The 55810-nt window shown below is 60.6% G+C and carries 56 protein-coding genes (2 of these 56 only partly in view); 33 read left to right on the forward strand and 23 right to left on the reverse strand.

Going from position 1 to position 55810, the window contains the following annotated elements:
- The 10 genes from FGE05_RS13980 to hisC form a co-directional block, all read left to right on the forward strand.
- Positions 1-534: the 3' portion of an ATP-binding cassette domain-containing protein gene (locus tag FGE05_RS13980; RefSeq protein WP_139645784.1), read on the forward strand. The gene continues 276 nt to the left of window position 1, outside the view; 534 of the gene's 810 nt are visible here — the last part of the coding sequence; its start codon lies beyond the left edge, outside the window; it ends in the stop codon at positions 532-534.
- A complete protein-coding gene (gene mlaE, locus FGE05_RS13985; protein WP_139645786.1) occupies positions 534-1331 on the forward strand; it encodes a lipid asymmetry maintenance ABC transporter permease subunit MlaE in 798 nt (265 codons plus the stop codon). Before FGE05_RS13980 ends, mlaE begins: the two co-directional genes overlap by 1 nt.
- Complete coding sequence (gene mlaD, locus FGE05_RS13990; RefSeq protein ID WP_041020863.1) at positions 1331-1798, forward strand: outer membrane lipid asymmetry maintenance protein MlaD; 468 nt, start codon at positions 1331-1333, stop codon at positions 1796-1798. The genes mlaE and mlaD overlap by 1 nt, the downstream gene beginning before the upstream one ends.
- A gap of 11 nt (positions 1799-1809) precedes the next feature.
- Positions 1810-2463, forward strand: coding sequence for a phospholipid-binding protein MlaC (locus FGE05_RS13995; protein WP_139645788.1), 654 nt, complete (start codon positions 1810-1812; stop codon positions 2461-2463).
- A gap of 8 nt (positions 2464-2471) precedes the next feature.
- Positions 2472-2777: a lipid asymmetry maintenance protein MlaB gene (locus FGE05_RS14000; protein ID WP_139646128.1), complete on the forward strand. Its 306-nt coding sequence runs from the start codon at positions 2472-2474 to the stop codon at positions 2775-2777.
- Positions 2778-2892: 115 nt separating this feature from the next.
- Complete coding sequence (locus FGE05_RS14005; RefSeq protein ID WP_041020861.1) at positions 2893-3132, forward strand: BolA family protein; 240 nt, start codon at positions 2893-2895, stop codon at positions 3130-3132.
- A gap of 22 nt (positions 3133-3154) precedes the next feature.
- Entirely contained in the window at positions 3155-4420 is a 1266-nt protein-coding gene (murA, locus tag FGE05_RS14010) for a UDP-N-acetylglucosamine 1-carboxyvinyltransferase (protein WP_139645790.1), read from the forward strand.
- Between the two features lie 125 nt (positions 4421-4545).
- Entirely contained in the window at positions 4546-5181 is a 636-nt protein-coding gene (gene hisG / locus FGE05_RS14015) for an ATP phosphoribosyltransferase (protein ID WP_041020859.1), read from the forward strand.
- A gap of 123 nt (positions 5182-5304) precedes the next feature.
- Entirely contained in the window at positions 5305-6642 is a 1338-nt protein-coding gene (gene hisD, locus FGE05_RS14020) for a histidinol dehydrogenase (RefSeq protein ID WP_139645792.1), read from the forward strand.
- A 1-nt stretch (position 6643) separates the two neighbouring features.
- Entirely contained in the window at positions 6644-7696 is a 1053-nt protein-coding gene (gene hisC / locus FGE05_RS14025; RefSeq protein WP_139645794.1) for a histidinol-phosphate transaminase, read from the forward strand.
- A gap of 251 nt (positions 7697-7947) precedes the next feature.
- Here the strand turns inward: hisC and FGE05_RS14030 are convergent, their stop codons facing one another.
- The 3 genes from FGE05_RS14030 to algW form a co-directional block, all read right to left on the reverse strand.
- Entirely contained in the window at positions 7948-8667 is a 720-nt protein-coding gene (locus FGE05_RS14030) for a DUF4198 domain-containing protein (RefSeq protein WP_139645795.1), read from the reverse strand.
- 15 nt (positions 8668-8682) lie between these two features.
- Positions 8683-10788 (reverse strand): TonB-dependent siderophore receptor, encoded by a 2106-nt coding sequence (locus FGE05_RS14035; protein ID WP_139645797.1) that lies wholly within the window; start codon positions 10786-10788, stop codon positions 8683-8685.
- 148 nt (positions 10789-10936) lie between these two features.
- Positions 10937-12097 carry a Do family serine endopeptidase AlgW gene (gene algW, locus FGE05_RS14040; RefSeq protein ID WP_139645799.1) on the reverse strand — a complete coding sequence of 387 codons (1161 nt, stop codon included), beginning with the start codon at positions 12095-12097 and terminating at the stop codon, positions 10937-10939.
- A gap of 104 nt (positions 12098-12201) precedes the next feature.
- Between algW and FGE05_RS14045 the strand changes: the two genes are divergently transcribed.
- The 3 genes from FGE05_RS14045 (at position 12202) to cysN (ending at position 16035) form a co-directional block, all read left to right on the forward strand.
- Positions 12202-12960 (forward strand): Nif3-like dinuclear metal center hexameric protein, encoded by a 759-nt coding sequence (locus FGE05_RS14045; RefSeq protein ID WP_139645801.1) that lies wholly within the window; start codon positions 12202-12204, stop codon positions 12958-12960.
- A gap of 249 nt (positions 12961-13209) precedes the next feature.
- Positions 13210-14127 carry a sulfate adenylyltransferase subunit CysD gene (cysD, locus tag FGE05_RS14050; protein WP_024777503.1) on the forward strand — a complete coding sequence of 306 codons (918 nt, stop codon included), beginning with the start codon at positions 13210-13212 and terminating at the stop codon, positions 14125-14127.
- A gap of 9 nt (positions 14128-14136) precedes the next feature.
- The gene (gene cysN, locus FGE05_RS14055) at positions 14137-16035 is read left to right on the forward strand and encodes a sulfate adenylyltransferase subunit CysN (protein WP_139645803.1); all 1899 of its coding nucleotides are present in this window, start codon (positions 14137-14139) and stop codon (positions 16033-16035) included.
- A gap of 175 nt (positions 16036-16210) precedes the next feature.
- Here the strand turns inward: cysN and FGE05_RS14060 are convergent, their stop codons facing one another.
- From FGE05_RS14060 to FGE05_RS14070, 3 genes are read right to left on the reverse strand one after another with little or no spacing between them, the layout of a single operon-like run.
- Positions 16211-17119 (reverse strand): acyltransferase, encoded by a 909-nt coding sequence (locus tag FGE05_RS14060; protein WP_139645805.1) that lies wholly within the window; start codon positions 17117-17119, stop codon positions 16211-16213.
- Entirely contained in the window at positions 17120-19219 is a 2100-nt protein-coding gene (gene pta / locus FGE05_RS14065; protein ID WP_139645807.1) for a phosphate acetyltransferase, read from the reverse strand.
- 60 nt (positions 19220-19279) lie between these two features.
- A complete protein-coding gene (locus FGE05_RS14070) occupies positions 19280-19618 on the reverse strand; it encodes a DUF3565 domain-containing protein (RefSeq protein ID WP_139645809.1) in 339 nt (112 codons plus the stop codon).
- On the opposite strand from FGE05_RS14070, the gene FGE05_RS14075 reads away from it, so the two are divergent.
- The 3 genes from FGE05_RS14075 to FGE05_RS14085 all read left to right on the forward strand — a co-directional run bounded on the left by FGE05_RS14075 (position 19587) and on the right by FGE05_RS14085 (position 22008).
- Entirely contained in the window at positions 19587-20072 is a 486-nt protein-coding gene (locus FGE05_RS14075; protein ID WP_024777507.1) for a peptidylprolyl isomerase, read from the forward strand. The genes FGE05_RS14070 and FGE05_RS14075 overlap by 32 nt on opposite strands.
- Before the next feature lie 103 nt (positions 20073-20175).
- A complete protein-coding gene (locus tag FGE05_RS14080) occupies positions 20176-20658 on the forward strand; it encodes a glutathione peroxidase (RefSeq protein ID WP_024777508.1) in 483 nt (160 codons plus the stop codon).
- Positions 20659-20904: 246 nt separating this feature from the next.
- Positions 20905-22008: an NADH:flavin oxidoreductase gene (locus FGE05_RS14085; protein ID WP_139645811.1), complete on the forward strand. Its 1104-nt coding sequence runs from the start codon at positions 20905-20907 to the stop codon at positions 22006-22008.
- A 116-nt stretch (positions 22009-22124) separates the two neighbouring features.
- Here the strand turns inward: FGE05_RS14085 and FGE05_RS14090 are convergent, their stop codons facing one another.
- Positions 22125-23321, reverse strand: a complete 1197-nt coding sequence (locus tag FGE05_RS14090) for a glycosyltransferase family 1 protein (RefSeq protein WP_139645813.1) — start codon at positions 23319-23321, stop codon at positions 22125-22127.
- A gap of 40 nt (positions 23322-23361) precedes the next feature.
- Positions 23362-24117 carry a sulfate transporter CysZ gene (gene cysZ, locus FGE05_RS14095; RefSeq protein ID WP_139645815.1) on the reverse strand — a complete coding sequence of 252 codons (756 nt, stop codon included), beginning with the start codon at positions 24115-24117 and terminating at the stop codon, positions 23362-23364.
- Between the two features lie 308 nt (positions 24118-24425).
- On the opposite strand from cysZ, the gene trxB reads away from it, so the two are divergent.
- Entirely contained in the window at positions 24426-25388 is a 963-nt protein-coding gene (trxB, locus tag FGE05_RS14100) for a thioredoxin-disulfide reductase (RefSeq protein WP_003205459.1), read from the forward strand.
- 134 nt (positions 25389-25522) lie between these two features.
- On the opposite strand, the gene FGE05_RS14105 is transcribed toward trxB, so the two are convergent.
- The 6 genes from FGE05_RS14105 to folM all read right to left on the reverse strand — a co-directional run bounded on the left by FGE05_RS14105 (position 25523) and on the right by folM (position 29438).
- The gene (locus tag FGE05_RS14105) at positions 25523-26773 is read right to left on the reverse strand and encodes an aspartate aminotransferase family protein (RefSeq protein ID WP_139645817.1); all 1251 of its coding nucleotides are present in this window, start codon (positions 26771-26773) and stop codon (positions 25523-25525) included.
- A 271-nt stretch (positions 26774-27044) separates the two neighbouring features.
- Positions 27045-27383 (reverse strand): HopJ type III effector protein, encoded by a 339-nt coding sequence (locus FGE05_RS14110; RefSeq protein ID WP_175385511.1) that lies wholly within the window; start codon positions 27381-27383, stop codon positions 27045-27047.
- On the reverse strand, positions 27376-27672 hold the full coding sequence (locus tag FGE05_RS14115; protein ID WP_047699585.1) for a DUF1244 domain-containing protein: 297 nt from the start codon (positions 27670-27672) through the stop codon (positions 27376-27378). Before FGE05_RS14115 ends, FGE05_RS14110 begins: the two co-directional genes overlap by 8 nt.
- Positions 27673-27765: 93 nt before the next feature.
- Entirely contained in the window at positions 27766-28146 is a 381-nt protein-coding gene (folX, locus tag FGE05_RS14120; RefSeq protein WP_139645821.1) for a dihydroneopterin triphosphate 2'-epimerase, read from the reverse strand.
- Entirely contained in the window at positions 28147-28707 is a 561-nt protein-coding gene (folE, locus tag FGE05_RS14125) for a GTP cyclohydrolase I FolE (protein ID WP_139645823.1), read from the reverse strand.
- Positions 28708-28727: 20 nt separating this feature from the next.
- Complete coding sequence (gene folM, locus FGE05_RS14130; protein WP_139645824.1) at positions 28728-29438, reverse strand: dihydromonapterin reductase; 711 nt, start codon at positions 29436-29438, stop codon at positions 28728-28730.
- 241 nt (positions 29439-29679) lie between these two features.
- Between folM and FGE05_RS14135 the strand changes: the two genes are divergently transcribed.
- Positions 29680-30639, forward strand: coding sequence for a MerR family transcriptional regulator (locus FGE05_RS14135; RefSeq protein WP_139645827.1), 960 nt, complete (start codon positions 29680-29682; stop codon positions 30637-30639).
- Positions 30640-30677: 38 nt separating this feature from the next.
- Here the strand turns inward: FGE05_RS14135 and FGE05_RS14140 are convergent, their stop codons facing one another.
- Positions 30678-31283 (reverse strand): hypothetical protein, encoded by a 606-nt coding sequence (locus FGE05_RS14140; RefSeq protein WP_139645829.1) that lies wholly within the window; start codon positions 31281-31283, stop codon positions 30678-30680.
- A 52-nt stretch (positions 31284-31335) separates the two neighbouring features.
- Complete coding sequence (locus FGE05_RS14145; protein ID WP_139645832.1) at positions 31336-31809, reverse strand: PAS domain-containing protein; 474 nt, start codon at positions 31807-31809, stop codon at positions 31336-31338.
- Between the two features lie 157 nt (positions 31810-31966).
- On the opposite strand from FGE05_RS14145, the gene FGE05_RS14150 reads away from it, so the two are divergent.
- The 4 genes from FGE05_RS14150 to FGE05_RS14165 all read left to right on the forward strand — a co-directional run bounded on the left by FGE05_RS14150 (position 31967) and on the right by FGE05_RS14165 (position 35466).
- Positions 31967-32422 (forward strand): flavodoxin, encoded by a 456-nt coding sequence (locus FGE05_RS14150; RefSeq protein ID WP_139645834.1) that lies wholly within the window; start codon positions 31967-31969, stop codon positions 32420-32422.
- 133 nt (positions 32423-32555) lie between these two features.
- Entirely contained in the window at positions 32556-33338 is a 783-nt protein-coding gene (locus FGE05_RS14155) for a class II aldolase/adducin family protein (RefSeq protein WP_139645836.1), read from the forward strand.
- Entirely contained in the window at positions 33338-34249 is a 912-nt protein-coding gene (locus FGE05_RS14160) for an alpha/beta fold hydrolase (protein WP_139645838.1), read from the forward strand. The genes FGE05_RS14155 and FGE05_RS14160 overlap by 1 nt, the downstream gene beginning before the upstream one ends.
- Positions 34250-34554: 305 nt before the next feature.
- Positions 34555-35466: an SDR family oxidoreductase gene (locus FGE05_RS14165; protein ID WP_053192539.1), complete on the forward strand. Its 912-nt coding sequence runs from the start codon at positions 34555-34557 to the stop codon at positions 35464-35466.
- A 44-nt stretch (positions 35467-35510) separates the two neighbouring features.
- On the opposite strand, the gene FGE05_RS14170 is transcribed toward FGE05_RS14165, so the two are convergent.
- Positions 35511-36278 (reverse strand): N-acetylmuramoyl-L-alanine amidase, encoded by a 768-nt coding sequence (locus tag FGE05_RS14170; RefSeq protein WP_139645840.1) that lies wholly within the window; start codon positions 36276-36278, stop codon positions 35511-35513.
- A 180-nt stretch (positions 36279-36458) separates the two neighbouring features.
- A complete protein-coding gene (locus tag FGE05_RS14175; protein ID WP_139645842.1) occupies positions 36459-36716 on the reverse strand; it encodes a hypothetical protein in 258 nt (85 codons plus the stop codon).
- Positions 36717-37329: 613 nt separating this feature from the next.
- Between FGE05_RS14175 and FGE05_RS14180 the strand changes: the two genes are divergently transcribed.
- The 4 genes from FGE05_RS14180 to FGE05_RS14195 all read left to right on the forward strand — a co-directional run bounded on the left by FGE05_RS14180 (position 37330) and on the right by FGE05_RS14195 (position 44206).
- Positions 37330-39123: a DUF1302 domain-containing protein gene (locus FGE05_RS14180; protein ID WP_139645844.1), complete on the forward strand. Its 1794-nt coding sequence runs from the start codon at positions 37330-37332 to the stop codon at positions 39121-39123.
- A 22-nt stretch (positions 39124-39145) separates the two neighbouring features.
- Complete coding sequence (locus FGE05_RS14185; protein WP_139645846.1) at positions 39146-40513, forward strand: DUF1329 domain-containing protein; 1368 nt, start codon at positions 39146-39148, stop codon at positions 40511-40513.
- Between the two features lie 201 nt (positions 40514-40714).
- The gene (locus FGE05_RS14190; protein WP_139645848.1) at positions 40715-43267 is read left to right on the forward strand and encodes a LuxR C-terminal-related transcriptional regulator; all 2553 of its coding nucleotides are present in this window, start codon (positions 40715-40717) and stop codon (positions 43265-43267) included.
- A 237-nt stretch (positions 43268-43504) separates the two neighbouring features.
- Positions 43505-44206 (forward strand): hypothetical protein, encoded by a 702-nt coding sequence (locus FGE05_RS14195; protein WP_139645850.1) that lies wholly within the window; start codon positions 43505-43507, stop codon positions 44204-44206.
- Here FGE05_RS14195 and FGE05_RS14200 read toward each other — a convergent pair.
- Entirely contained in the window at positions 44195-44992 is a 798-nt protein-coding gene (locus FGE05_RS14200) for an IclR family transcriptional regulator (RefSeq protein WP_139645852.1), read from the reverse strand. The two genes, FGE05_RS14195 and FGE05_RS14200, sit on opposite strands and share 12 nt — an antisense overlap.
- Before the next feature lie 117 nt (positions 44993-45109).
- Here FGE05_RS14200 and hmgA point away from each other — a divergent pair, with 117 nt between their 5' ends.
- From hmgA to maiA, 3 genes are read left to right on the forward strand one after another with little or no spacing between them, the layout of a single operon-like run.
- On the forward strand, positions 45110-46414 hold the full coding sequence (gene hmgA, locus FGE05_RS14205; protein WP_139645854.1) for a homogentisate 1,2-dioxygenase: 1305 nt from the start codon (positions 45110-45112) through the stop codon (positions 46412-46414).
- 3 nt (positions 46415-46417) lie between these two features.
- A complete protein-coding gene (fahA, locus tag FGE05_RS14210; RefSeq protein WP_139645856.1) occupies positions 46418-47722 on the forward strand; it encodes a fumarylacetoacetase in 1305 nt (434 codons plus the stop codon).
- A 10-nt stretch (positions 47723-47732) separates the two neighbouring features.
- Positions 47733-48374, forward strand: a complete 642-nt coding sequence (maiA, locus tag FGE05_RS14215; protein WP_139645858.1) for a maleylacetoacetate isomerase — start codon at positions 47733-47735, stop codon at positions 48372-48374.
- Positions 48375-48510: 136 nt separating this feature from the next.
- Here maiA and FGE05_RS14220 read toward each other — a convergent pair whose 3' ends face one another.
- On the reverse strand, positions 48511-49314 hold the full coding sequence (locus FGE05_RS14220) for a SirB1 family protein (RefSeq protein WP_139645860.1): 804 nt from the start codon (positions 49312-49314) through the stop codon (positions 48511-48513).
- 185 nt (positions 49315-49499) lie between these two features.
- Here FGE05_RS14220 and FGE05_RS14225 point away from each other — a divergent pair, with 185 nt between their 5' ends.
- On the forward strand, positions 49500-50519 hold the full coding sequence (locus FGE05_RS14225) for a Glu/Leu/Phe/Val dehydrogenase dimerization domain-containing protein (RefSeq protein ID WP_041022375.1): 1020 nt from the start codon (positions 49500-49502) through the stop codon (positions 50517-50519).
- Positions 50520-50552: 33 nt separating this feature from the next.
- Here the strand turns inward: FGE05_RS14225 and FGE05_RS14230 are convergent, their stop codons facing one another.
- Complete coding sequence (locus FGE05_RS14230; RefSeq protein WP_139645862.1) at positions 50553-51752, reverse strand: benzoate/H(+) symporter BenE family transporter; 1200 nt, start codon at positions 51750-51752, stop codon at positions 50553-50555.
- 324 nt (positions 51753-52076) lie between these two features.
- On the opposite strand from FGE05_RS14230, the gene FGE05_RS14235 reads away from it, so the two are divergent.
- Entirely contained in the window at positions 52077-53465 is a 1389-nt protein-coding gene (locus FGE05_RS14235; protein ID WP_139645864.1) for a PLP-dependent aminotransferase family protein, read from the forward strand.
- 48 nt (positions 53466-53513) lie between these two features.
- Here FGE05_RS14235 and FGE05_RS14240 read toward each other — a convergent pair whose 3' ends face one another.
- The gene (locus FGE05_RS14240) at positions 53514-53777 is read right to left on the reverse strand and encodes a YebG family protein (protein WP_139645866.1); all 264 of its coding nucleotides are present in this window, start codon (positions 53775-53777) and stop codon (positions 53514-53516) included.
- Between the two features lie 355 nt (positions 53778-54132).
- On the opposite strand from FGE05_RS14240, the gene FGE05_RS14245 reads away from it, so the two are divergent.
- Complete coding sequence (locus tag FGE05_RS14245) at positions 54133-54633, forward strand: phosphate-starvation-inducible protein PsiE (RefSeq protein WP_041022371.1); 501 nt, start codon at positions 54133-54135, stop codon at positions 54631-54633.
- On the opposite strand, the gene FGE05_RS14250 is transcribed toward FGE05_RS14245, so the two are convergent.
- Entirely contained in the window at positions 54630-54941 is a 312-nt protein-coding gene (locus FGE05_RS14250) for a DUF3509 domain-containing protein (protein WP_139645868.1), read from the reverse strand. The genes FGE05_RS14245 and FGE05_RS14250 overlap by 4 nt on opposite strands.
- 485 nt (positions 54942-55426) lie before the next feature.
- Between FGE05_RS14250 and FGE05_RS14255 the strand changes: the two genes are divergently transcribed.
- Positions 55427-55810, forward strand: the 5' portion of a protein-coding gene (locus tag FGE05_RS14255; RefSeq protein ID WP_047699635.1) for an HPF/RaiA family ribosome-associated protein. The gene runs 24 nt beyond the window's last position; the window shows 384 of its 408 coding nt (coding positions 1-384); its start codon is at positions 55427-55429; its stop codon lies off the right edge, out of view.

Here is a 55810-nt window from a genome sequence, read left to right on the forward strand (position 1 = left end):
AGTGGCGCGCTGTTCACCGATCTCGACGTGTTCGAGAACGTGGCGTTTCCGCTGCGGGTCCATACCGACCTGCCGGAGGAGATGATCCGCGATATCGTGCTGCTCAAGCTGCAGGCGGTCGGGCTGCGTGGCGCCCTCGAACTGATGCCGGACGAGCTGTCCGGCGGCATGAAGCGCCGGGTCGCACTGGCGCGGGCGATTGCCCTCGATCCGAAAATCCTCATGTACGACGAGCCCTTCGTCGGACAGGACCCGATCGCCATGGGTGTATTGGTGCGCCTGATCCGCCTGCTCAACGATGCGCTGGGCATCACCAGCATCGTGGTGTCCCACGACCTGGCCGAAACCTCCAGCATCGCGGACTACATCTATGTGGTCGGCGATGGCCAGGTATTGGGGCAGGGTACACCCGAGGAATTGAATGCCTCGGACAACCCGCGCATTCGCCAATTCATGAAGGGGGATCCGGACGGTCCGGTGGCGTTCCATTTTCCGGCCACGGATTACCGTACCGATCTGTTGGGGAAGCGCTGATGCGCAAGAAATCATTAATAGAAAGAATTCGCCTGTTCGGCCGTTCCGGCATCGATGTGCTGGCGGTGCTGGGCCGTTCCACGCTGTTCCTGGCCCATGCCTTGCTCGGTCGCAACGCCTCCGGCGGCGGTTTTGGCCTGCTGGTCAAGCAACTGCATTCGGTGGGGGTGATGTCCCTGGTGATCATCGTGGTGTCCGGGATCTTCATCGGCATGGTGCTGGCGTTGCAGGGTTTCAATATCCTGTCCAGCTACGGCTCGGAGCAGGCGGTCGGGCAGATGGTCGCGCTCACGCTGTTGCGTGAACTCGGTCCGGTGGTGACCGCGCTGCTGTTCGCCGGCCGTGCCGGTTCGGCGCTGACGGCCGAAATCGGTAACATGAAGTCCACCGAGCAGCTGTCCAGCCTGGAAATGATCGGCGTCGACCCGCTCAAGTACATCATTGCCCCGCGCCTGTGGGCCGGCTTCATTTCCCTGCCGGTGCTGGCAATCATCTTCAGCGTCGTCGGGATCTGGGGCGGTTCGTGGGTAGCCGTCGACTGGCTGGGGGTCTATGAAGGCTCCTACTGGTCCAACATGCAGAACAGCGTCGACTTCATGGATGATGTGCTCAATGGCGTCATCAAAAGTGCCGCATTCGCGTTCGTGGTGACCTGGATCGCCGTGTTTCAAGGCTATGACTGCGAGCCCACGTCTGAGGGGATCAGCCGTGCCACAACCAAGACCGTGGTGTACGCCTCGCTGGCGGTCCTGGGCCTTGACTTTATTCTGACCGCCTTGATGTTTGGAGATTTCTGATGCAAAACCGCACCCTGGAAATCGGTGTCGGCCTTTTCCTGCTGGCCGGCATCCTGGCTTTGTTGCTGCTGGCCCTGCGAGTCAGCGGCCTGGCGCCGACCGCGAACACCGATACTTATAAACTTTATGCTTATTTTGACAATATCGCCGGTTTGACGGTCAGAGCCAAGGTGACCATGGCCGGTGTCACCATCGGCAAGGTCACGGCAATCGATCTGGATCGCGACAGTTTCACCGGACGGGTGACGCTGCAGCTGGAGAAGCGCGTGGATAACCTGCCGACTGATTCCACTGCATCTATCCTGACGGCGGGGCTGCTGGGTGAGAAATACATCGGTATCAGCGTAGGCGGGGAGGAAACCCTGCTCAAGGATGGTGGGACCATCCATGACACGCAGTCGTCGCTGGTACTCGAGGACCTGATCGGGAAATTTCTGCTCAATACCGTTAGCAAAGACGCCAAATGAGGAGCTTTTCGATGATCTCTATCTTGCGACGCAGCCTGTTGGTCCTGCTGGCAGCCCTGCCGCTGATGACCAATGCCCTGGCGGCGCCTTCCGCGCATGACATCATCCAGGACACCACGACCCGGCTGCTGGCAGACCTTGCCGCCAACAAAGAGAAATACAAACAGGACCCGGGCGCATTCTATGATGCGCTGAACGGCATTGTCGGTCCGGTGGTGGACGCCGATGGCATCTCCCGCAGCATCATGACGGTCAAGTACTCGCGCAAGGCCACTCCTGCGCAGATGACCCGCTTCCAGGAAAACTTCAAGCGCAGCCTGATGCAGTTCTACGGCAACGCCTTGCTCGAATACAACAACCAGGGCATCACCGTTGGGCCGGCCAAGGATGAAAGCGGTACCCGTACCAGCGTCGACATGCAGGTCAAGGGTAACAACGGTGCGATCTATCCGGTTTCCTACACGCTCGAACAGCTGAACGGCGAATGGAGGGTGCGCAACGTGATCATCAACGGCATCAACATCGGCAAGTTGTTCCGCGACCAGTTCGCCGATGCGATGCAGCGCAATGGCAATGACCTGGACAAGACCATCGATGGCTGGGCCGGCGAAGTCGCCAAGGCCAAGGAAGTGACCGAGCAAGCCAAAGAGAAGCAGGAACAATGATCGAGTCGGTGAGTGAGTCGGCCATTCGTCTGGGCGACGCCGGCGAGTTGTTGCTCAGTGGTGTACTGGACTACCGCACCGGTCCTGCCCTGCGCAAGCAGGGCCAGGCGCTGATCAAATCCGTCAGTGCGGCCGAGCTGGTCATTGACTGCTCGGCGGTGCAGAAATCCAGCAGTGTCGGCTTGTCGCTGTTGCTGTGCTTCATGCGGGACGCCAAGGCGGCCGGCAAAACGTGGAGCATCCGTGGGATGCCCGAAGACATGCGCGAAATAGCCCAGGTCAGCGAACTGACCGAGCTGTTGGCGCAATCCTGACCCACATCGCCGGAAAAGTCCCCCCGTCAGAGTCCTGCTTCGCGGGGTTCGCAGGCGCGGGGCTTTTTTGTATGATGTGCGACCCGCGCGCACAGGGCGCCGATTGAGGTTGAGCATGCAGGCTGTAGAAGTGAAGAGCTTCCTTGAAGGAAAGCTGCCTGGTACGAAGGTGGAAGTTGAAGGCGAAGGCTGTAACTTCCAGCTGAACGTGATCAGCGATGAACTGGTGGCGTTGAGCCCAGTGAAGCGTCAGCAGAGCATCTATGCCCATTTGAACCCATGGATTGCCGATGGCAGCATCCACGCGGTCACGATGAAATTTTTCAGCAGCGCGGCCTGGGCCGAGCGCACCTGAGCCCAAGGGCCTCGAGATTCTTATGGATAAACTGATTATTACCGGCGGCGTTCGTCTTGATGGCGAAATCCGTATTTCCGGGGCAAAGAACTCCGCCCTGCCAATCCTGGCCGCGACCCTGCTGTGCGATGGCCCGGTGACCGTGGCCAACCTGCCGCACCTGCATGACATCACCACGATGATCGAGCTGTTCGGCCGCATGGGCATCGAACCTGTCATCGACGAGAAGCTCAGCGTCGAGATCGATCCACGCACCATCAAGACCCTGGTCGCCCCGTACGAGCTGGTGAAAACCATGCGTGCGTCGATCCTGGTGCTGGGCCCCATGGTTGCCCGTTTCGGTGAAGCCGAAGTCGCGTTGCCTGGCGGTTGCGCCATTGGCTCGCGTCCGGTGGACCTGCACATCCGTGGCCTGGAAGCCATGGGCGCGGTCATCGACGTCGAAGGCGGCTACATCAAGGCCAAGGCCCCTGAAGGCGGCCTGCGTGGTGCGCATTTCTTCTTCGATACCGTCAGCGTGACCGGCACCGAGAACATCATGATGGCCGCTGCACTGGCCAAGGGCCGCAGCGTGCTGCAGAACGCTGCTCGCGAGCCTGAAGTGGTGGACCTGGCGAACTTCCTGATCGCCATGGGCGCCAAGATCAGTGGTGCGGGTACCGACACCATCACCATCGATGGCGTCGAGCGCCTGCATTCGGCCACCTACAAAGTGATGCCGGACCGGATCGAAACCGGTACCTACCTGGTTGCCGCTGCCGTCACCGGCGGTCGCGTCAAGGTCAAGGACACCGATCCGACCATCCTTGAAGCCGTCCTGGAGAAACTCAAGGAAGCCGGTGCCGAAGTCACCTGCGGCGAAGACTGGATCGAAGTGAATATGCACGGCAAGCGGCCCAAGGCCGTCAATGTGCGGACCGCGCCATACCCGGCGTTCCCGACGGACATGCAGGCACAGTTCATCTCCCTCAACGCCATTGCCGAAGGCACCGGCGCGGTGATCGAGACGATCTTCGAAAACCGTTTCATGCACGTCTACGAACTGCACCGCATGGGCGCCAAGATCCAGGTCGAAGGCAACACCGCCATCGTCACCGGCGCCGAGAAACTCAAGGGCGCGCCAGTGATGGCCACCGACCTGCGGGCCTCGGCCAGCCTGGTGATTTCGGCCCTGATTGCCGAAGGCGATACCCTGATCGACCGCATCTACCACATCGACCGTGGCTACGAGTGCATCGAAGAAAAACTGCAGATGCTCGGCGCCAAGATCCGCCGCGTACCAGGCTAGTTCCGGCTGCATGGGCACAAGGATGTGCCTGGATTTCGTTTCAAATCGAGGGTGGTCCACCCTCGATGTGTGTCCGGCGCCGCTTGCGACCGGGCATGTGTACCTTGATAAGGACTGACGTTCCCATGTTGACCATCGCACTGTCCAAGGGCCGCATCCTTGACGACACCCTGCCGCTTCTGGCTGAAGCGGGCATCGTGCCGACCGAGAATCCGGACAAGAGCCGCAAGCTGATCATCCCCACGACCCAGGCCGATGTGCGCCTGCTGATCGTGCGTGCCACCGATGTGCCGACTTATGTGGAGCATGGCGCCGCCGACCTCGGCGTTGCCGGTAAAGACGTGCTGATGGAATACGGCGGCCAGGGCTTGTATGAGCCCCTGGACCTGCGGATCGCCCGGTGCAAGCTGATGACCGCCGGCAAGGTCGGTGCGCCGGAGCCCAAGGGACGCCTGCGTGTGGCGACCAAGTTCGTCAACATCGCCAAGCGTTACTATGCCGAGCAGGGTCGTCAGGTCGATATCATCAAGTTGTACGGTTCGATGGAGCTGGCGCCGCTGATCGGTCTGGCGGACAAGATCATCGACGTCGTCGACACCGGCAATACCCTGCGGGCCAATGGCCTGGAACCCCAGGATTTCATCGCGGACATCACCTCCCGGCTGATCGTCAACAAGGCGTCGATGAAAATGCAACACGCCCGCATCCAGGCTCTGATCGATACCCTGCGCAAGGCAGTGGAATCTCGACACCACGGCTGATACACCCGCGCGACCTCTGGTTGCGCCCGTCTATCCGCGTCATAGCCAATTTTCTCAGGTGCCCACGCGAATGGACTGGTAGCTTAGGGCGCCTGAGCATTTGCCATTAATGAGGCCCTCGCTATGACCGCTCCCACCTCGATTCGCCGACTCAACGCTGCCGATCCGGATTTCGCGCATCATCTGGATCATCTGCTGAGCTGGGAAAGTGTGTCTGACGACTCGGTCAATCAGCGGGTGCTGGACATTATCAAGGCCGTGCGCGAGCGTGGCGATGCAGCCCTGGTGGAATTCACCCAGAAATTCGATGGCCTGCAAGCGGCGTCCATGGCCGACCTGATCCTGCCACGCGAGCGCCTGGAGCTGGCCCTGACCCGGATCACCGTGCCCCAGCGCGAAGCCCTGGAAAAAGCCGCCTCCCGGGTGCGCAGCTATCACGAAAAACAGAAACAGGACTCCTGGAGCTACACCGAAGCCGACGGCACGGTGCTGGGCCAGAAGGTAACGCCGCTGGACCGCGCCGGCCTGTACGTGCCGGGCGGCAAGGCGTCCTATCCCTCCTCGGTGCTGATGAATGCCATCCCGGCCAAGGTTGCTGGCGTGACCGAAGTGGTCATGGTCGTGCCAACCCCCCGGGGTGAAATCAACGAACTGGTGCTGGCCGCTGCCTGCATCGCTGGGGTGGACCGGGTGTTCACCATCGGCGGTGCCCAGGCCGTGGCTGCATTGGCCTATGGCACCGAAAGCGTGCCGAGGGTCGACAAGGTGGTCGGGCCGGGCAACATCTATGTCGCCACCGCCAAGCGCCACGTGTTCGGCCAGGTCGGTATCGACATGATCGCCGGCCCTTCGGAAATCCTCGTGGTGTGCGACGGCCAGACCGATCCGGACTGGATTGCCATGGACCTGTTTTCCCAGGCCGAGCACGACGAAGACGCTCAGGCGATCCTGGTCAGCCCGGATGCCGACTTCCTCGACAAGGTCGCGGCCAGTATCGACAAGCTGTTGCCGACCATGGACCGTGCCGAAATCATCAACACCTCGATCAATGGCCGTGGGGCACTGATCAAGGTCGATGACATGGAACAGGCGATCGAGGTCGCGAACCGCATCGCGCCGGAACACCTGGAGTTGTCGGTCGCCGATCCGCAGGCCTGGTTGCCGCAGATCCGTCATGCCGGTGCGATCTTCATGGGCCGACACACCAGCGAGGCCCTGGGTGACTACTGTGCAGGACCCAACCACGTGTTGCCGACTTCCGGCACCGCGCGTTTCTCGTCGCCGCTGGGGGTGTATGACTTCCAGAAACGTTCGTCGATCATCTTCTGCTCCGAGCAGGGTGCATCCGAACTGGGCAAGACGGCTTCGGTGCTGGCTCGTGGCGAGTCGCTGAGCGCCCACGCGCGCAGCGCCGAGTATCGAATTCTTGATGAGTCCTCCATTGACGGGCAGGGAAATTGAAATGAGTAAATTCTGGAGCCCGTTCGTCAAGAACCTAGTGCCCTATGTGCCGGGCGAACAACCGAAGCTGACCCGCCTGGTCAAGCTCAACACCAACGAGAACCCCTACGGCCCATCGCCCAAGGCTCTTGCTGCGATGCAGACCGAGCTCAATGACAATCTGCGTCTGTACCCGGACCCCAACAGCGATCTGCTCAAGAGCGCCGTGGCCGGCTACTACGGCGTGCAGGCCAACCAAGTGTTCCTCGGTAACGGTTCGGATGAAGTGCTGGCGCACATTTTTCACGGCCTGTTGCAACACGACCAGCCGATCCTGTTCCCGGATATCAGCTACAGCTTCTATCCGGTGTATTGCGGGTTGTACGGCATCCCGTTCGATGCGGTACCGCTGGACGAGCAGTTCAGGATCGATCCGGCGGACTATGCCAAGCCGAACGGCGGGATCATTTTCCCCAACCCGAACGCTCCGACCGGCTGCCTGCTGGCGCTGGACGCGGTGGAGCAAATGCTCAAGGCCAGCCCGGATTCGGTGGTGGTGGTCGATGAAGCCTATATCGACTTCGGTGGCGAGACGGCCATCAGCCTGGTGGACCGCTATCCTAATCTGCTGGTCACCCAGACCTTGTCCAAGTCCCGCTCGCTGGCGGGGTTGCGAGTGGGTTTGGCGGTGGGCCATCCGGACCTGATCGAAGCACTGGAGCGGATCAAGAACAGCTTCAACTCCTACCCCCTGGATCGCCTGGCAAACGTGGGCGGCGCGGCGGCGTTCGACGACCGCGAGTATTTCCAGAAAACCTGCCGGTTGGTCATCGAGCACCGCGAGTGGGTGGTGGCGCAACTGGAGGCCAAGGGTTTTGAAGTGTTGCCTTCGGCGGCCAACTTCATCTTCGCCCGTCACCCCCGGCATGATGCGGCGGGGTTGGCGGCGAAGCTGCGAGAACAGGGCGTGATCGTGCGGCACTTCAAACAGGAGCGGATTGCCCAGTTCCTGCGGATCAGCATTGGCACACCGGAGCAGAACCAGGCGCTGATCGACGCCCTGGGCGAACTCTAAAGCTCTGCGCTGAACTGTAGGAAATCCTCTGTGGGAGCAAGCTTGCCCGCGATGGCGGTGGGGCAGTGACTCAAATGTCGACTGATTCGGCGCTATCGCGGGCAAGCCTTGCTCCCACAGTGGTATCGCGGGCCCCTGTGGGAGCGGGCTTGCCCGCGAATGCGGTCTGACATTCAAAATGACTATCGACTGACACTACGCTATCGCGAGCAAGCTCGCTCCCACAGGTGTGTTCTGTGTATTCAGATGCTTTATTCGTGATGCGGCTCGCCAAGGAATGTCAGCGAGGTAAACACACCACGGGTGGCCACGTCCTTGTCATCCTTGAGCGGTATTTCCATTTGCGCGGCGATGACGTTCAAGCCTTCATTGCGCACCAACACCTGGGCCCGACCGTCGGCATCGGTTTCAGTGGAGACGGTGTTCGGCGCGCTGCGGTAATCGCCCACCAGTTTTACCCCGGCCGCGGGCTTGCCATCCAGCAGGACCCGTACCGGCAATGATTGGCCGGGACCTACGGTCAGCGGGTCGACGTCCGGCAGGATCACGAACTTGATCGGCTCAAGCTTTGGCAGCTTCGCTCCGGGCTCATAGATCGCCAGACTGTATTTGAAGGTGTGGGTCGACTCGATCGCGCCGGGTACTTTGCTGCGGCCTTCGTTGATCCACTTCTTGTCGGCGGTCTGGGACCACATGCCGTTGTCCAGCGCCACCGCGAGCACGGCTGGTGGCTTGAGCGGTTGCAGGCGAGCATGGTCGGGCAGGCGTTGCACGGTGACGGGGATCATCTTGCCGCCCAGGTCATAGGCCCAGGCGCCGCTGATTTTCTGTGCCTTGAACGCGTTGTCCTCGGCGCCGTGGCCGTAGATCACCTCAATGTTGCCGCGCCGTTGTTCGGTCCACAAACCGTGGGCCGAGGCTTGTGTCGCCAGGAACAGACCGAGAAGGGCGAGTGTCTTGGAGGATTTCATGCCGATTTTCCTTTTTTATAGATCGAGGGTGAGGCTGACGGTGAAGTTGCGCGGCTCGCCGGGATTGACCCAGTAGTTGCTGTAGGAGCGTTCGTAGTATTTCTCATCGAAGACGTTGTTCAGGTTCAGGCCCACGGTGACGTTCTCACTGGCCTTGTAATGAGCCAGCAGATCCACGGTGTGGTAAGCCGGCAGCTCGAAGTCCTTGCCGGCTTCGCCCGAACGGTCCCCTACGTAAGTGAACGCCGCGCCGACATCCGAGCCGCGCAGGTGCCCGTCCTGGAATTCATAGACACCCAGCAGGCTGCCGCTACGCTTGGCAACGCCCAGGATCCGGCTGCCGGTGGGGATCTCTTTGTCACCTTCGGTCACTTCTGCATCGATGTAGGCAAAGGCCCCGATCACGCGGATGGCGTCGGACAACTGACCGCTGATCTGCAGATCGATCCCCTGGCTGCGGGCCTTGCCCATGGCGCGGTTGGTGTTGGTGTCAGGGTCCAGCGCCAGGACGTTTTCCTTCTCTATATGGAACGCCGCCAGGGTGGTGCTCAGGCGATGGTCGAACAGCTCGCTCTTGATCCCGGCTTCATAGCCGACGCCTTCCTCCGGGTCGAAGGTCTTGCCGCCAGCGTCCAGGCCGTTGTTGGGCTTGAACGAGGTGGAGCCGTTGGCGAACAGTCCGACTTCAGGCGTCAGTTGGTACAGCAGGCCAGCCCGTTGCGTCAGGGCATCGTGGCGTTGGCGGTTGATGAGCTGGGTAGTGTGATCATCGATACGCTGCTCGAAATGCTCGTAGCGCACACCGAACATGCCCCGCAGCTTTTCGGTGAAGACGATCTGGTCCTGGAGATTCAATGCACGGCTTTGGACATGCTCGAAGAAATCCGTGCCGGTGCGCAGCCCGTCGGGTTTGGGCTGGCCGTAGATGGGCTGATAGATGTCGATGGGATAGGCGCCGCCGTTGAGGGTGGTGACGCGCTCGTTCTTGCGATAGTCCTCGTATTCACTGCCGATCAGCAGTTCGTGCTGCCATGGCCCCCAGTCGAACAGGCCGCGCAGTTCCAGTTGAGTGATGCTGTCATGCCAATCGTTGTCGCGTTCGCGGTAACGGCGGTTGACGGTATGGCTGTCGGTATTCAGCGGACGCGCTTCGGAGGCGAAGCCCCAGAGTTCGCCTTGCTTGTAATGACTGGCCAGGCGCAGTTGCCAGGTATCGTTGAGCTGATGCTCAAGGGCGACCTGGAGCATGTTGTTGTGGTTGTCGATGTCACCGTCGTTGGGTTCGCCCAGGAAGGTCGAGCGGGACATGCCGCTCCAGCGATTGTTTGGCGCGACTATGCCCCGATCGAATGTCGAGCTGTGTCGCACGATTTCACTCTCCACCAGCAGGCGTGTGTCGGGACTCAGTTGCCAGCTGATGGAAGGCGCCACGAATACCCGCTGGCTGTCGACGTGATCGCGAAAGCTGTGATTGTCTTCCACCGCCAGGTTTACCCTCGACAGCAGGGTGCCTTCGGCGTCCAGTGGTGTATTGACGTCCAGCGCGGTGCGGTAGCGATCCCAGCTGCCGGCACTGGTTTGCAGGGTGGTGAAAGCTTCGGGCTGGGGTTTCTTGGTGACGATGTTGACCGTGCCCCCTGGATCGCCGCGTCCATAGAGGCTGGCCGCTGGCCCCTTCAATACTTCGATGCGTTCGATGTTGGCGGTGTCCGGCGTGCTTGGGTAGCCGCGGTTCGCGCTGAAGCCGTCTTTGTAGAACTCCGACGTCGTGAAGCCGCGCACGCTGTATTCGTAGAGCGTCAGGCCGCCGAAATTGTTCTGCTTCGATACGCCGCCGGCAAACTCCAGCGCTCGTTCGACGCGGGTGCTGCCCAGATCTTTGAGGACATCAGCCGGGATTACGCTGATCGCCTGAGGGATGTCTCGCAGGGCCGTGTCGGTTTTGGTCGCGCTGGCGGAGCGGGAAGCGCGATAGCCCTTCACCGGCCCGGTGGGGGATTCGTAGTCGGCCGTAACGCTGGTGGCCTCCAGTTCCAGGGGCTGGGTTTCCTCGGCAAAGGCCGGGTCGCCCAGCAGACCCAAGGCCAGGCTGGCGAGGGAAATCCGCTTTAGAGATGACATGTTATGTTGTTCCAATTTGCGCAATTGAAACAATATAACACTACTAATGAGAATTTATGCTATCTGTGGCTTCTCATTAAATTTTCAGACAGTCAGGCTCTTGTGGCGAGGGGATTTATCCCCTCGCCACAAAAGGGAACTGTGTCGGTTACTGCTCTTCCTTGACCGCTACAGGCGCGGGCGGTGGGCGCAGGCCGATTTCGGCGGTGAGCTTGAGCTCCTTGCCGTTGCGCATCACCTGGATGGTGACTTTGTCGGTGGGTTTGATACGCGCGACCTGGTTCATCGAGCGACGGCCATCGCCGGCCGGTTCGCCGTCGATGCTCAGGATCACATCACCCAACTGCAGGCCGGCCTTCTGGGCCGGGCCATCGCGGAAAATCCCCGCCACCACGATGCCAGGCCGTCCGGACAAACCGAAGGACTCTGCCAGCTCCTGGGTCAGTGGCTGCACTTCGATGCCCAGCCAGCCACGAATCACCTGGCCATGTTCGATGATGGACTTCATCACTTCCATCGCCAGTTTCACCGGGATGGCGAAACCGATGCCCTGGCTGCCGCCGGACTTGGAGAAGATCGCCGTGTTGATCCCGGTGAGGTTGCCATTGGCATCCACCAGTGCGCCGCCGGAGTTGCCGGGGTTGATCGCGGCATCGGTCTGGATGAAGTCTTCGTAGTTGTTCAAACCCAACTGGTTTCGCCCGGTGGCACTGATGATGCCCATGGTCACGGTCTGGCCGACGCCGAAGGGGTTGCCGATGGCGAGGGCGACGTCACCGATGCGGATGCTGTCGGAGCGGCCGATGGTAATCGCCGGCAGATTCTTGAGGTCGATCTTCAGTACCGCGAGGTCGGTTTCCGGGTCGCTGCCGATCACCCGGGCCAGGGTTTCGCGGCCATCCTTCAGGGCTACCACGATCTGGTCGGCACCGCTGGTGACGTGGTTGTTGGTCAGCAGGTAGCCTTCCGGGCTCATGATCACGCCCGACCCCAGGCTCGACTCCATGCGTTTCTGCTTGGGCGAGTTGTCGCCGAAGAAGCGCCGGAATTGCGGGTCCTCGAACAAGGGATGACTGGGTTTGTTGATGACTTTGGTGGTGTACAGGTTGACCACGGCCGGTGCGGCGATGGTCACGGCATCGGCGTAGGAGACGGGCCCTTGCAACAGTGCCTTGCTCTGCGGCGCCTGCTGCAGATTGACATCGAGGCTCGGCAGGCCAACCCATTCGGGGTAACGCTGGATAATCAGTAGTGCGACGAGCACGCCGACCAACAGCGGCCAGCCGGAAAAACGCAGCGCCTTGAGCATCTATCACGTCCTACAAGAGTTGCAGGCGGAATGAGACCGCCCATAATGTCGCGCATTATACGAGGCCGCGCGCGCCTCGGAACGGGATATTTAGGAGTCTTTTCATGGCCGTAGCCCTGAGCACCCTGGTTGAAGAAGCGGACCGTTACCTGGCAAGCAGCCGGATTGCCGATTACTGCCCCAACGGACTGCAGGTCGAAGGTGCACCCCAGGTGATGCGCATCGTCAGCGGCGTGACCGCCAGCCAGGCGTTGCTCGACGCCGCCGTGGAGGCCGATGCCGACCTGGTGCTGGTGCACCACGGTTACTTCTGGAAGGGCGAGAGCCCTTGCATCACCGGCATGAAGCAGCGTCGCCTGAAAACCCTGCTCAAGCACGATATCAGCCTGCTGGCTTACCATCTGCCGCTGGACCTGCACCCTGAGGTCGGCAATAACGTGCAACTGGCCCGCCAGTTGGACATCACCGTCGAAGGACCGCTGGACCCGGAAAACCCCAAGATCGTCGGCCTGGTCGGCTCCTTGTCCGAACCGATGACGCCTCGGGACTTCGCCCGCAAGGTCCAGGAAGTCATGGGCCGTGAGCCGTTGCTGATCGAAGGCGAGCAGATGATCCGCCGGGTCGGCTGGTGCACCGGGGGGGGCCAGGGTTATATCGACCAGGCGGTGGCGGCCGGGGTCGACTTGTACCTCAGCGGCGAAGCATCGGAACAGACCTACCACAGCGCCCGGGAAAACGGCATCAGCTTCATTGCCGCCGGCCATCATGCGACCGAACGCTATGGTGTACAGGCGCTGGGCGATTATCTGGCGCGACGCTTTGCCCTGGAGCACATCTTCATCGATTGCCCGAATCCGATTTGATGCAATTGGATCCCTGTGGGAGCGAGCCTGCTCGCGATGCGATCCGTCAGCCAGCCGAGTGTCGACTGATCCACCGCTATCGCGAGCAGGCTCGCTCCCACAGAGGGCGTTGTGAAGCCCGAACCACCAGGCATATCCATATGCTGTTTCGATCTAGTTGGCGCCCTGATTAGAAGAGGTCGCTGTGCTAGGATTCTTCGCTCGAACACGGCCCGCTGGCCGTTCATAAGAAAGTTTTCGTGAGTAGCCATGGTCGACAAACTGACGCATCTGAAACAGCTGGAGGCGGAAAGCATCCACATCATCCGCGAGGTGGCCGCCGAGTTCGACAACCCGGTGATGCTGTACTCCATCGGTAAAGACTCCGCCGTGATGCTGCACCTGGCGCGCAAGGCGTTCTTCCCCGGCAAGCTGCCGTTTCCGGTGATGCATGTCGACACGCGCTGGAAATTCCAGGAAATGTACAAGTTCCGCGATCGCATGGTCGAGGAAATGGGCTTGGACCTGATCACTCACGTGAACCCGGATGGCGTAGCGCAGGGCATCAACCCCTTCACCCACGGCAGTGCCAAGCACACCGACATCATGAAGACCGAAGGCCTGAAGCAGGCCCTGGACAAGCATGGTTTCGACGCAGCGTTCGGCGGTGCCCGCCGCGATGAAGAGAAGTCCCGTGCCAAGGAACGCGTCTACTCGTTCCGCGACAGCAAGCACCGCTGGGACCCGAAAAACCAGCGCCCGGAACTGTGGAACGTCTACAACGGCAAGGTCAACAAGGGCGAGTCGATCCGGGTCTTCCCGTTGTCGAACTGGACCGAGCTGGACATCTGGCAGTACATCTACCTCGAAGGCATTCCAATCGTGCCGTTGTACTTCGCCGCCGAGCGCGAAGTGATCGAGAAGAACGGCACGCTGATCATGATCGACGACGAGCGCATCCTCGAGCACCTGTCCGAGGAAGAGAAGGCCCGCATCGTCAAGAAGAAAGTGCGTTTCCGTACCCTTGGCTGCTACCCGTTGACGGGCGCGGTGGAGTCCGAGGCCGAAAGCCTGACGGACATCATCCAGGAAATGCTCCTGACGCGAACTTCCGAGCGCCAGGGCCGGGTCATCGACCACGATGGCGCAGGCTCGATGGAAGATAAAAAACGTCAAGGTTATTTCTAAGAGGCTGTCATGTCGCATCAATCTGATTTGATCAGCGAGGACATCCTCGCCTACCTGGGCCAGCACGAGCGTAAGGAGCTGCTGCGCTTTTTGACCTGCGGTAACGTCGACGACGGCAAGAGCACCCTGATCGGGCGCCTGCTGCACGACTCCAAGATGATCTACGAGGATCACCTGGAAGCCATTACCCGCGATTCGAAGAAAGTCGGCACCACCGGTGACGACATCGACCTGGCGTTGCTGGTCGACGGCCTGCAGGCCGAGCGCGAGCAGGGCATCACCATCGATGTCGCGTACCGCTATTTCTCCACCGCCAAGCGCAAGTTCATCATCGCCGACACCCCCGGCCATGAGCAGTACACCCGCAACATGGCCACTGGTGCCTCCACCTGTGACCTGGCGATCATCCTGGTGGATGCCCGCTACGGCGTGCAGACCCAGACCCGTCGCCACAGTTTCATTGCCTCGTTGCTGGGCATCAAGCACATCGTCGTGGCCATCAACAAGATGGACCTCAAGGACTTCGATCAGGGCGTGTTCGAGTCGATCAAGGCCGACTACCTGAAGTTCGCCGAAGGCCTGAAGATGAAGCCGTCGAGCATGCACTTCGTGCCTATGTCCGCCCTCAAGGGCGACAACGTGGTGAACAAGTCCGAGCGCTCGCCGTGGTACACCGGCCAGTCGTTGATGGAAATTCTCGAGACCGTGGAAGTGGCGGGCGACCGCAACTTCACCGACCTGCGTTTCCCGGTGCAGTACGTCAACCGTCCGAACCTGAACTTCCGCGGTTTCGCCGGCACCCTGGCCAGCGGCATCGTGCACAAGGGCGACGAAGTGGTGGTGTTGCCATCGGGCAAGAGCAGCCGCGTCAAATCCATCGTCACCTTCGAAGGTGAGCTGGAGCAGGCAGGCCCGGGCCAGGCCGTGACCCTGACCATGGAAGACGAGATCGACATCTCCCGGGGCGACCTGTTGGTGCATGCCGACAACGTCCCGCCGGTCACCGACAGCTTCGAAGCGATGCTGGTGTGGATGGCCGAGGAGCCGATGCTGCCGGGCAAGAAATACGACATCAAGCGTGCGACCAGCTACGTGCCAGGCTCCATTGCCAGCATCGTCAACCGGGTCGACGTGAACACCCTCGAAGAGGGTCCGGCCAGTGCGTTGCAGCTCAACGAAATTGGCAAGGTGAAGATTGCCCTGGATGCGCCGATCGCCCTCGACGGTTACGAGAGCAACCGCACCACCGGCGCATTCATCGTCATCGATCGCCTGACCAATGGCACCGTCGGCGCCGGCATGATCGTCGCCCAGCCTCTGGCCCACGGTAGCAGCACGCATCACGGCAAGCTCGCCCATGTATCGGTGGAAGAGCGCACCCAGCGCTTCGGCCAGCAGCCGGCAACGGTGCTGTTCAGCGGTCTTTCGGGCGCCGGCAAGAGCACACTGGCTTACGCCGTGGAGCGCAAGCTGTTCGACATGGGCCGTGCGGTCTTCGTCCTCGATGGCCAGAACCTGCGCCATGACCTGAACAAGGGCTTGCCGCAAGACCGTGCCGGGCGCACCGAAAATTGGCGCCGTGCGGCTCATGTGGCCCGTCAGTTCAACGAAGCCGGTCTGCTGACTCTGGCGGCATTCGTTGCACCGAGCGCCGAAGGGCGTGAGCAGGCCAAGGACCTGATCGGCAGGGAGCGTTTGCTGACGGTCTACGTCCAGGCCTCGCCTGCGGTGTGTGCCCAGCGTGATCCGCAAGGGCTGTACGCCGCAGCTGGCGACAACATCCCGGGCGAGTCCTTCCCGTATGACGTGCCGCTGGACGCCGATCTGGTGATCGATACCCAGTCGCTGACACTGGAAGAGAGCGTCAAGCAGGTGCTGGATCTGCTGCGCAGTCGCGGCGCGATCTAAGCGCAAGCGGCAAACGAAAAGCCCGCCGATGAGCGATCATCGGCGGGCTTTTTCATTGTCTGAATCCAACAGGGTCAACTGTGGGAGCGAGCCTGCTCGCGATGGCGGTGGGTCAGTCTCCATCTTTGCAAGCTGATGCACTGCTATCGCGAGCAGGCTCGCTCCCACAAGGGGATCAGTGGAGCGTAGGGTACTCGCGATGCATCTGCTCCAGCAGTGCATCTTTGTCCTGCCACAGCTGGTTGATCCAGCCCTGGAACTCCAGGCGATAGGCGCCGTCCTGGTCGTAGTTCTTCCCGACGAATTGCGGCGGGATCGTCAATTCCTGGAAGTGCACGACCACTTCATCAACCTTGCCACACAGCAAGTCCCAATACCCCGGACGACCGCCAGGGTAGTGGATGGTCACGTTGATAATCGATTCCAACTGTTCACCCATGGCATCGAGCACAAACGCGATGCCGCCGGCCTTGGGCTTGAGCAGGTAGCGAAACGGTGACTGCTGCTGGGCATGCTTGCCCTCGGTGAAGCGTGTGCCTTCGGCGAAATTGAAAATGCCCACCGGGTTGTTGCGAAACTTCGCGCAGGTCTTGCGGGTGGTTTCCAGGTCTTTGCCTCTTTTTTCCGGATACTTTTCCAGATAGGCCTTGGAGTAGCGCTTCATGAACGGGAACCCCAGCGCCCACCAGGCCAGGCCGATCACCGGTACCCAGATCAGCTCCTGCTTGAGAAAGAACTTCAGCGGGCGGACGCGGCGATTGAGCACGTACTGCAACACCATGATGTCGACCCAACTCTGGTGGTTGCTGGTGATCAGGTACGAGTGTTGGTAGTCCAGACCTTCCAGGCCGCTGAGGTGCCAGCGGGTGCGGCGCAGCAGGTTCATCCAGGCATTGTTGTTGCTGATCCAGGCTTCATGGATGTGGCTCATCAGCCAGTCGGTGAAGCGTTGGGCGGCGGGAAAGGGCAGCAGAAGCTTGAGGATCGCCACGATGAACAGCGGCGTACAGCAGGCAATGGTATTGAGCGCCAACAGCAGCGAAGCGATGACGCCTCGCGCCGGGGCAGGCAGGAAGTCCAGCATTTAAATATCCATGGGTCGGTTGGCGGCTTGGATCGCGGTGAGGGCGATGGTGTACACGATGTCATCGACCTGGGCGCCACGGGGCAAGTCGTTCACCGGTTTGCGCAGGCCCTGGAGCATCGGCCCGAGGCTGACGCAATCGGCACTGCGTTGGACGGCCTTGTGGGTGGTGTTGCCGGTGTTCAGATCCGGGAAGATGAACACCGTCGCCCGACCGGCCACCTGGCTGTTGGGCGCCAGTTGTCGTGCCACGGTTTCGTTGGCGGCGGCGTCGTATTGCAGCGGGCCGTCGATCAGCAAGCCTTGCTGCGCTTCGTGGGCCAGCAGGGTGGCTTCGCGGACTTTCTCTACTTCCTCTCCGCTGGCCGATTCACCGCTGGAATAGCTGAGCATCGCCACCCGCGGCGTGATACCGAACGCGGCAGCCGAGTCGGCGCTTTGCAGGGCAATCTCCGCCAGCTCCGCCGCGCTGGGGTGCGGGTTCATCACGCAGTCGCCGTAGACCAGCACTTCCTCGGGAAACAGCATGAAGAACACCGATGACACCAGGGAGCAGCCCGGCGCCGTCTTGATCAACTGCAGGGCCGGACGGATGGTGTTGGCGGTGGAGTGGACAACGCCGGACACCAGACCGTCGACTTCGTCCAGCGCCAGCATCATCGTGCCGATCACCACGGTGTCTTCCAGTTGCTGCTCGGCCATCGGGGCATTCAGGCTTTTGCTCTTGCGCAACCGCACCATCGGTTCGACGTAACGCTCGCGGATCGAGTCCGGGTCGAGAACCTCCAGTCCTGGCGGCAGTTCGATGCCCTGGGCCCGGGCCACGGCCTCGACGTCGGCCGGTTTGGCCAGCAGTACGCAGCGGGCGATGCCGCGGGCCTGGCAAATGGCGGCAGCCTGGACCGTCAGCGGTTCGCTGCCTTCCGGCAGGACAATGCGCTTGTTGGCGGCCTGGGCGCGCTGGATCAATTGATAGCGGAACACCGCCGGTGACAGGCGCATCTCCCGCGGCGTACCGCAGCGCTGGTGCAGCCACTGGGCGTCCAGGTGGCTGGCGACGAAATCGGTGATGATCTCCGCACGTTCGCGGTCGTCGATCGGGATTTCCTTGTTCAACCCATTAAGCAGGTTGGCGGTGTCATAGGAGCCCGTGCTCACCGACAGTACCGGCAGGCCCGCCTGCAGGGCGCCACGGCACAGCTCCATGATGCGTGGGTCGGGAAGGGTATCGCTGGTCAGCAGCAGACCGGCCAGCGGTACGCCGTTGATGGCGGCCAGGCTCACGGCCAGGATGATGTCGTCGCGATCGCCGGGGGTCACCACCAGCACACCGGGCTTGAGCAGTTCCACAGTGTTGCGCATGGTGCGGGCGCAAATGATGATGTTGCTCATGCGCCGGCTTTCGTAATCGCCGGCATTGAGCACCTGGGCGCCCATCAAATCGGCCACGTCGCGGGTACGCGGGGCGTTGAGTTCGGGCCGGAAGGGGATGCATCCCAGCAGGCGGAAGTCGCCGCTGCGCAGCAAGGGCGAGTGCTCCTTGAGCCGGGCGGAAAACGCTTCCATGCTTTCGTCGGTACGGACCTTGTTGAGGATCACGCCGAGGACTTTCGGATCTTTCGGCCCGCCGAACAATTGCGCCTGCAACTCAACCCGCCCGGAAAGCTCGGTCAGCACTTCGTTTTCCGGCGCCGACACCAGGATCACCTCGGCGTCCAGGCTCTTGGCCAGGTGCAGGTTGACCCGGGCGGCATAACTGGCGTTGCGGGTCGGGACCATGCCTTCGACCACCAGTACGTCCTTGCCGATGGCCGCCTGCTGGTAAAGCGTAATGATTTCTTCCAGCAGTTCATCGAGCTGGCCGTCGCCGAGCATGCGCTCGACGTGAGCCAGGCCCAGCGGCTGAGGCGGCTTGAGGCCGTGGGTGCGGGCCACCAGTTCGGTTGAGCGTTCCGGGCCGGTATCGCCGGGGTGAGGTTGGGCGATGGGTTTGAAAAATCCGACCTTCAGCCCGGCCCGTTCAAGGGTGCGCACCAGCCCGAGGCTGATGGAGGTCAGGCCCACACCAAAATCGGTGGGCGCGATAAAAAAAGTTTGCATGCGGATTCTCTAAGGGAGCATGGCAAAGGCGAGGCCTATGTATAGCCGTCTACCATCCATTCAGTCACCAAGATTATCGCTAACCGGTGCCTGAGCACACCAGCCGCAATCAAAGGGCTGGCCTATTTTTTCAATACGTTGCGTGGGATCCAGCACCCACGCCCGGGATTGCCAAGGGGGCTGGTGGCGCAGGTGCTGGGTATGCCCGCAGGACAGCTCGGCCACCCAGTGACCCTCCTCGTCCTGATGGAAGCCGGTGACCGTCGGTCTGTGTGAGCAAGCCCGTTTGTCAGGGTTCCGTTCGCTTTCGGGCAAATCCTTGTTTAGACTTGTCCGTTCTTCATTCTTATGCAAAAGGTCTCGCCCCATGCTGATCGCCGCCAATAAGGCTGTCTCCATCGACTATACCCTGACCAACGACGCTGGTGAGGTCATCGACAGCTCTGCCGGCGGCGCTCCGCTGGTCTACCTGCATGGCGCAGGCAACATCATCCAGGGCCTGGAAAAAGCCCTGGAAGGTAAAACCACCGGTGACGAGCTGAACGTGACCGTCGAACCGGAAGACGCCTATGGCGAGTACTCTGCCGAACTGGTCAGCACCCTGAGCCGCAGCATGTTCGAAGGCGTGGATGAGCTGGAAGTGGGCATGCAGTTCCACGCGTCGGCGCCGGATGGCCAGATGCAGATCGTCACCATCCGCGACCTGGACGGCGATGACGTCACTGTGGACGGCAACCATCCTCTGGCCGGCCAACGCCTGAACTTCAAGGTCAAGGTTGTCGACATCCGTGATGCCAGCCAGGAAGAAGTTGCCCATGGTCACGTCCATGGCGAAGGTGGTCATCACCACTGATTTCTGCGCTACGCTGAAGTGAACCGGAAAGGCGCCATGGGCGCCTTTTTTAATCGGTTACCTGCCATGGTTGTTTCGAAGATCTGCAAACTTGGAGTTCGTCATGAGTGCTTTTCACGACCTTAAACTGAAAGCCTTGGATGGTCAGGAGCTTCCTCTGGCGCCTTTCAAGGGGCAAGTCGTGCTGGTGGTCAACGTTGCCTCCAAATGTGGCCTGACGCCTCAGTACGCTGCGCTGGAAAATCTCTATCAGCAGTACAAATCCAGGGGCTTCAGCATCCTGGGCCTGCCTTGCAATCAGTTCGCCGGGCAAGAGCCCGGTACCGAGCAGGAAATCCAGGCGTTCTGCAGCAACAATTATGGCGTGACGTTTCCGCTGTCCAGCAAGCTGGAGGTGAACGGTCATGACCGGCATCAACTCTACCGCCTGCTGGCGGGCGAGGGCGCCGAGTTCCCCGGGGACATTACCTGGAACTTCGAGAAGTTTCTGCTCGGCAAGGACGGCCGCGTGTTGGCCCGCTTTTCGCCGCGCACGGCACCGGATGACCCTGCGGTGATCCAGGCGATTGAAAAAGCGCTGGGCTGAACCTTCACCGTTGTGGCGAGGGAGCTTGCTTGCGTACTGTGGGAGCAAGGCTTGCCCGCGATGAAGGTGATGGGACCTTTCAGAAATCGGGTGCCTGGTTCGCGAGCAAGCGTTGCTCCCACATTCAGCTGCCTTTGCGCACCCTTTTTAACCTTTATCACTCCAATCAATAGTGCTACCCAGCACTCCCCACGCTGCATATTATCGTCGTCATATCGACTGCGACCTTGTCCCGTGGAGTGTCCCATGCCTGTAAAAGCCCTGTTCAAACCTTTCCAACTCGGTGCGTTCGAGCTGCCGACCCGGGTCGTGATGGCGCCGATGACCCGTTCCTTTTCACCGGGCGGCGTGCCGAATGCCAAGGTCATCGAATATTACCGTCGCCGCGCAGCGGCCGGGGTTGGCCTGATCATCACCGAAGGCACGACGGTCGGGCACAAGGCTTCCAACGGGTATCCGAACGTGCCGCACTTCTATGGCGATGCAGCGCTCGCCGGTTGGAAGCAAGTGGTCGATGCAGTGCATGCCGAAGGCGGCAAGATCGTCCCACAGTTGTGGCATGTGGGCAGTGTGCGCCGCACCGGGACCGAACCGGATGCCAGCGTGCCGGGTTATGGCCCGACTGAGAAGCTCAAGGACGGCCAGGTGGTGGTCCACGGTATGACCCAGGCAGACATCGACGATGTCATCGCCGCCTTCGCCCAGGCAGCGAAAGACGCCCAGAGTATCGGCATGGATGGCGTGGAGATCCATGGCGCCCATGGTTACCTGGTGGACCAGTTTTTCTGGGAAGGCAGCAACCAACGCACTGATGGCTACGGCGGCAGCCTGGCCAACCGTTCGCGTTTCGCCATCGAATTGATCCGTGCCGTGCGAGCCGCCGTTGGCGAAGGATTCCCGATCATCTTCCGCTTCTCTCAATGGAAACAGCAGGACTACACGGCACGTCTGGTGCAGACCCCCGAAGCCCTGGGCGAATTCCTCAAGCCGCTGTCCGAGGCTGGCGTGGATATTTTCCACTGCTCGACACGTCGCTTCTGGGAGCCGGAGTTCGACGGTTCCGAATTGAACCTGGCCGGCTGGACCCGCAAGCTGACCGGCAAGCCGACCATCACCGTCGGCAGCGTTGGCCTGGATGGCGAGTTCCTGCAGTTCATGGTCAATACCGACAAGGTCGCGCAACCGGCCAGCCTGGAGAAACTGCTGGAGCGCCTGAACAATGACGAATTCGACCTGGTGGCGGTAGGCCGTGCGCTGCTGGTGGATCCGGACTGGGCCCAGAAAGTGCGTGAAGGTCGCGAGCAGGAAATCCTGCCGTTCAGCCGTGAAGCACTGATGACGCTGGTCTGAATCGCCTGCGCCGACGCCATCGCGGACAAGCCTTGCTCCCACATTGGATCTTCAGCGGACGGGTCACTTGTGAGCTGCTGATGACCCTGTGGGAGCAAGGCTTGCCCGCGACGCTTTCAGCGATGCGGCACTGCCTGCGGCAGTGTCGATATGGCCTGGCAAGCCCCCCGTAATTGCGCCTCGAACTGCTCGATCACTGACGCCCAACCCTGGCGACTGGCATGCTGACGGGCATTGAGCCTCACGCAACGTAACGTTTCGGACTCCTCCAGCAGCCAACGGGCCGCATCGCAGAACGCTTCCTCATCCCCTGGCATTGCCAGCACGCCGTTGTAGCCATGACGGATGTGCTGTGCCGCGGCGGCCTGGTCATAGGCCACTACGCCCAGCCCGGAGGCCAGGGCTTCCAGCACGACGTTGCCGAAGGTTTCGGTCAGGCTCGGAAAGACGAACACATCCCCGCTGGCATAGTGGCTGGCCAGTGTCTCGCCCCGCTGGGTGCCGCAGAAAATCGCCTCGGGCAATTCCTGCTCCAAGGCGGACCGTTGCGGGCCGTCGCCGATCACCACCAGCTTGATCCGCCGCTCGGGGAACGCACTGCACAGCCTGTTGAAACAATGCTTGAGCAAGCCGAGGTTCTTCTCCGGCGCCAGGCGCCCAACGTGGACCACGGCAATGTCGTCATCGCCCAGGCCCCAGCTTTCCCGCAGGCTGACCGAGCGCTTGACCGGATGGAACAACTGGCTGTCCACGCCGCGGGACAACAGCGTAACGCGCTCGAAATGCCGCCGCTCCAGTTCCAGTTGCTGGCTGAGACTGGGCACCAGGGTCAGGTTGGAGCGGTTGTGGAACCAGCGCAGGTAATGGGTGAGTACGCGACTCAGCAACCCGAGGCCGTACTGCCGGGTGTATTGCTGGAAATTGGTGTGGAAGCCACTGACCACCGAGATTCCCAGGCGTCGCGCCGCCCGCAGTGCCGATAAACCCAGCGGCCCTTCGGTGGCGATGTACAGCACATCGGGCCGCTGACGCTTCCAGCGCCGCAACAGCTTGTGCATGGACACCTGGCCCCACTGCAACCCCGGATACCCTGGCAACGGCCAGCCCCTGCACAACAGCAACTCGTCACTGGCCTGGCGTAGATCGGTAGCCTGCCGCGGACGCACCAGCTCCACCCGGTGCCCTCGGGCACGCAGGCCCTCGTGCAAGCGGCCCAAGGTATTGGCCACGCCATTGATTTCCGGCGGGAAGGTTTCAGTGATGAGGGTGATATGCAGGTGTGTGCTCATGACCCCAGTGTCGACCGGGGCCATTTCGCCAGTGTGACGCCTTGATGATGGATTTGTGACCGGTTCAGCCTTGGCGGGCCAGCGCCGTCTCGGCACCTTGCTCGCGCACCCAGAACAGGGTCGCTCCGGCCACGGCCGCTGGCATCATCAGGATGTTGACCACGGGAATCAGCAGCGCCAGGTACACGCTGCCGCCAAAGCCGAGGCTCTGCCAGCGCTTCTGGCGCAGCCAGGCGAGCATTTCGTTCCAGCCCAGCTTGTGGTTGTCCGCCGGGTAGTCGATGTACTGGATCGCCATCATCCACACGCCGAACAGCAACCACAGCGGTGCGGCCACGAGGTTGACCACGGGAATGAACGACAGCACGAACAACCCCAGGGCGCGGGGCAGGAAGTAGCCGAGCTTGCGTGCCTCCCGGGCCAGGGTGCGTGGGATCATGGCGACCAACTCACCCCAACTGAAGGGTGGGAAGTCATCGGTGCCACGGACCACCACCTCGACTTTCTCCGCAAGAAAGCCGTTGAACGGCGCGGCGATGATGTTGGCGAGCATCGTGAAGGTAAAAAACACCATCAGCACCACCAGCACCACGAACAGCGGCCAGAGGATATAGCTGAGGAAGCTCAGCCAGTCCGGCAGCGACGGCATCAATGTGTCGACCCACAGGCTGAATTGATGGCCGGCCAGGTAGATCAGGCCGACGAACAATACGAGGTTGATCACCAGCGGCAACAATACGAACAAACGCAGGCCCGGACTCAAGACCAGCTTGAGGCCTTCTTGCAGATATTGCGGGCCGGACAGGACGGGGGCGGGCATGGGAAGCTCCGAGAGAAGATGAACGCGCCGACCTTACCGGCTTTGCCCGACGCGGGAAAGCGTCTACATGGCGTGTAACAGGTTTATTGAACGGGCGGCTCTATTGAAAGCTCTACCCGATATAGAACTCGCCTATGAGCTGGATTGTTAAACCGTATTTCCTTAATCTTCGCTCCCTCGATACGCTGCACCCATTCTTTTTCAGGACCGTCGAACCAAAGCCTTCCCCAAGTGCGTCAACGGTCCTTTTTATTCCCGCCGCTCACCCGGCGCTCCGGCCCCAAGGGGCTGGTCAACTGGAGCAGGTCATGTCTGAAGTTCGTCATTCGCGGGTCATTATTCTCGGTTCCGGCCCTGCCGGTTACAGCGCCGCTGTTTACGCGGCTCGTGCCAACCTCAAGCCACTGCTGATCACCGGCATGCAGGCCGGCGGTCAACTGACCACCACCACCGAAGTCGACAACTGGCCGGGCGATGTCCACGGCCTGACCGGCCCGGCGTTGATGGAGCGCATGAAAGAACACGCCGAGCGCTTCGAGACCGAAATCGTCTTCGACCATATCAATGCCGTGGATTTCGCCGCCAAGCCTTACACCCTGACCGGCGACAGCGCGACCTACACCTGCGACGCCCTGATCATCGCCACCGGTGCCAGCGCCCGTTACCTGGGCCTGCCGTCGGAAGAGGCCTTCATGGGCAAGGGCGTTTCCGCTTGCGCCACCTGCGACGGTTTCTTCTACCGCAACAAGCCGGTCGCCGTGGTCGGTGGCGGCAATACCGCTGTCGAGGAAGCCTTGTACCTGGCGAACATCGCCAGCACGGTCACCCTGATCCACCGTCGCGAAACCTTCCGCGCCGAGAAGATCCTGATCGACAAGCTCAATGCTCGCGTGGCCGAAGGCAAGATCATCCTCAAGCTCAATGCCACCCTGGACGAAGTGCTGGGTGACAACATGGGCGTGACTGGTGCCCGCCTGAAAAACAACGACGGCAGCTTTGACGAAATCAAGGTCGACGGCGTCTTCATCGCCATCGGCCACACGCCGAACACCTCGTTGTTCGAAGGCCAGTTGGAACTCAAGGACGGTTACCTGGTGGTCAAGGGCGGCCGCGACGGCAACGCCACCGCCACCAGCGTCGAAGGCATCTTCGCAGCAGGTGACGTGGCCGACCACGTCTACCGCCAAGCCATCACCTCGGCCGGCGCCGGCTGCATGGCGGCCCTGGACACCGAACGTTACCTGGACGGCTTGCAGAACGCTTCGTTCTGATTTCAGCCTGAGAGCAAGCGAAGCACCTGTGGGAGCGAGCCTGCTCGCGAAGGCGGTAAATCAGTCAACATTACGCTGACTGTCTCACCGCTTTCGCGAGCAGGCTCGCTCCCACAGTGTTTTGTGTGGTCTGTTCAGCTCAGCTTCGCCAGGCACGCTTCGAGAATATCCAGACCTTCCTCCAGCACCGCCGGCTCGGTCGTCAACGGTGCCAGCAAGCGGATGATATGGCGCGACTTGCCACTGGGCATCAGCAGTAGACCCGCGTCCCGTGCCAGGGCCAGCAACTGGGTCAACTGCGCCGCAGCCGGGGTACCGTCGGCGTGGGCCAGTTCGATGCCGCGCATTGCGCCGACACCCGTCAGGCGGCCCAGGAATGGCGTCAGCCCCCGGCGGCGCCATGATTCGTAGCGGCTGACAATCGTCTCTTCCTGTTGCGTGCCCCAGGCGTGCAGGTGCGTGTCGGTCATTTCCTCCAGGGTCGCCAATGCGGCGGCGCAGGCGATTGGGTTGCCGGAATAGGTGCCGCCCAAGCCACCCTTGGGCAGGTTGTCCAGCAAAGCCTTGCGCCCCACCACCGCACCCAGCGGGACACCGCCGGCAATACTCTTGCCCAGCAGGATCAGGTCGGGCTCGATGCCCAGTCGCGAGAAGGCAAAACGCTGGCCGGTGCGCCCGAAGCCGGACTGGATTTCATCGATGATCAGCACGATGCCCTTGTCGTCGCAGAACTGTCGCAGGGCCTGGGCGAAAGGGATGTCCAGCGCCAGGAAGCCCGCCTCGCCCTGTACCGGTTCGACGATGAAGCAGGCCACATCGTTGACGTCGATCTCCACGCTGAACAGCCGCTCCATGGCCTGCAAGGCTTCTGCGCAGGTCACGCCGTTGTCCTTGCTCGGATAGGGCAGGTGATAGACCGGGCCGGGCAGTACGCCGATTTTCTGTTTGTAGGGTGCGACTTTGCCATTGAGGTTGAGAGTGGCCAGGGTGCGCCCGTGGAAGCCGCCGTCGAAGGCGATGACGGCGGTGCGGCCCGTGGCCCCGCGGACGATCTTCAGGGCGTTTTCCGCAGCCTCCGCGCCGCTGTTGGTGAGCATGCCGCTGATGGGGTAGTCCACTGGGACAAACGCTGTCAGACGCTTCATCAATTCGATATAGGGCGCGTGGGGAGCGGCGTTGAAGGCATAGTGAGTCAACCGGGTGGCCTGCTCGCGAATGGCCTCGACGACGTGCGGATGGCAATGGCCGAGGTTCAGCACGCCTATGCCACCCACGAAGTCGATATAGCGCTTGCCATCGGTGTCCCAGACCTCGGCGTTTTTGCCGTGGCTGAGGCTGACGGGGTGCACGATGGAGATCGATTGGCTGATGGTTTCGCTGCTCATGGGTGACGGCTCGAAGGAAGAAAGGATTTCCTTTATCTAAGCCGTGAGCAGTGGGGGCCGGCAAACGAAATAAAGTTGCCGGGTCAATCTTAAAAGTCGGGATGTGTGCCAATGCCAAGGGAAACGAAGTGCCTGTGGCGAGGGGATTTATCCCCGCTGGGCTGCGAAGCAGCCCCAGGCGCCAATCGCGATCAACCTGACACGCCTGGGTTGGCAGTTAGGGCCTGCTTCGCAGTCCAGCGGGGATAAATCCCCTCGCCACAGGCGGGGATCAGCGGCGTTGCAGGGGCTGGGCCGCGAACTTCACGCCCGCCAGGCCATGGACCATCAGCGCACGGATATTGCCGTGGTCGCTGCCGTCGGGAGTGTTCAGCACCGAGCGGTAATGTTCGCCGAACGCCAGCAGCGCTTCTTCATCGCTCAAGCCTTCGAGCAAGGCCAGGCCGAGGGTCTTGCAGGAGCCTTCGTTCTGTCCGGCCGCGTTTTCCACGCCGCCGTTGATGAAAGCCTGGGGCTGGTAGTCGTAGCCATCGGCAATGAAGGCCAGGGTATCGGCGAAAGCGTGTTCGCCACTCTGGAGGCGGGTGCGCAGGGTTTTCAGATCAGGCATCGGGTTTTCCCTTGGCGAACGCCGCTTGTTGCTCGGCGCTGGCTTCTTGCTGGTATTGGGCTTTCCATTCGGCGTACGGCATGCCATAGACCCTTTCACGGGCGTCATCGAGGCTGACCTCGATCTGGCGTTCATCGGCAGCAGCCTTGTACCACTTGGACAGGCAGTTGCGGCAGAAACCGGCGAGGTTCATCAGGTCGATGTTCTGCACATCCTTGCGGCTGTCCAGGTGGGCAACCAGCCGACGGAAAGCGGCGGCTTCGAGTTCGAGGCGTTGTTGGTCGTTCATGGCGGTCTCTGCAAGACAGCTTCAAGGGACAAGCTTCAAGCTGCAAATGGATTGCGGTCAGGCTTGAAGCTTACAGCTTGAAGCCTGTAGCGGCTACGCAGTCGCTCGGCTGGCCGCCAAAGTGATCGACACCGACTCGGCAAAACGCAAGGCGTGGGGTTTGTCGACTTCGACTTCGGCGTATTGCACCGACTCGTTGCTCATGACCAGGTCCAGCAGCTCTTGGGTCAGGCGTTCCAGCAGAGCGAAGCGATTGCCTTCCACGTGGGCGATGATCGCTTTGGTGATGGTGCGGTAGTTCAGCGCATGATCGATGTCGTTGTCGCGTACCGCTTCCTGTGCCGGGTAGAGGATGGTCAGGTTGATCAGGACATCCTGTTTGTTGAGGATTTCATCCTCGTTGATCCCGATGAAAGTGCGCAGGCGCAGGTCCTTGACCCGGATGCGCGCCATGGCTGGCTGAAGTTGTGGCATTTACTTGCTCCGTCGAATCAATTGCAGGAACTCCTGGCGAGTGGTGCTGGACTCGCGAAAAGCCCCGAGCATCACTGAAGTGTTCATGGTCGAGTTCTGTTTTTCGACACCGCGCATCATCATGCACATGTGCTGGGCCTCGATGACCACCGCGACACCGGCGGCCTGGGTAACCTGTTGCACCGCGGCGGCGATTTGCCGGGTGAGGTTCTCCTGGATCTGCAGGCGGCGGGCGAACATGTCCACCAGCCGCGCGATCTTCGACAGCCCGAGGACCTTGCCTGTTGGAATATAAGCCACATGGGCCTTGCCGATGAAGGGCAGTAGGTGATGCTCGCACAGGGAATAGAGTTCGATGTCGGCGACGATCACCATCTCGTCGCTGTCCGAGTCGAACAGGGCGCCATTGACGATCTGCTCGACGCTTTGCTCGTAGCCGTGGCAAAGGTACTGCATGGCCTTGGCGGCACGAACCGGTGTGTCCAACAGGCCTTCGCGGTCCGGATCTTCACCCAGGCCGATGAGGATCTCGCGGTAATTCTGGGGCAGGGATAACGCCATGATGGATCCTCGCAGCAAGGCTATTTGACGTGCCGCCCGCCGTTGACGGTCAGGGTCGTGCCGGTGACATAGGGGTTGTCCAGCAGATACCGCAGGCTCTGGTAGATGACTTCGCTACCGGGCTCGATGCCCAACGCCGATTTGGCCAGGGTCTTGGCTCGATAAGCCGCGTCGTCTTCGGCCTTGAACAGTAGCAGGGCCGGGGCGATACCGTTGACCTTGATCGCCGGTGCGAACTTCGCTGCGAACGACAGGGTCAGGCTGTCGAGTCCGGCCTTGGTGGCGCAATAGGCGATGTGTTTGCTGCTGCCCTTGCGGGTTACATCGTCGCTGATGTGCACGATATCCGCGGGAGTCGAGCGCCGTAGCAGCTCGGCACAATGCAAGTTGATCAGATATGGCGCAAGCATGTGCACGCCGAACATGGCATTGAAGGCCGCCGATTCGTTGCCTGGCGTTTCGACCAGCCATGCCGAGGCGTTGTGCACGATGGCCCGCAGCCGGTCCGTGTGCTGCTTGAGCTGTTCGATGAAGGCCAGGATCCCGTCTTCGCTGGAAAGATCGGCAAACATCGCTGTTGCTCCCAGATCCCGGAGCGTCTGCACACCTGGACGCTCGGTGCGATAAGTGACGATGACCGGATGACCGTCCTCCAGCAATCGGCGGGCGCAGTGCAAGCCGACACGCTGGGCTGCGCCGGTGAGCAGGATAGGGGCGTCGGTACTGGGCATGGACGGACTCGGTTCACAACAGAAGCAAAACTATATCAGTGACTGCGGGATGTACCTATTTGTAGCGGCTGAGCTCATGGGCTGGGCCTGTCGCTCAAGCGTTCGTCATGGCGACACGCCACGAATAATGTGTGACAAGAAACAACAAACTGATGTATCGAATGGGTTTGCTCTTGTCATCGTATGACCAAGAGGGAGTAAACTGGGATCCAATTTGCCAGTCGGGCCTGTTGGACAAAAAATGAGCGTAATCACCGACGATCAGTTCGTTTTCCAAGCGGCAGCGGGCCTGGAGCGCGAAGACCTGTTTCCCATCCGTGAAGTTTCGCGGCTCACGGGAGTGAACCCTGTGACCCTGCGCGCCTGGGAGCGCCGCTACGGTCTGATCCAGCCAACCCGTACCGAAAGCGGTCACCGTCTGTATTCCCTGGGCGATATCGACAAGGTACGCAGCATCCTTTCCTGGATCGAACGCGGGGTCGCTGTCAGTAAAATCAGCAAGATCCTGAGCAAGACCGAATCGTTGCAACCGGTTTCCGTGTTGATTCCATCGGATCTGGTGAGGGTCGACTACGCGCAATGGCAGCGCCAGATCGCGGTCGCGGTCGCCAACTTTGACGATGTAGAGCTGGATCGCATCTATGGGCAGATTTTTTCCAGTTACGCAGTGCCAATCGTCTTTCAGCGCATCCTGATGCCGCTCTGGCGGCAATTGCTGCAACGTCAGCAGGAGTTCGGACAGACCAGCGAATGGCTGTTTTTCGACGGATTCCTGCGCTCGCGTGTCGCGCAACGACTCCTGCTCAAGCGCGAGGACCGGTCGCGACGCGTCCTGGTCAGCGCCATCGCCGGTCAGTGCCGTGAGCTGGAGCTGCTGGTGATGGCGCTGTATGTGTCGAAGGCGGAAGTGGGCATCAGGTTGATGACCGTCGGCCAGCCATTCGACGAACTGACCCTGGTATGCCAGAAGACTCAACCTCTGGCGCTGGTACTGGTGTCCAACCATGTGCCCGTTGCCGAATTGCCCAAGCGTATGAACAGATTGGCGATGAGCCTGGATTGCCCGTTGATGCTGGCCGGCGATGCGTCCGACCTGATGCAGGAAAGCCTGGCAGGATCATCGATCGGTTGCCTGGGCAATGACGGAACAGTGATTCACCAGCGCTTGCGCCAGTTGCTGGCAGGTACCCTGGATACGTAGGTAGCTCATTCGAGTACTCGAATCAACCAAACAGGCCGCTAGAGATGCATGGCCGGGTGAGACAGGCGATGCTGCTGGAGGATGTACTGACGCAGGCGTTCGGTTTCGTCCTGGTCGTTCTGGTTCAAATGGTAGGCATACAAGCCTTGCTCGGTTTCCCGTTCGAAGGTCCCGCGCAACGAAATCCTTTCGTAGCCTGACGGGCTGAACCACAGGACGAATTGTTTCGGCGGTTTGGTACGGCTGCGGTTTTCCAGCAACACACCCTTGCAAGACACTTCGTGGACCCACAAAGGCCCTGGCTGACCCTTGGCATTTTCAAGTGCCACCGGCTCTTCGAGGGCCAGGCGCCAGGGGCGTACTTTCGGTCCGTCCTCGTAGATACTCGGTACACCCAGACGCAGGTGCATCGCGTGGAATTCATCCTCCACAAGCTGCAACGGGAAAGTCATTTGCTGGTTTTCGAAGCTGGCTTGCAGCGTCACCTGCTCATTGGCCGCCAGGCGCGTCAGCAAGTCACGGATCTGCGACCCGCTATTGACCAGCAGGCTGGATGTCACATCCCGTTCATTCAATTGCGGGATGTGTTGCATGGTCCGGATAAAGTCCAACTCATCCTGAGTCAGAAGCGCGTCACGTTGCATGGTGTACTCGAAATGATTTTGCGTTTTCACTGGTGATTGTAGTGAATGACCGTTAATTCGTCGTTTTGTTTGCGCCGTTCGTCGCATCGAGCCGGGCAATCGTCGCACGGGCTTCGGCCAATTCCTTTTCCAACTGGACGACGCGTTGCTGCGCCTTGACCTGGGCCGTCACGTCTTTTTGCACGCCCACGAAATAGGTGTGGCCATCCGCCTCGTTTTTTACCGTGGACAGTGACAATTCATTCCAGAACGGCGTGCCGTCCTTGCGATAGTTGCGAAGGATTTCCCGACAAGCGCCGCCTTGATCCAGGGTCTGGCGAATTCGCTCCAGGGAGGGTTGATCGCGATCACCCGATTGCAGGAAACGGCAATCCTGATAAAGGATCTCGTCGCGGCTATAACCGGTCAGCCGTTCGAAGGCCGGGTTCACATAGATCAGAATATTGTCTTCGCCTTCCTTTTCAGCGATGACGATTCCGTCATTGGAAGCATTTATCACCAGTTGCATCAGTTGCGCATTGATCATGGAGCACGTCCTTTTTAGCCCATGTAAGTACCGCATTATTGGAAGAACCTGGCGCGATGTCTACTGGCCATTAGTTCTTATCGAGCGTCAATCGTAGCCTTGCGGCTCAGCCTGTTACTATCGCGCTTCTCTTTTATTCAGGCTCAGGACCAGATTGATGAAAGTCGCCATCCTTTCCGGCTCGGTGTACGGCACCGCTGAAGAAGTCGCTCGACACGCCGCCAAGCTGCTCGGTGATGCAGGCTTTGAAACCCTGCACAATCCGCGGGCAACCCTGGCCGATATCCAGGCATTAGGCCCGCAGGCCGTGTTGGCTGTGACATCCACCACCGGCATGGGCGAATTGCCGGATAATCTGATGCCGCTGTATTCGACAATACGTGACCAACTGCCGGCGTTTTTTCGCGGCCTGCCGGGTGCGGTGATCGGCCTGGGGGATGCCAGTTATGGCGATACCTTCTGCGGCGGTGGCGAGCAGATGCGCGAGTTGTTCGCCGAGCTGGGCGTGCGCGAGGTGCTGCCGATGTTGCGCCTGGATGCCAGCGAGAGCGTCACCCCGGAAACCGATGCCGAACCCTGGTTGGGCGAGTTGATCGACGCGTTGCGTGGTTGAGGGAGGCGGCGGGCCCTGCCGATGACCCGCTCGGCCATTAAGCTGGCTGCCAAGGCAACTACCGTCGCGGTAAGGGCTGACTAGACTCATTCTCTTGTGCCAAACCTATAACGATAAGCCCGAGGTCAGAGCCGTGAGCATAGCGCCCATCCAACCGACACTCAGCATCAAGGACCAGGTCAGTGCCGCTGAATGGCAAACCCGTATCGATCTTGCCGCCTGTTACCGGCTGGTCGCGCTGCATGGCTGGGATGACCTCATCTTCACCCATATTTCTGCGAAGGTTCCCGGCACCGAGGACTTTCTGATCAACCCATTCGGGTTAATGTTTCATGAAATCACTGCGTCGAGCCTGGTCAAGGTCGATCAGGCCGGCCACAAGCTGATGGACAGTCCCTACGAAATCAACCCGGCCGGCTATACCATCCACAGTGCGGTGCACGAAGTACGGGATGATGTCGCCTGTGTGCTGCATACCCATACCGCTTCCGGCGTAGCGGTATCGGCCCAGAAACAAGGCGTGTTGCCGATCAGCCAGCAGTCATTGTTCGTGTTGTCGAGCCTCGCCTATCACGCTTATGAAGGCGTGGCCCTGAATCATGAAGAGAAGGCCCGCTTGCAGGCAGACCTGGGGAACAGCAGTTTTCTGATGCTGCACAACCATGGGTTGCTGACATGCGGTGGCACCATCGCTGATACCTTCCTGATGATGTTCACTTTCCAGCGGGCCTGCGACATCCAGGTTCTGGCCCAGAACGGCGGGGCTGAGCTGATAGCCATCGAACCGAACATACTGGCCGGTGCCCGGGCGATGATTGCCGGGGTGACCAAAAGCGCCCAGGGCATGGGTGGTGCGCTGGCCTGGCCGGCGTTGCTGCGCAAGCTCGATCAACAAGACCCGGGCTACAGAAACTGATGCCCATGGTCCAGATTCCGCTGCGTATCTGGCGCCAGCGCGGCCAGACATTCCTGTTCCGGGGCCACACCATCCGGTATTGGGTGGCGGGGCATGGCGAGCCGCTGCTGTTGATCCACGGTTTCCCCACGGCCAGTTGGGACTGGCATTACCTGTGGCAGCCATTGGCACAGCGTTACCGCGTGATCGCCTGCGACATGCTCGGTTTCGGCGACTCCGCGAAACCGACGGATCATGTCTACAGCCTGCTGGAGCAGGCGGATCTGCAGCAGGCATTGCTGGCGCATCTGGATGAGCGGCAAGCGGTGCACATTCTGGCCCACGATTATGGTGACAGCGTGGCTCAGGAACTGATCGCCCGGCATTGTGAAGCACGCATCGAAATCGCCAGTTGTGCGTTTCTCAACGGGGGCCTGTTTCCGGAAACCCATCGTCCGGTGCTGGCGCAGAAGTTGTTGCTCAGTCCGTTGGGCTGGCTGGTAGGTCGTGCGTTTTCACGCGAAGGCCTGGCCAGGAATTTTCGGCAGATCTTTGGCCCCTGGCGTGGCCCCAGCGAAAGTGAACTGGATGATTACTGGAGCCTGGTGAAAAACCACGACGGCCCACGGATCATGCACAAACTCATCCGCTACATTCCCGAGCGTCGCGTACAGCGTGACCGCTGGGTGCAGGCGATGCAGCGCGGCGAGGTTCCGATGCGGGTGATCGACGGCGCGTTCGATCCGATTTCCGGCGCGCATATGGTGGCGCGCTATGAGGCCCTGATTCCGAATGCGGATACGGTGCTGCTGCCCGATATCGGGCACTACCCCCAGACTGAAGCCCCCGTGCAAGTGCTCAAGCATTACCTGGCGTTCCGTGAGAACCTCGCGGCGCCAGTGCGGCTGCGGGCCTCGGTGAAGTGTCTGTGACTGCCGGCTCCCTATCGCGAGCAGGCTCCCTATCGCGAGCAGGCTCGCTCCCACCCTGTCCGGGGTGAACCTGATACCTGTGTCCACCGCCAGTCCCCTGTGGGAGCGAGCCTGCTCGCGATAGCGCTGGGTCAGCTTGCCTCGATGGTGGATCTGCCGCCGAACCCGGTTCGGGTTGAATCCGGCCCCCCGCATCATCCCCTCACCTTATCGCCTACCATTCACTCGCAACCGTGTTGATTGTGACCGTCCGCCCCGTGCCTGACACTCAGGCTTTAAATCCTCGGCCTGCTGGAGTTCTGCCCATGAGTGAGTCTGTGCGCTTCGAAGATAAAGTGGTAATCGTCACGGGAGCCGGCGGTGGGCTGGGGCGGGCCCATGCGCTGCTGTTCGCCAGGCAAGGCGCCAAGGTGCTGGTCAATGACCTCGGCGGCTCCGCGCAGGGGGAAGGGGCCAATGCCTCGGCGGCGGATCGGGTGGTCGCTGAAATCCGCGAAGCCGGGGGCATCGCCGAGGCGAACCACGATTCTGTTACCGATGGCGACAAACTTGTGCAAAACGCCCTCGACGCGTTTGGCCGGGTCGATGTCGTGGTGAACAATGCCGGCATCTTGCGGGACAAGACTTTCCACAAAATGGACGACGCCGATTGGGACCTGGTCTACCGCGTCCACGTCGAGGGCGCATACAAAGTCACCCGTGCCGCCTGGCCGCACCTGCGTGAGCAAAATTATGGCCGGGTAATCTTCACCGCTTCCACGTCCGGCATCTACGGCAACTTCGGCCAATCCAACTACGGCATGGCCAAGCTCGGCCTTTATGGCCTGACGCGTACCCTTGCTATCGAGGGCCGCAAAAACAACATCCTGGTCAACGCCATCGCCCCCACCGGCGGCACGCGCATGACCGAAGGCCTGATGCCGCCGCAGGTGTTCGAACAGCTCAAGCCCGAATTCGTCAGCCCGTTGGTGGTGTACCTGGCCAGCGAAGCCTGCCAGGAAACCTCCGGGTTGTTCGAAGTGGGCGGCGGCTGGATGGGCAAAGTACGCTGGGAGCGCAGCCTCGGCGTCGGGTTCGACCCAAGCAAAGGCTTCTCGCCCGAAGACGTTGCTGCCCATTGGCAACAGATCTGCGATTTCGACAACGCGGTGCATCCCAATGACAACCTGGAAGCGTTGAAGGAAATGATGGCGAACATGCAGCGTTACGCCGTGTAACGATTATTGCCTGGGCCGGTTGTCGTTGCCGACGATAACCGTGCTCAGGGAAAGTACTTCTTTACCAAGGCCGCCAGGTTCGCCGCGGTCTCGATATCCATCACCCCGTCATGTTTCGCCGGCCGAAAGTGCAACTGGAAGGCGCGTACCAAGCGCTGGAAACCCATGACCGTCGTGGCCGCTGTCGTGTCATACCCATACTTCCTGAACAGCCCCAGCAGATGTTCCCGCGTTGGTACGCCTGTGCATCGGTAGGCCTGCAGGAAAGACTGTTGTGTGCAGTCATCGAACCACGCGCCGATGCCTTTCAGATACAAAGCATGCCAGGGAAACATCGGGCCCGGGTCACTCTTGCGCCCGGCGGCGATGTCCGAATGCGCCACGACATTGACCGGGCTGATATCGGGATAACGCCCGAGTATGTCGAGGGCCAACTGCTCCACTGCTTCGATTTGCTGCGGCGAGTAAGGCGGGAAGGTGAATGTTCCCTGGTGATCGGCGGCCAGATTGACGATTTCGACTCCAATGGACGTGTCGTTCAAATTGTTGCGATTCCCCCAACTGCTCACCCCTGCGTGCCAGGCCCGCTTGTTTTCGTCCACCAGATTGAAAATCTGCGGCTCATTGAAACCTGCTTCCGCATAACTCGGGTCAGTGAAGTCCGGAACCAGGTAATGGGCGCTGACGGAGGCGCCGGTCAGTGCGCTGATGGAAGATGAGAAATTGGCGGCCGTGTAATGGAAAACCAGAAAGCGAATGCGGTTGTTGTGGCCTTTGTTTGAACGGTAACGGGTGGAATTTATCGGGTACATAAATGTGCTCATTGATAATTGAAGGGGTCGAAGCTGCGCGCTTCGATTAACTTCAGACTAACAATGATCTTCAAATTGGCTTGTAGTGAGGGTCTTGGTCTTTTGTAGGAATTGGCGTTTGGTTTGTGGGGTTCTATAACCTGGAGATAAAGAAATCGCTGTACAGGCAGCGGCTAATGGTTAGGTGTATCTTTTTTCAAGAAAGAATTTTGGTGCTTTCCAGTTGGGGCCCTTAATGCAAAGACCTTTTTTGCCGTTTGCCAGGACCCCTGTTTTGAAAAGCTTAGTGTAAGTTCTTTCAAGCTCACCATGCTGTATAAGCTTAATGTTATGGCGTCTGATCATCATGTCCAAATGTGGGGGCGCTTTCAATAGTGCAAATACTGTGACGATTTCTTCTAATGGCTCATTCTTGATTATTTGCTCAATGGTGTTCATTAAACTCTCCTTTCAAAAGTCTGATCCATCCCTGATCGACGAATAAAGACTATAAATTCGATCCTGAAAGTTGGGCAGGTGAGAGATTCCGAAGGTGTTGTAGGAAACAAGAAATCTCACGCCGGAGAAAACCGCGCCGCGAACTCAAGTCAGCTTGGGTACCCATCTGGAAACCATTGATATAAAAAAGGCCGCTGCAAAAAGCAGCGGCCTGAAGATGACGTTGCAAAGGAGCCACAAACCAACGTCGGTAAGCACGGGGTGATGGATCGATAATCCATCCGAATGACGGTGCGCCAGGCGTGAGGGATGCCATGGCGGGTGCTTGCAGGCCCGTTACCCTGAAAGCCCGGCCAGCATAGGGATCGGGCGCATCGGGAAACAGACCGGATCCGGACATGCACTGTTACGGCGCGCGCAACAGTCGAAACGAAGCGCCGAACATGCATTGCACTGATGGGCCACTATCCAGCCCATCCATGGCGTGTGCAAAGCCCCGTCTTGTGCGGGCAATCATCCTTTCGAGCGACAACGTGAATACCTCCTTGGTGCGCTTATCGCCCATGACGGGCGGCAGTAGGGTGAAGTCTCTGTCACTCACCGGGGAAGACGCATGACAACAATAACAATGCGCGCCATCTTCAAGCCGCAGGCGCTGGCCGTTGCGGTGGCCTTGGGCTGCTGTGCCCAGGCTCAGGCTGTCTCATTCAACATTGGCGAGATCGAAGGCCAGTTCGACTCCTCGCTGTCCGTGGGCGCGAGCTGGGGTATGAGCGATGCCAACAAGGACTTTATCGGCACGGTCAACGGCGGTCGGGGCCAGGCTTCCACCGGTGATGATGGGCGGCTGAATTTCAAGAAGGGCGAGACCTTCTCGAAGATCTTCAAGGGGCTGCACGACCTCGAACTCAAGTACGGTGATACCGGCGTGTTCGTGCGTGGCAAGTACTGGTATGACTTCGAGCTGAAGGACGAAAGCCGTCCGTTCAAGGACATCAGCGACAGTAATCGCAAGGAGGGCGCCAAGTCCTCAGGGGCGGAGATTCTCGATGCCTTCGTCTATCACAACTATTCCATCGCCGATCTGCCGGGCACCGTGCGTGCCGGCAAACAGGTGGTCAGTTGGGGGGAGAGTACCTTCATCGGTAACTCCATCAACAGCATCAACCCGGTGGACGTGTCCGCATTCCGTCGCCCGGGGGCCGAGATCAAGGAAGGCCTGATTCCGGTGAACATGCTGTTCGCCTCCCAAGGCCTGACCGACAAGCTCACCATCGAGGGCTTCTACCAGTTGGAGTGGGACCAGACGGTGGTCGACAACTGCGGCACGTTCTTCGGCAATGACGTGGTAGCGGATGGCTGCACCAGTGGCTATACCGTGGGCAGCCCGGCTATCGCGCCGTTCGTACCGCTGACCCAGGCGTTCGGTCAGGGGATCGAGGTGTCCAGCGAAGGCGTGGTCATTCCTCGTGGCGGCGACCGTGATGCCCGTGACTCCGGCCAGTGGGGCACGGCGTTGCGCTGGCTTGGTGATGACACCGAGTACGGTCTGTACTTCATGAACTACCACAGTCGCACGCCTACGGTCGGTACCACGACGGCGGGAGCTTCAACCCTGGCGGCTCTGCCGGGAATGGTTGCGATTGCCAACGGTCTGGCTCCGGGCAGCGGTGCGGGCCTGGCGCAAAGCGTGATGCTGGGTCGCGGTCAGTACTACCTGGAATACCCCGAAGACATCCATCTGTACGGTGCCAGCTTCTCCACCACGCTGCCCACCGGCACCGCATGGACCGGTGAAATCAGCTATCGCCCCAACGCTCCGGTACAGCTCAATACCAACGACTTGACCCTGGCCTTGCTCAATCCGATTGCCGGTGGCGCAGCCTCACCGATTGCAACCAGGGCCGGCGCCGACAACACCGGCTACCGCCGCAAGGAAATCACCCAGATCCAGAGCACCATGACGCACTTCTTCGATCAGGTGTTGGGCGCGGACCGCCTGACCCTGGTGGGCGAGGCGGCGGTGGTGCATGTCGGCGGGCTGGAGTCCAAGGACAAGCTGCGTTACGGCCGCGATTCGGTCTACGGCCAATATGGGTTCAACGGTGACACCGATGGCTTCGTCACCTCGACCTCATGGGGCTATCGCGCCCGGGCGATCCTCGACTACTCCAACGTCATCGCCGGCATCAACTTCAAGCCCAACATGTCCTGGTCCCATGACGTGGCCGGCTACGGTCCCAACGGTCTGTTCAACGAGGGCGCCAAGGCCGTCAGCCTCGGCGTCGATGCCGACTATCGCAACACCTACACCGCCAGCCTGAGCTACACCGACTTTTTCGGCGGCGACTACAACGTCCTCAAGGATCGCGACTTCCTCGCGTTGAGCTTCGGCGTGAACTTCTGATCTGGCTGACAAGGAAAAACCTATGCGCAAGATGATCCTGCAATGCGGCGCCCTGGCTTTGAGCCTGTTGGCCGCAAACGTGATGGCGGCGGTCTCGCCGGACGAGGCGAACAAACTGGGCACCAGCCTGACGCCGCTGGGTGCGGAGAAAGCCGGTAACGCCGATGGCTCGATCCCGGCCTGGACCGGTGGTATTCCGAAAAACGCCGGTGCCGTGGACAGCAAAGGTTTCCTGGCGGATCCGTTCGCCAATGAGAAGCCGTTGTTCATCATCACCGCCGCGACGGTGGACAAGTACAAGGACAAGCTTTCCGAAGGCCAGGTCGCGATGTTCAAGCGCTACCCGGAGACCTACAGGATCCCGGTCTATCCGACCCATCGCAGCGTTGGGCTGCCGCCGGAAATCTACGAGTCGGCCAAGCGCAGTGCGCTCAATGTCACCGCGATCAACGACGGTAACGGCCTGGCCAATTTCACCGGTAACCGCTACTACGCGTTTCCGATTCCCAAGAACGGTGTGGAAGTCATCTGGAACCACATCACCCGTTATCATGGTGGCAACCTGCGACGCATCATCACCCAGGCGACACCGCAGACCAACGGCAGCTTTACGCCGATCCGTTTCGAAGAGGAAGCCGCTGTGCCGGCCCTGATCAAGGACGCCGATCCGGAAAAAGCCAGCAACGTGCTGACCTATTTCAAGCAGGAAGTCACCGCCCCCGCACGTCTGGCCGGCAACGTACTGCTGGTGCATGAAACCCTCGACCAGGTGAAGGAGCCGCGCCTGGCCTGGATCTACAACGCCGGCCAGCGCCGTGTGCGCCGTGCCCCTCAGGTGGCCTACGACGGCCCGGGTACTGCCGCTGACGGGCTGCGCACGTCGGACAACTTCGACCTGTTCTCCGGTGCACCGGATCGCTACGACTGGCAACTGGTCGGCAAGAAGGAAATGTACATTCCGTACAACAGCTACAAGCTCGACTCACCCAACCTCAAGTACGACGACGTGATCAAGGCCGGCCACATCAACCAGGACCTGACCCGCTATGAGTTGCACCGGGTCTGGGAAGTGATCGGTACGGTCAAGCCCAACGAGCGGCACATCTATGCCAAGCGCCACATGTACTTCGACGAAGACAGCTGGCAGGCGGCGCTGGTGGATCACTACGACGGTCGTGGTCAACTGTGGCGTGTGGCCGAAGGACATGCGCAGTTCTATTACGACCACCAGAACCCCGCCTATACCCTCGAGACGCTCTACGACATCATCGCCGGCCGCTACATTGCGCTGGGCATGAAGAACGAAGAGAAGCACAGCTATGAGTATGGTTTCGAGGCCAGGGCAGCCGACTACACGCCGGCGGCGCTGCGCTCGAGCGGGGTTCGGTAAGCCTCGATAGCCTTCTGATTGTGGCGAGGGATTTTATCTGCGGTGAGGGGATGATCTGTGGCGAGGGGATTAATCCCCTCGCCACAAGAACATCTTTCCGGTCGTTTTCTTATGGCGCGCGATCAGCGCGCTGAATACTTCTCCAAAGGTTGGCGACACAGGGCTAGGGTGGTGAGACAACAATAAAAGGGACTCTCGCACATGACCGCCATGACCCCGTGTCCGGATCGTCCTGGATTGCTGCCTCGCCTGTCCTCGACGCATGTGCCACGTCGGTCCCTGAGCGAGCCGTTGCTCACTTCCGAAGCTCGGATAAAACTGCTCTGCGCGCCGGCGGGCAGTGGCAAGAGCGCGTTGTTTGCCGAGTGTTTTCTACAGGCTCCCGCCGGATGCCAGTTGCACTGGCTGCCGCTGGGGGGCGCGGCGTTGGATGCGAAGCAGATGTGCGAGCAACTGGCGCAGACCCTCGGGCTGCCGGTGATGGAGGAGGCGGCGCTGTTGTCCCATCTGGCGCGCTTGCAGACGCCGACCTGGTTGTTCCTGGATGATTATTGCCGAGTACCTAATCCCGAACTGGACCAGTTCCTTGACCGTCTGCTGAACGCCAGCAGCCCGGCGCTGCACCTGTGGCTCAATGGCCGTCGCCGACCACATTGCAACTGGTTGCGCTTGTTGCTCGATGACGAGCTGCACGAGTTCGATGCGAAGGCGCTGGTGTTCAGCCCTGACGATATTCAGCCGTTGCTCGGTCATCTGCCTGGCCCTCTGGCGATCCGTACGGCTCGCGAGGTAATACAGCGCAGCGGCGGCTGGTGCGCCGGTGTGCGCATCGCCTTGCTCGAGCGTTGCGAGTGGGCGCGCCGCCACGCATCGCCGGGACGCCCCGGTACCTTGCTCGATTATCTGGAGCACGAATTGTTCAGCGCGTTGACCCCGGACCTGGCACAGGCCTGGCGCGTGCTGGCCCATCTGCCGCGCTTCAATGCGCGGCTGTGCGAGCATCTGTTCGGTGACACCGTGGGAGCGGAATGCCTTCCCTTGTTGCAGGATCTGGGATGCTTTATCGAGCCGTGGGAGCAATCCTCGGACTGGTTGCAGATATTCCCGGCCCTGGCCCGGCTGGTGCGTGAGGAACCCTGGCCCCAAGGGCGCTCCTGGCATCGACGGGCCTGCCAGTGGTTCGCGGCCGAGCAGGATTGGCCGATGGCGTTCGAGCAGGCAATGTTGGCTGAAGAGTTCGAGGCCGCCGTCAGTGTTCTGCAGCACCTGAGCTTCGAGCATGTCTTGCAAGGTCGCAACGTGGCGCTGTTACTGGGTTTGCATGATCGACAGGGTGAAGCGCTGGCACTGGGTACGCCGCAGTCGGTGGGGTTGGTCACGGCCGCGCTGCTGTTCGCCGGTCGTTTCGATCAGGCATCGGCGTGTATCGAGCAACTGGCCAGGTTTGCCCCCCAACCCAAGGCCTGCCAGCAGCGCCAGTTGATTGCCCGGTGGCAGGTTCTCAGTGGCTGGTTGCGGCACCTGGCAGGAGAGGGTGATCAGGCGAGCGAACATTTTATCCAGGCCCAGAACAGCTTGGATCCGGAGGCCTGGGCTTCACGACTGCTGTGCCAGTCGGGGCTGACACAACAGGCGTTGCTCAGGGGCGAGTTGGCGTCGGCCCAATGGATCAACCGCCAGGCGCTGTGCCTGGCGCGTGCACAGGGTTCGCTGGTGTTCGAGGGGGTGTTGGAGCTGGATCACGCCCAAGTGCTGGAGCAGCGCGGCGCGCCTCACCGGGCCGACCATCTGTTGAGTGCGGTGCAGGGGCTGCTGGATAAGCCAGGCCAGGACTTTTCTCCGTTGCTGGGGCGCATTGCCCTGCGGCGCGGGCGCCTGGCATTGCGCATGGGGTATGCAGAGCAGGCTGCGGAGCAGTTTCAAACGGGTCTGGAGACGAGTCTTCACTGTCAGGACAAACAAGTGCTCTACGGCTTTCTCGGCAAGGCCAGTCTGGCCGCCAACCAGGGCGACTACGGCGAAGCCTTCGTGCAACTGCGTGAAGCCGAGCGGGTCATGCAGCAGCGGCACATTCCCGACACCGTATACCGTGGTGTGTTGCTGCAGACCAGTTGCCAGTTCTGGTTGCAGCAAGGCCGCCCGGAACTGGCCCATGAAGCCTTGACCCGGGTCTTGCGACATTTCCGCGGCCCACAGGCCAGGCACGCGCCGCCTGCGACCCTGGAATTGATTCCGCGGCTTGAATACCTGTTGGTACTGGCCGAGGTCTACCTGCAGCGGGCGCAAGATCCGCAGGGCCGGTTGAGAGACATGATTGCCCAGGCGCAACGCTGTGGCATGCAAGGACTGGAAACCGAGCTGCATCTGGCCTTGGCCGAAGTCGTCTGGCTGTGCGGCGAGCATTCCCAGGCCCGTGTCCTGATGCAGGAAGGCCTGGAACGAGTCGCCTGTTGGCGCGCGCAGCAGGCCCTGTGTGAGCTGCGCTTGCGCCAGCCGGAACTGTTGCGTTGGGCACAGTCGGCGGAGCCCGTCGGACAGCCGACGGTCATTGCCGAAGGCGCCTTGCTCAGTCAGCGAGAGTTGGAAGTTCTGGAGCTGATTGCCCAAGGCCATTCCAATCAGCAAATTGCCGAACGGTTGTTCATTTCGCTGCACACGGTAAAAACCCATGCTCGGCGGATACATAGCAAGTTAGGCGTGCAGCGACGTACCCAGGCGGTGGCGAAGGCCAAGGTCATGGGTGTCATGGGTTAGTTCCGCTATTAGAAGCCCGGTTGTTTTGTGCAAGGTAGGCACTGCCTGAGATAACTGTTTGCAAGTCTTCACGCACGCTTACATTTGCTTTTTCGCGATAAGCGGGGGCTCTGGTGTATAACGGCCCTGGTGAAGTTGCACGGGTTATTTTACCCGGTCGCTTTATCAGTGAACCCTGTCTGGGTGAACATCAATAAAGGATCGGACAGGAGGTCCGAACACAAGACAAGGATGCTTATGAATATGCCGTTGTTTTCCTCTCACGCTGAAAGGCTTTTTACGCTCAAGAAAACCCGTGTGGATTTTGCCGTGCGGGTACTGTTGGGCCAGTCGCTGGAGGCGCGAGGGATCAATCCCCATACCAACTATCTGACGACACTGACCAATGTTTCGAGCGCAGAGCTTCAATCTTCCGAGACCTTGTTCGATGTCGCGCTGGGTTGCGTCGAAGAACAAGTACTGCCTCATTACACGCAAGGACTCAGCAATGTCTTCAGCAAGCGTTATTCCTTTGCTGCCGAAGACCGGGTAAAGGCTCTGGATCTGATCGAGTTCGAACGCATTGTCATGGAGATCGTGACAAGTCTTGCCGAAAAACCTTCAATGGATCTGTCTTGGCGCACGATCAAGCGTCTGACGGTCGAGGATATTCGCGGGGCGTTGAACATTCATTTGCCCGGGGTAAATCTCGATGAAGTCTACGTCACCAGTTTCGTCACCCATGACTTCGGCAAGCGCGTGGTGTCTTCCTCTCAGCAACTGGCCGAATACCTGCTGGGCCATTTCGAGCAGGATGAAATTCCTTACCACTCGCACGGCAGTCACCAGGCCATTCATGCCGTCCCCTTCAGTGGCAGCGACGAGCACCTGCATCCACAGCTGACCACCGCGCACATCAACGATTTACTGATCAGAATGGTTCCGGACTTACTGAGCTGATCCTGAGCCGGACTCATACCCCATCCGCCAACTCACGGCCCGGGTCGCCGCCAACAATCGTTGGGCCGCCGGGCCATTTTCGTCGGCATGGAACAGCGAGGTCGGGCCGACGATGGTCATGACCGCCGTGACTTGGCCGACGGCATTGAAGACCGGCGCGGACAAGGCGTCCACGCCTGGCATCAGCAAGCCATGCACATGATGCAATCCCCGACCGCGGATCTGTTCGCACAGGGTGGCATAGGCGTGGTCGTCGGCCAGTGCATGAGTGTCGGTGGCCGCCACTTCCTGTTCTCGCAGTCCGATGGTCTCGCGCTCCGGCAGATAGGCACTGAACACCAGTCCGGTGGACGAACTGAGCAGCGGCAACACCGAACCCAGTTGCGTCACCACAGTCACGGCGCGCACGGCGGGTTCGATCCGTACCACGGTCGCGCCGTGATTGCCCCACACCGCCAGGAAACAGGTTTCGTTCAAGTCGTCCCGCAGTTCCGCCAGGGGCAGGGCGGCCACTTGCAGCACGTCCATGCCGTTCAGCGCCGCCAGGCCCACCCGCAAGGCTTCGCGCCCCAGGCCGTAATGGTTGGTGGCGGTGTTCTGCTCGGCGAACCCGCTGGCAATCAAGGCCTGCAGGTACCGATGAACCTTGCTCGCCGGCATCTGCACGTGTTCGGCCAGGCGCGACAGCGACGTGGAGGGGGAGAGTTCGGCCAGGGCCTTGAGGATGTCGGTGCCGACTTCGGCCGAGCGGACTTTCTGTTTGCCGTTATTGAGCGGGGTTTCCATGGAGGCACTGGATCCGGAGGGCGAATGGGCGTCTTTATAGCTTGACGGTCGCTGTCGAGCAAATTACGTTATGCGTAATCGAATTACGATAAAAACAACAGGTGTTCAGGAGGCTCCATGAACCTCGATTCCACAGCGTCTGAGCTGGCGTACCAATCAGGCTTTGGCAACGAATTTGCCAGCGAAGCGCTGCCCGGCGCGCTGCCTGCCGGCCAGAACTCGCCGCAGAAGGCCCCCTACGGTCTCTACGCCGAATTGTTTTCCGGCACGGCATTCACCATGGCGCGTAGCGAGGCGCGGCGCACCTGGATGTATCGCATCCGGCCATCGGCCAACCATCCGGCTTTCGTCAAGCTGGAACGCCAACTGGCCGGCGGGGCGCTGGGCGAGGTCACCCCCAATCGCCTGCGCTGGAACCCGTTGGACATCCCCGCCGACCCCACCGACTTCATCGACGGGCTGGTGCGCATGGCCGCCAATGCCGGCCAGGACAAGCCCGCCGGGATCAGCATCTTCCACTACCGTGCCAACCGTTCCATGGAGCGGGTGTTCTTCAATGCGGACGGCGAATGGCTGATCGTGCCGCAGTCGGGGCGATTGCGGATCGTCACCGAGCTGGGGCGGCTGGAACTTGAACCGCTGGAAATCGCCGTGTTGCCTCGCGGCTTGAAGTTTCGCGTCGAGCTGCTCGATCCGCAGGCCCGTGGCTACCTCGCCGAGAACCATGGCGCGCCGCTGCGCCTGCCTGATCTCGGTCCCATTGGCAGCAACGGCCTGGCCAACCCGCGGGACTTCCTGACCCCAGTCGCGCATTACGAAAACCTCGCTCAGCCGACCACGCTGGTGCAGAAATTCCTCGGTGAGTTGTGGGCTTGCGAACTGGATCATTCGCCGTTCGACGTCGTGGCCTGGCACGGCAATAACGTGCCGTACAAGTACGACCTGCGCCGGTTCAACACCATCGGCACGGTCAGCTTCGATCATCCGGACCCTTCGATTTTCACGGTGTTGACCTCGCCTACCAGCGTCCACGGCTTGGCCAATCTCGACTTCGTGATCTTCCCGCCGCGCTGGATGGTGGCGGAAAAGACCTTCCGTCCACCCTGGTTCCACCGCAACCTGATGAACGAATTCATGGGGCTGATCCAGGGCGCCTACGATGCCAAGGCCGAGGGTTTCCTGCCGGGCGGTGCCTCCTTGCACAGTTGCATGAGCGCCCACGGTCCGGACGGTGAAACCTGCACCAAGGCAATCAACGCCGAGCTGACACCGGTGAAAATCGACAACACCATGGCCTTCATGTTCGAAACCAGCCAGGTGCTGCGCCCGAGCCGTTTCGCACTGGACTGCCCGCAACTGCAAACCGACTACGATGCCTGTTGGGCTTCGCTGCCCGTCACGTTCGACCCGACCCGGAGATAATCCATGACCCAAGTTTCCCCTGCCCGTAGCTGGGTTGCCTCTGCCAACGGCCATGCCGATTTCCCTCTGCAAAACCTGCCACTGGGGATCTTTAGCGTGAACGGCGACGCTCCTCGCAGCGGTGTTGCCATTGGCGATCATGTGTTCGACTTGCAGGCCGCGCTGCAGGCAGGCCTGTTCGATGGCGCAGCGCGCGAAGCCGTCGAAGCCATGAGCGGCGGCCAGTTGAACGCATTCTTCGAGCTGGGCCGCAATGCCCGGGTGGCCTTGCGTGAACGACTGCTGGCCTTGTTGGGCGAAGACAGTGCGCAACGCGAGCAGATCCTGGCCCAAGGGACGAAGATGCTTCCCCTGGCGACGGATTGCCAGATGCACCTGCCGGCGAAAATCAACGACTACACCGACTTCTACGTTGGCATCGAGCATGCGCAAAATGTCGGCAAGCTGTTTCGCCCCGACAACCCGCTGTTGCCCAATTACAAATACGTTCCCATCGGCTACCACGGTCGCGCCTCGACCATCCGCCCGTCCGGTACCGATGTACGCCGCCCCAAGGGCCAGACCCTGCCTGCCGGCCAGAGTGAACCGACTTTCGGCCCCTGCGCGCGGCTGGACTACGAGCTGGAGCTGGGGATCTGGATCGGCAAGGGCAATGCACTGGGCGAGCCCATCGCCATCGGTGATGCCGCTGAACACATTGGCGGGTTCTGCCTGCTCAACGATTGGTCGGCGCGGGATATCCAGGCCTGGGAATACCAACCGCTTGGGCCTTTCCTGTCGAAGAGTTTCCTGACCAGCATTTCGCCGTGGGTCGTGACGGCTGAAGCCTTGGAACCGTTCCGTCGCCCTCAACCGGCGCGGCCTGAAGGCGATCCGCAACCGCTGCCGTATCTGCTGGACAAGCGCGATCAGGACGGCGGCGCCTTTGATATCGAGCTGGAAGTCCTGCTGCTGACCGGAGCCATGCGTGAGCGGAACCTGCCGGCCCATCGCCTGACCCTGAGCAACACCCGCTACATGTATTGGACCGTGGCGCAGATGGTCGCGCACCACAGCGTCAATGGCTGCCAGTTGCAGGCCGGCGACCTGTTCGGCTCGGGCACCTTGTCGGGCCCGGAGAACGGTCAATTCGGCAGCTTGCTGGAGATCACCGAGGGCGGCAAGAAGCCGATCGAGCTTGCGTCCGGTGAAGTGCGCAAGTTCCTCGAGGATGGCGACGAAATCATCCTGCGGGCCCGTTGCAGCCGTGAGGGCGTCGCCTCCATCGGCTTTGGCGAATGCCGGGGCAAGATCCTGCCGGCGCGTTGAGGGACAGGGCATGGAACTCTATACGTACTATCGCTCCACTTCGTCTTATCGGGTGCGCATCGCCCTGGCACTCAAGGGCCTGGATTACCGTGCCGTGCCGGTCAACCTGATCGCACCGCCGGGAGGCGAGCATCGTCAGCCGACTTACCTCGCGATCAACCCGCAAGGGCGGGTACCGGCGCTGCGTACCGACGAGGGGGCGTTGCTGGTGCAATCGCCGGCCATCATCGAATACCTGGAGGAGCGTTATCCACAGGTGCCACTGCTCAATCCTGACCTGGCGGTGCGTGCCCATGAACGCGGCGTCGCCGCCCTGATCGGTTGCGATATCCACCCATTGCACAACGTCAGCGTGCTCAACAAGCTGCGGCAGTGGGGGCACGATGAAACGCAGGTGACGGAGTGGATCGGGCATTGGATCAGCCAGGGGCTGGCGGCGGTGGAGCAGTTGATCGGCGACGAGGGCTACTGTTTCGGCCCCGCGCCAGGATTGGCAGATGTCTACCTGATCCCGCAGTTGTACGCGGCTGAGCGTTTCAACGTGTCCTTGCAAGGTTATCCACGGATCCGTCGCGTTGCGGCGCTGGCAGCTGCACATGCCGCGTTCCAGCGGGCGCATCCGGCTCATCAGGTGGACACGCCTGCCAGCTGACATCAAGGGTGGCTGATCTGACGCCATCGCGAGCAGGCTCGCTCCCACATGGTTCGCGTTTCACCGTCCCGTGTGGGAGCGAGCCTGCTCGCGATGGCGGCCTGACATTCAATCAGGGCGCCGGCCTCTCTGCAGATCAATGCACAATCGAATTCGGCGGCAGATGCCCCAGCCGTTCTGTCAGCCGGATCCGCTGGATCGGGTCATCACTGAGCATCAGCGCATGTTCCAGGTCGAAGCGTTCGGCGTTGGGGCAGTCGAGCCGCTGGTACAGGCTGGCGCGGGCCAGATAATCGGCGGCGCTGGCGTTGCCGAGTTCCAGCACCCGTTCAGCATCGATCAGCGCGTCGATGTACTCGTCGTTCGTCAGATGCAACTGCCGGAGATTGCGTGACAGGCGCTGGAGCATCTGCAGCGGTTCGGCGCTGGCCAGGTGTTCAGCCTTGAGCGACACGTTCGAGCCATATTGGCGCTGCAACAGTTCCCGGCAGTCGTTGGGATACAGCCGACGGCCGCCGCATGGGTCGAGCAGGTGATCGGCACCGGGCACCCGGAGCAGGAAGTGACCGGGAAAATTGACCCCGACCATCGGTATTTCCAGGCCTCGGGCCAATTCCAGGGCAATCAGGGCGAGAGCCAGCGGTTGGCCGCGCTTTCTGGCCAATACTTTGTCGAGCAACGCTACACGCGGGCGCAGGGGCGTGAAATCGTCCTGGGCAAACCCCAGGTCATTCAGGCAGCGCAACAAGGGCTGGCCCAGCTCAGCGACGGGCAGCAACGGCAGGTCATGGCTGACCCGCTGTTGCAGATCCCTGAAGTCCCTCAGCAGGGCCGGTACGTCGACGTCGCGATCATGCTCGGCAGCGATCCAAAGCGCCGCTTCGAACAGCGCAGCAGGCGACCGGTGCAGACATTCAAAAAAGGCTTGGCGCGGTTTCATCACACTCTCCGGACATTGCCTCGTTTTAGCCCTGCCACGGGCTTTCGTCCAGTATCGGAGAGAGGCGGCAACGGTTATGTCCGAAAAGACTGACAGCTGAAGCGGCTTATTCCGGCGTGCTCCAGCAAATTTCAGCTACGCGCCTATACTGGCGAAACAAACAGAAGTGATTCGGGAGCCTGTCGATGTTTGCGCTCATGCAAAGCTCCCGCCTTGAATCGCTGCACTTGAGCGTGGACCCGACAACAGGGTTGAAGGCGGTCATTGCCATCCATAGCAGCCGCCCAGGGCCAGCCTTGGGCGGATGTCGTTATCTGTCCTACCCCGACGATGAAAGTGCCGTGGTCGATGCCGTGCGCCTGGCCCAAGGCATGAGCTATAAGGCCGCCCTGGCGGGGCTGCCCGTGGGCGGCGGGGTGGCGGTGATCATGCGTCCGGCCCATGTCGAAAGCCGGGCCGCATTGTTCGAAGCTTTTGGTCGCTGCATCGAGCAACTGGATGGCCGGTACATCACCGCCATCGACAGCGGTACCTCGGTGGCCGACATGGATTGCATCGCCCAACAGACCCGTCATGTCACCAGTACCACCGCCTCGGGAGACCCGGCACCTCACGCGGCGATGGGCGTGTTTGCCGGCATTCGTGCCACGGCCATGGCCCGGCTGGGCAGTGATAACCTTGAAAGCCTGCGCGTGGCGATCCAGGGCCTGGGCAATGTCGGGTACGCCCTGGCCGAACAGTTGCACGCGGCCGGTGCCGAACTGCTGGTCAGCGACATCGACCCCGGCAAGGTGCAACTGGCAATGGAGCAATTGGGCGCCCATCCCATTGCCAACGATGCGTTGCTCAGCACCCCTTGCGACATTCTTGCTCCTTGCGGCCTGGGCGGTGTGCTCAACAGCCATAGCGTGGCGCAACTGCGTTGCTCGGCCGTGGCCGGCTCGGCCCATAACCAGTTGAGCAACCTGCAAGTGGCCGATCAACTGGAAAGGCGCGGGATTCTCTACGCGCCGGACTATGTGATCAACTCCGGCGGCCTGATCTACGTCGCCCTGAAGCATCGCGGCGAAGAGTTGCCAACCATCACCGCTCACCTGTCGAAAATCGCTGCCCGGCTCACGGAAGTCTTTGCCCATGCCCAGGCGGAGAAACGCTCACCAGCCCGGGTGGCGGATGAATTGGCGGAGCGTTTGCTGTATCGCTAACAACGGCTCGCAGCGCACCGCGAACCGTCATGATCAGTTGCCCGCGGCGATGACGGCGGTTTTGGCTTGCCGGGTATGGGTCAGCACGAAATGCGCCACGAGACCGAAGATCAGGCCCCAGAATGCGGCGGCCAGCCCCAGGAAACTCATGCCCGATGCGGTCACCAGGAAAGTGATCAGCGCTGCTTCCCGCTGCTTTTCATCGGCCATGGCTCCGGTCAGCCCGGCGCTGATTGCACCGAACAACGCGAGGCCGGCGAGGGAGGCGATCAGTTCTTTCGGCAGTGCGGAAAATACCGAGGCCAGCGTTGCGCCGAAGGTGCCCATCAGGATGTAGAACACCCCGCAGGCGATGCCGGCGATGTAGCGTTTGTCGCGGTCCTCATGGGCCTCGCGGCCGGTGCAGATCGCTGCGGTAATGGCCGCCAGGTTCAAACCGTGGGAGCCGAAGGGCGCCATCAGCGCCGCGCCAATTGCAGTGACCGAAATGATAGAGCGCGCCGGCGTGTTGTAGCCCGCGGTCCGTAACACGGCCATGCCCGGTACGTACTGGCCGGTCAGCGTCACCAGCGCCAATGGCAGGCCGATGTTGATGATTGCGTGCCAGCTCCATTCAGGGGCGATAAAAACCGGATGGGCCACCTCGATGGTAATCGAACCACTGTTGAGCTCTCCGAACGCGGCGGCCATCGCGCAGCCGACCACCAGTACCGACAGAATCGCGTAGCGCGGCGAAAAGCGCTTGCAGAGCAGATAAGCCGCAATCATCGACAGTACCAACGCCGGCTGCAGTTTGACCGAAGTGAACAGCTCTGCGCCGAAGCGGAACAGGATGCCGGCGAGCATGGCGGCGGCGATGGCTTTGGGCAGGCGACTCATCAGTTTGTCGAACGCGCCGGACAAACCCACGACGGCAATGATCAGCGACGCCACTGCATAGGCGCCGATGGCCTGGGGCAGGGTGACGGTCGGCAGCATCGACACCAGCAAGGCCGCGCCCGGTGTCGACCATGCGGTGATCACAGGAACACGCAGGCGCCAGCTCAGGAGCAGGCCGGTGATCCCGCTGCCGATGGAAATGGCCCAGATCCATGAGGACACCACATCGTTGGCCAGGTGTGCCTCCTTGGCTGCCTGGAACACGATGATGAGGGGGCCGGCGTAGGAAATGATCACGGCGATAAAGCCCGCGATGATCGCTGACAGGGATAGATCCTTTCTGAGTATGGCCATGATGTCTCGACTTGGCACGGCAGGAGCGTGCAGTTGATCAGGGATTGATTGAATCGATTGATTCGATTCTGGATGAGTGTATTTGAATGAATTGAATTGATTCAATGGTTCGGTGATAGGTTTCGCAGCGTTCTTCTGTTTTTATCAATTAACTATATGATTTATATGTAAATTAATTTTAGCTGTGTTGTCTTTTGAGAACCGGTTTTGGATTGGATATCGAGTCAATCGACTCAATTCATTGATTGTTCCCATCATTAATGGCCTCGCCTCGATGTGATATGCTCGCAAATTCATCATTTCTACGAGGGGCGGCGATCATTCATGTGGATTCCCCAGCTAAGCGAGTTCAACCAGCCGATGTACCTGTCAATTGCCGATGCGTTGGCACGCGACATCGGTAATGGGGTGCTGAGCGAGGGTGACCGCTTGCCGACCCTGCGGGAATTGGCCAATGCCCTGGATGTCACGCCGGGCACCATCAGCCGGGCCTATGGCGAAGCCCATCGACGTGGGCTGGTGCAAGGTGAGGTGGGGCGTGGCACGTATGTGCTCAGCCAGCAGCAACTGGACCTGCCGACAACTCATGGCGCCGCGCCGTTGAACCTGGGGCAGCCCGAACTGCTCGATCTCTCGATCATCAAGCCTTCCAGCGAAACCCTGGAGTACTGGTTGCGCGGTGCGCTGGTGGGCATGGCAAAAAGCACCGATTTTGCCGGCGCCCTGGATTACGCCCCGGACGGTGGTCACCCGGCCCATCGTGAAGCAGGCGCGCAGTGGCTGCGTCATTCGTTGCCCGACGCGCAATGGCAGCAAGTGGTGATCACCGCCGGGGCCCAGCATGGCTTGATGGTCGCGATGAGCGCGCTGACCAACGCTGGCGACCTGGTGCTCTGCGAGGCGCTTTGCTACCCGGGCATCATTTCCCTGGCCCATGGCCTCGAACGCCGCCTGCGCGGTGTGCCGATGGATGACGAAGGCATCATCCCCGAAGCGTTGCGTGAACTGTGTTTGCGAGAGAAACCAGCGATGCTGGTTTGTGTGGCGACTTGCCAGAATCCGACGGCGGCGATCATGTCGCAAAAGCGTCGGGCCCAGATTGCCGCGCTGGCCGAGGAGTTCGACTTCATCATCCTGGACGATGATATCTATGGTTTCCTCGCCACCGATCCGTCGACCAGACCGCTGTCGGCTTTTGCGCCGGACCGGTCGGTGTACCTGACCAGTCTGTCGAAGGCGGTCATGCCGGCGCTTCGGGTCGGTTATCTCTACAGCCCGCCGAAACTGCTGTCACGGCTGACCTCGATGGTGCGCAGCAGTGTCTGGATGCCGTCACCGTTGACCGCGCAACTGGCGAGCAATGTGATCACCGAGGGCCTGGACAAGAAACTGATCCGCATCCAGCGCAATGAAGCCGCCGGGCGGCAAGCGATTGCTCGGGAAGTCTTTGCCAACTTCGAGCTCAAGGCCCAGCCCTATGCGTACCATGTCTGGTTGACGCTGCCCGAACCGTGGACCGGCGACGAATTCACGATGCTGGCCCGGGCCAACGGCGTACTGGTACTCAGTGGCTCGCAGTTCCAGGCTGAACGCTCCGGGACCAGCCGAAGTGTAAGGGTGGTGCTGATGTCCCCTACCAGCCAGGACGAGCTGCGTTTCGCCCTGACAAAGTTGGCCAGCCTGATCGATTCCGACCCACGCCGTTACTATTGAGTCGCCCCAGGCTGGACCTCACGCTGCATTGAGCAGTCGGCAACGGCCTCACTCGCTTTCTTCGGTACCCAGAAGCTCCCCGAGAGCGGCTGCGTTGCTTTTGAACGCGGCTGCAAACGCCGCTCTGTTTTTTGCCATGAAGATGCTCGCATCCTCAGCCTGTTTCTCGTTCAGGCCCTGCACGTTCTTCATCAGAACAGTGGTCAGCACCTCCGCCAGTTCGAGCATCTGGTCATGGGCATCAGCGAGCTTACGGTCCAAAAACGTAGTCTCCAAATCACGTGTACTGCGGTACAGAATCTCAACAGCCATGGCTGGCCTCTCGTTTGTTTGCATGTCTGCCGCAAGCATGGGAAGCCAGGCTGCGGAATCTATAAAATCCAAGCATCACGGCTGTGAGGTGCGACGGTCGGTCCCGCCTCGTGCGCCTTCAAACCGGTAATCTGCGAATACTGTATTTATATACAGCTCGGAGGATAAGCGAATCCTTTCTCTTTGGGTAGTGGCTTTTTAATGTAGACCGGTTTCGGCGTTTGTCGTGGGGAGGACGTGTCGGTTGCCAGCCTTTCGCCATCTTACTCACGGTGCTGGCCTTTTTTCTGCATGCAGAACAACCGTCACGTCCAACCCGCATCATTCGGTCGAGTCGACCTAAGGAAACCGCATCGTGAAAATCAACTGGGCCGAGAATCTGCGCCAGAACGTCCATCAGTTGGCCGAGTCCCTGGGCAACCTGTTCGTCGAGACGTTTCACTATCTGGCGCTGTTCGCCATCGGGGCGGTGACCGCATGGGCGGCGGTCATGGAGTTTTTGCAGATGATCGAGGCAGGGCATATCAAGATCGACGATATCCTGCTGCTGTTCATCTATCTGGAATTGGGCGCGATGGTCGGGATCTACTTCAAGACCAACCACATGCCAGTACGGTTTCTGATCTACGTGGCCATCACCGCCTTGACCCGCCTGCTGATCTCCAACGTTTCCCACCACAGCCCGCCGGACCTGGGGATCATCTACCTGTGCGGCGGAATCCTGCTGCTGGCGTTCTCGATCCTGGTGGTTCGCTACGCGTCGTCGCAGTTCCCGTCGGTAAAGATCGAGCACCCGCACCGTAAGGTCGGCGCGGGCTCCAGCGAGCATGCAGAAATAGAAAAAGGGGAAATCTAAAGGCTGGCGGAGGCCGGTCCTTGGGTGCGCGGTGGTGGCAGCTTGACGTTGTCGCCGCCGGTCATGGCTTCGAGGATCGCCACGGCGCTGTGGCCCTGTTCGATGGCGATGCCGAACTGAATGCTTTGCACCAAGCGCTTGAGCCGTTCCGGATCGTTGCGCTGCTGGGCACTGATCATGCGCTTGGCGACGATCCGCCCGGCCCGGGACAGGGTCAGCATGATGCTGCCGTCGAGGCCCTGGATGCTCAGGTTGATTTGATACTGCGGCGCAAAAGCGTCGGTAATGATCTGAAAAGGGTTGTCCATGATGCGTCACCGCCTGATTGAACGTGCAGTTGTTGACCGGCCTTGATCGGGATTAGTTCGCAATACCGGACCATCGGCCATTCCATGATCGTGTTCCATCGCTGAGTGCAAGCAACCATCAGCAGATTGCAGCCTCTGGCCGCTGCAATAAGACGATAGCAAGGGGCATGCCGGAAAAACTGTCGGTCAATGTTCGCGGCGAGACAGCTCGCGACGCTCTGGAACGGGACCCCAGGGACTGCCCGTTTCGGGGCGGGATGTTCGTTGACGGTGCGGTGCGGGGCGCAAATCGCGAAAGATGGCGGGGCGAGGAAACTCCCGACATTAACAGCGCTTTTGCCTGTTGTCCGGCTTTATTTGCAAATCAATATTTATCTTTTTAAAGGGCTTGAATTGTTCCTCGGGCAGCCCGACTCTGTACTCAAGGGGCCGTTACGCCAACGTCGACAGGCCCCTGGCGAGCTAGCCGAAATAAGGGATGAACTATGCAAATCCAAGTCAACAGTGATAACCATATTCAAAGCAGCATCCGACTGGAGGAGTGGGTACGTACTACCATCGAAAGCACGCTCGAACGTTATGAGGAAGACCTGACTCGGGTCGAAGTCCATCTGGGGGATGAAAACGGCGCCAAGCCTGGTCCCCATGATCTGCGCTGCCAGATCGAAGCCCGGCCGAAGGGCCATCAACCGATTTCCGTGACGCATAAGGCCGGTTCGCTGGAGGCAGCGATCGAGGGCGCGTCGACGAAGTTGGAAAATGCCCTGGAACATCTGTTCGGCAAGTTGCGTGGCAAACGCGCCGCTGCGGTCCAGACCGAATCCGTGGCCCTGGCCGATGCGATGCTGGAAGAAGAATTCCTGGAGAAC

Source organism: Pseudomonas sp. ICMP22404, from assembly GCF_006227205.1.
Taxonomy (GTDB): Bacteria; Pseudomonadota; Gammaproteobacteria; order Pseudomonadales; family Pseudomonadaceae; genus Aquipseudomonas.

What these genes read in the sequence shown, in the direction of transcription:
- mlaE (WP_139645786.1), top strand. Translation starts at nt 534, where the DNA reads ATGCGCAAGAAATCATTAATAGAAAGAATTCGCCTGTTCGGCCGTTCC.
- mlaD (WP_041020863.1), top strand. Translation starts at nt 1,331, where the DNA reads ATGCAAAACCGCACCCTGGAAATCGGTGTCGGCCTTTTCCTGCTGGCC.
- FGE05_RS13995 (WP_139645788.1), top strand. Translation starts at nt 1,810, where the DNA reads ATGATCTCTATCTTGCGACGCAGCCTGTTGGTCCTGCTGGCAGCCCTG.
- FGE05_RS14005 (WP_041020861.1), top strand. Translation starts at nt 2,893, where the DNA reads ATGCAGGCTGTAGAAGTGAAGAGCTTCCTTGAAGGAAAGCTGCCTGGT.
- murA (WP_139645790.1), top strand. Translation starts at nt 3,155, where the DNA reads ATGGATAAACTGATTATTACCGGCGGCGTTCGTCTTGATGGCGAAATC.
- hisG (WP_041020859.1), top strand. Translation starts at nt 4,546, where the DNA reads ATGTTGACCATCGCACTGTCCAAGGGCCGCATCCTTGACGACACCCTG.
- hisD (WP_139645792.1), top strand. Translation starts at nt 5,305, where the DNA reads ATGACCGCTCCCACCTCGATTCGCCGACTCAACGCTGCCGATCCGGAT.
- hisC (WP_139645794.1), top strand. Translation starts at nt 6,644, where the DNA reads ATGAGTAAATTCTGGAGCCCGTTCGTCAAGAACCTAGTGCCCTATGTG.
- FGE05_RS14030 (WP_139645795.1), bottom strand. Translation starts at nt 8,667, where the DNA reads ATGAAATCCTCCAAGACACTCGCCCTTCTCGGTCTGTTCCTGGCGACA.
- FGE05_RS14035 (WP_139645797.1), bottom strand. Translation starts at nt 10,788, where the DNA reads ATGTCATCTCTAAAGCGGATTTCCCTCGCCAGCCTGGCCTTGGGTCTG.
- algW (WP_139645799.1), bottom strand. Translation starts at nt 12,097, where the DNA reads ATGCTCAAGGCGCTGCGTTTTTCCGGCTGGCCGCTGTTGGTCGGCGTG.
- FGE05_RS14045 (WP_139645801.1), top strand. Translation starts at nt 12,202, where the DNA reads ATGGCCGTAGCCCTGAGCACCCTGGTTGAAGAAGCGGACCGTTACCTG.
- cysD (WP_024777503.1), top strand. Translation starts at nt 13,210, where the DNA reads ATGGTCGACAAACTGACGCATCTGAAACAGCTGGAGGCGGAAAGCATC.
- cysN (WP_139645803.1), top strand. Translation starts at nt 14,137, where the DNA reads ATGTCGCATCAATCTGATTTGATCAGCGAGGACATCCTCGCCTACCTG.
- FGE05_RS14060 (WP_139645805.1), bottom strand. Translation starts at nt 17,119, where the DNA reads ATGCTGGACTTCCTGCCTGCCCCGGCGCGAGGCGTCATCGCTTCGCTG.
- pta (WP_139645807.1), bottom strand. Translation starts at nt 19,219, where the DNA reads ATGCAAACTTTTTTTATCGCGCCCACCGATTTTGGTGTGGGCCTGACC.
- FGE05_RS14075 (WP_024777507.1), top strand. Translation starts at nt 19,587, where the DNA reads ATGCTGATCGCCGCCAATAAGGCTGTCTCCATCGACTATACCCTGACC.
- FGE05_RS14070 (WP_139645809.1), bottom strand. Translation starts at nt 19,618, where the DNA reads ATGGAGACAGCCTTATTGGCGGCGATCAGCATGGGGCGAGACCTTTTG.
- FGE05_RS14080 (WP_024777508.1), top strand. Translation starts at nt 20,176, where the DNA reads ATGAGTGCTTTTCACGACCTTAAACTGAAAGCCTTGGATGGTCAGGAG.
- FGE05_RS14085 (WP_139645811.1), top strand. Translation starts at nt 20,905, where the DNA reads ATGCCTGTAAAAGCCCTGTTCAAACCTTTCCAACTCGGTGCGTTCGAG.
- FGE05_RS14090 (WP_139645813.1), bottom strand. Translation starts at nt 23,321, where the DNA reads ATGGCCCCGGTCGACACTGGGGTCATGAGCACACACCTGCATATCACC.
- cysZ (WP_139645815.1), bottom strand. Translation starts at nt 24,117, where the DNA reads ATGCCCGCCCCCGTCCTGTCCGGCCCGCAATATCTGCAAGAAGGCCTC.
- trxB (WP_003205459.1), top strand. Translation starts at nt 24,426, where the DNA reads ATGTCTGAAGTTCGTCATTCGCGGGTCATTATTCTCGGTTCCGGCCCT.
- FGE05_RS14105 (WP_139645817.1), bottom strand. Translation starts at nt 26,773, where the DNA reads ATGAGCAGCGAAACCATCAGCCAATCGATCTCCATCGTGCACCCCGTC.
- FGE05_RS14110 (WP_175385511.1), bottom strand. Translation starts at nt 27,383, where the DNA reads ATGCCTGATCTGAAAACCCTGCGCACCCGCCTCCAGAGTGGCGAACAC.
- FGE05_RS14115 (WP_047699585.1), bottom strand. Translation starts at nt 27,672, where the DNA reads ATGAACGACCAACAACGCCTCGAACTCGAAGCCGCCGCTTTCCGTCGG.
- folX (WP_139645821.1), bottom strand. Translation starts at nt 28,146, where the DNA reads ATGCCACAACTTCAGCCAGCCATGGCGCGCATCCGGGTCAAGGACCTG.
- folE (WP_139645823.1), bottom strand. Translation starts at nt 28,707, where the DNA reads ATGGCGTTATCCCTGCCCCAGAATTACCGCGAGATCCTCATCGGCCTG.
- folM (WP_139645824.1), bottom strand. Translation starts at nt 29,438, where the DNA reads ATGCCCAGTACCGACGCCCCTATCCTGCTCACCGGCGCAGCCCAGCGT.
- FGE05_RS14135 (WP_139645827.1), top strand. Translation starts at nt 29,680, where the DNA reads ATGAGCGTAATCACCGACGATCAGTTCGTTTTCCAAGCGGCAGCGGGC.
- FGE05_RS14140 (WP_139645829.1), bottom strand. Translation starts at nt 31,283, where the DNA reads ATGCAACGTGACGCGCTTCTGACTCAGGATGAGTTGGACTTTATCCGG.
- FGE05_RS14145 (WP_139645832.1), bottom strand. Translation starts at nt 31,809, where the DNA reads ATGATCAATGCGCAACTGATGCAACTGGTGATAAATGCTTCCAATGAC.
- FGE05_RS14150 (WP_139645834.1), top strand. Translation starts at nt 31,967, where the DNA reads ATGAAAGTCGCCATCCTTTCCGGCTCGGTGTACGGCACCGCTGAAGAA.
- FGE05_RS14160 (WP_139645838.1), top strand. Translation starts at nt 33,338, where the DNA reads ATGCCCATGGTCCAGATTCCGCTGCGTATCTGGCGCCAGCGCGGCCAG.
- FGE05_RS14165 (WP_053192539.1), top strand. Translation starts at nt 34,555, where the DNA reads ATGAGTGAGTCTGTGCGCTTCGAAGATAAAGTGGTAATCGTCACGGGA.
- FGE05_RS14170 (WP_139645840.1), bottom strand. Translation starts at nt 36,278, where the DNA reads ATGTACCCGATAAATTCCACCCGTTACCGTTCAAACAAAGGCCACAAC.
- FGE05_RS14175 (WP_139645842.1), bottom strand. Translation starts at nt 36,716, where the DNA reads ATGAACACCATTGAGCAAATAATCAAGAATGAGCCATTAGAAGAAATC.
- FGE05_RS14180 (WP_139645844.1), top strand. Translation starts at nt 37,330, where the DNA reads ATGACAACAATAACAATGCGCGCCATCTTCAAGCCGCAGGCGCTGGCC.
- FGE05_RS14185 (WP_139645846.1), top strand. Translation starts at nt 39,146, where the DNA reads ATGCGCAAGATGATCCTGCAATGCGGCGCCCTGGCTTTGAGCCTGTTG.
- FGE05_RS14190 (WP_139645848.1), top strand. Translation starts at nt 40,715, where the DNA reads ATGACCGCCATGACCCCGTGTCCGGATCGTCCTGGATTGCTGCCTCGC.
- FGE05_RS14195 (WP_139645850.1), top strand. Translation starts at nt 43,505, where the DNA reads ATGAATATGCCGTTGTTTTCCTCTCACGCTGAAAGGCTTTTTACGCTC.
- FGE05_RS14200 (WP_139645852.1), bottom strand. Translation starts at nt 44,992, where the DNA reads ATGGAAACCCCGCTCAATAACGGCAAACAGAAAGTCCGCTCGGCCGAA.
- hmgA (WP_139645854.1), top strand. Translation starts at nt 45,110, where the DNA reads ATGAACCTCGATTCCACAGCGTCTGAGCTGGCGTACCAATCAGGCTTT.
- fahA (WP_139645856.1), top strand. Translation starts at nt 46,418, where the DNA reads ATGACCCAAGTTTCCCCTGCCCGTAGCTGGGTTGCCTCTGCCAACGGC.
- maiA (WP_139645858.1), top strand. Translation starts at nt 47,733, where the DNA reads ATGGAACTCTATACGTACTATCGCTCCACTTCGTCTTATCGGGTGCGC.
- FGE05_RS14220 (WP_139645860.1), bottom strand. Translation starts at nt 49,314, where the DNA reads ATGAAACCGCGCCAAGCCTTTTTTGAATGTCTGCACCGGTCGCCTGCT.
- FGE05_RS14225 (WP_041022375.1), top strand. Translation starts at nt 49,500, where the DNA reads ATGTTTGCGCTCATGCAAAGCTCCCGCCTTGAATCGCTGCACTTGAGC.
- FGE05_RS14230 (WP_139645862.1), bottom strand. Translation starts at nt 51,752, where the DNA reads ATGGCCATACTCAGAAAGGATCTATCCCTGTCAGCGATCATCGCGGGC.
- FGE05_RS14235 (WP_139645864.1), top strand. Translation starts at nt 52,077, where the DNA reads ATGTGGATTCCCCAGCTAAGCGAGTTCAACCAGCCGATGTACCTGTCA.
- FGE05_RS14240 (WP_139645866.1), bottom strand. Translation starts at nt 53,777, where the DNA reads ATGGCTGTTGAGATTCTGTACCGCAGTACACGTGATTTGGAGACTACG.
- FGE05_RS14250 (WP_139645868.1), bottom strand. Translation starts at nt 54,941, where the DNA reads ATGGACAACCCTTTTCAGATCATTACCGACGCTTTTGCGCCGCAGTAT.